Annotated in this window: 39 protein-coding genes, 5 pseudogenes and 1 riboswitch (1 of these 45 running past the window's edge); of the genes and pseudogenes, 14 read left to right on the top strand and 30 right to left on the bottom strand. The window is 37.8% G+C overall.

What is annotated here, in order from left to right:
• A pseudogene (locus ACFINC_RS06685) lies at window positions 1–159 on the top strand (DNA adenine methylase); the annotation flags it as partial.
• 623 nt (window positions 160–782) lie between these two features.
• Here ACFINC_RS06685 and ACFINC_RS06690 read toward each other — a convergent pair.
• Window positions 783–887, bottom strand: a pseudogene (locus ACFINC_RS06690) (transcriptional regulator); the annotation flags it as partial.
• 518 nt (window positions 888–1,405) lie between these two features.
• Between ACFINC_RS06690 and pyrF the strand changes: the two are divergent.
• From pyrF to ACFINC_RS06705, 3 genes are all read left to right on the top strand, one after another.
• The gene (gene pyrF, locus ACFINC_RS06695) at window positions 1,406–2,251 is read left to right on the top strand and encodes an orotidine-5'-phosphate decarboxylase (protein ID WP_375616656.1); all 846 of its coding nucleotides are present in this window, start codon (window positions 1,406–1,408) and stop codon (window positions 2,249–2,251) included.
• Between the two features lie 514 nt (window positions 2,252–2,765).
• Window positions 2,766–4,256, top strand: coding sequence for a histidine--tRNA ligase (gene hisS, locus ACFINC_RS06700; RefSeq protein WP_375616658.1), 1,491 nt, complete (start codon window positions 2,766–2,768; stop codon window positions 4,254–4,256).
• A 1,117-nt stretch (window positions 4,257–5,373) separates the two neighbouring features.
• The gene (locus tag ACFINC_RS06705) at window positions 5,374–5,919 is read left to right on the top strand and encodes a replication protein (protein WP_375616659.1); all 546 of its coding nucleotides are present in this window, start codon (window positions 5,374–5,376) and stop codon (window positions 5,917–5,919) included.
• Between the two features lie 560 nt (window positions 5,920–6,479).
• Here the strand turns inward: ACFINC_RS06705 and ACFINC_RS06710 are convergent.
• A complete protein-coding gene (locus ACFINC_RS06710; RefSeq protein ID WP_375616661.1) occupies window positions 6,480–7,004 on the bottom strand; it encodes a peroxiredoxin in 525 nt (174 codons plus the stop codon).
• Between the two features lie 216 nt (window positions 7,005–7,220).
• Here ACFINC_RS06710 and ACFINC_RS06715 point away from each other — a divergent pair, with 216 nt between their 5' ends.
• Together ACFINC_RS06715 and ACFINC_RS06720 are read left to right on the top strand one after the other, a co-directional pair.
• On the top strand, window positions 7,221–8,849 hold the full coding sequence (locus ACFINC_RS06715; RefSeq protein ID WP_375616662.1) for an alpha-D-glucose phosphate-specific phosphoglucomutase: 1,629 nt from the start codon (window positions 7,221–7,223) through the stop codon (window positions 8,847–8,849).
• 1,281 nt (window positions 8,850–10,130) lie between these two features.
• On the top strand, window positions 10,131–10,466 hold the full coding sequence (locus ACFINC_RS06720) for a zinc ribbon domain-containing protein YjdM (protein WP_375616664.1): 336 nt from the start codon (window positions 10,131–10,133) through the stop codon (window positions 10,464–10,466).
• A 1,404-nt stretch (window positions 10,467–11,870) separates the two neighbouring features.
• Here ACFINC_RS06720 and ACFINC_RS06725 read toward each other — a convergent pair.
• The 25 genes and pseudogenes from ACFINC_RS06725 to ACFINC_RS06845 form a co-directional block, all read right to left on the bottom strand.
• On the bottom strand, window positions 11,871–12,449 hold the full coding sequence (locus tag ACFINC_RS06725) for a NifU family protein (RefSeq protein WP_375616665.1): 579 nt from the start codon (window positions 12,447–12,449) through the stop codon (window positions 11,871–11,873).
• Window positions 12,450–12,509: 60 nt separating this feature from the next.
• Window positions 12,510–13,001 (bottom strand): universal stress protein, encoded by a 492-nt coding sequence (locus ACFINC_RS06730; RefSeq protein ID WP_375616666.1) that lies wholly within the window; start codon window positions 12,999–13,001, stop codon window positions 12,510–12,512.
• Between the two features lie 62 nt (window positions 13,002–13,063).
• Entirely contained in the window at window positions 13,064–14,134 is a 1,071-nt protein-coding gene (gene trpS, locus ACFINC_RS06735; protein ID WP_375616667.1) for a tryptophan--tRNA ligase, read from the bottom strand.
• Between the two features lie 60 nt (window positions 14,135–14,194).
• The gene (gene murJ, locus ACFINC_RS06740) at window positions 14,195–15,766 is read right to left on the bottom strand and encodes a murein biosynthesis integral membrane protein MurJ (RefSeq protein ID WP_375616668.1); all 1,572 of its coding nucleotides are present in this window, start codon (window positions 15,764–15,766) and stop codon (window positions 14,195–14,197) included.
• A gap of 785 nt (window positions 15,767–16,551) precedes the next feature.
• Window positions 16,552–19,782, bottom strand: a complete 3,231-nt coding sequence (locus tag ACFINC_RS06745) for a BID domain-containing T4SS effector (RefSeq protein ID WP_375616669.1) — start codon at window positions 19,780–19,782, stop codon at window positions 16,552–16,554.
• Between the two features lie 318 nt (window positions 19,783–20,100).
• Entirely contained in the window at window positions 20,101–22,095 is a 1,995-nt protein-coding gene (locus tag ACFINC_RS06750) for a BID domain-containing T4SS effector (RefSeq protein WP_375616670.1), read from the bottom strand.
• Window positions 22,096–22,400: 305 nt separating this feature from the next.
• Entirely contained in the window at window positions 22,401–23,711 is a 1,311-nt protein-coding gene (locus ACFINC_RS06755; protein ID WP_375616671.1) for a BID domain-containing T4SS effector, read from the bottom strand.
• 355 nt (window positions 23,712–24,066) lie between these two features.
• Window positions 24,067–24,885 carry a BID domain-containing T4SS effector gene (locus ACFINC_RS06760; protein ID WP_375616672.1) on the bottom strand — a complete coding sequence of 273 codons (819 nt, stop codon included), beginning with the start codon at window positions 24,883–24,885 and terminating at the stop codon, window positions 24,067–24,069.
• Window positions 24,886–25,228: 343 nt separating this feature from the next.
• Window positions 25,229–26,698, bottom strand: a complete 1,470-nt coding sequence (locus tag ACFINC_RS06765) for a BID domain-containing T4SS effector (protein ID WP_375616673.1) — start codon at window positions 26,696–26,698, stop codon at window positions 25,229–25,231.
• Between the two features lie 306 nt (window positions 26,699–27,004).
• Entirely contained in the window at window positions 27,005–28,603 is a 1,599-nt protein-coding gene (locus ACFINC_RS06770; RefSeq protein WP_375616674.1) for a BID domain-containing T4SS effector, read from the bottom strand.
• 1,609 nt (window positions 28,604–30,212) lie between these two features.
• Window positions 30,213–30,395 (bottom strand): annotated as a pseudogene (locus tag ACFINC_RS06775) (type IV secretory system conjugative DNA transfer family protein); the annotation flags it as partial.
• Window positions 30,396–30,643: 248 nt separating this feature from the next.
• Complete coding sequence (locus ACFINC_RS06780) at window positions 30,644–32,272, bottom strand: BID domain-containing T4SS effector (RefSeq protein WP_375616675.1); 1,629 nt, start codon at window positions 32,270–32,272, stop codon at window positions 30,644–30,646.
• Window positions 32,273–32,788: 516 nt separating this feature from the next.
• Window positions 32,789–34,708, bottom strand: coding sequence for a Ti-type conjugative transfer system protein TraG (gene traG, locus ACFINC_RS06785; protein WP_375616676.1), 1,920 nt, complete (start codon window positions 34,706–34,708; stop codon window positions 32,789–32,791).
• 157 nt (window positions 34,709–34,865) lie between these two features.
• Complete coding sequence (locus ACFINC_RS06790) at window positions 34,866–36,500, bottom strand: BID domain-containing T4SS effector (RefSeq protein WP_375616677.1); 1,635 nt, start codon at window positions 36,498–36,500, stop codon at window positions 34,866–34,868.
• 10 nt (window positions 36,501–36,510) lie between these two features.
• The gene (locus tag ACFINC_RS06795; RefSeq protein WP_375616678.1) at window positions 36,511–36,726 is read right to left on the bottom strand and encodes an antitoxin VbhA family protein; all 216 of its coding nucleotides are present in this window, start codon (window positions 36,724–36,726) and stop codon (window positions 36,511–36,513) included.
• A 65-nt stretch (window positions 36,727–36,791) separates the two neighbouring features.
• The gene (gene virB11 / locus ACFINC_RS06800) at window positions 36,792–37,862 is read right to left on the bottom strand and encodes a P-type DNA transfer ATPase VirB11 (RefSeq protein ID WP_375616679.1); all 1,071 of its coding nucleotides are present in this window, start codon (window positions 37,860–37,862) and stop codon (window positions 36,792–36,794) included.
• Window positions 37,859–39,019, bottom strand: coding sequence for a type IV secretion system protein VirB10 (gene virB10, locus ACFINC_RS06805; protein ID WP_375616680.1), 1,161 nt, complete (start codon window positions 39,017–39,019; stop codon window positions 37,859–37,861). The genes virB11 and virB10 overlap by 4 nt, the downstream gene beginning before the upstream one ends.
• Entirely contained in the window at window positions 39,012–39,878 is an 867-nt protein-coding gene (virB9, locus tag ACFINC_RS06810) for a P-type conjugative transfer protein VirB9 (protein WP_375609219.1), read from the bottom strand. Before virB9 ends, virB10 begins: the two co-directional genes overlap by 8 nt.
• On the bottom strand, window positions 39,875–40,579 hold the full coding sequence (locus tag ACFINC_RS06815) for a virB8 family protein (RefSeq protein WP_375616681.1): 705 nt from the start codon (window positions 40,577–40,579) through the stop codon (window positions 39,875–39,877). The genes virB9 and ACFINC_RS06815 overlap by 4 nt, the downstream gene beginning before the upstream one ends.
• A complete protein-coding gene (locus tag ACFINC_RS06820) occupies window positions 40,533–40,835 on the bottom strand; it encodes a type IV secretion system protein VirB7 (protein WP_375616682.1) in 303 nt (100 codons plus the stop codon). Before ACFINC_RS06820 ends, ACFINC_RS06815 begins: the two co-directional genes overlap by 47 nt.
• 211 nt (window positions 40,836–41,046) lie before the next feature.
• Window positions 41,047–42,033 carry a type IV secretion system protein gene (locus tag ACFINC_RS06825; RefSeq protein WP_375616706.1) on the bottom strand — a complete coding sequence of 329 codons (987 nt, stop codon included), beginning with the start codon at window positions 42,031–42,033 and terminating at the stop codon, window positions 41,047–41,049.
• A complete protein-coding gene (locus ACFINC_RS06830) occupies window positions 42,020–42,505 on the bottom strand; it encodes a type IV secretion system protein VirB5 (RefSeq protein WP_375616683.1) in 486 nt (161 codons plus the stop codon). Before ACFINC_RS06830 ends, ACFINC_RS06825 begins: the two co-directional genes overlap by 14 nt.
• Window positions 42,502–44,856: a VirB4 family type IV secretion/conjugal transfer ATPase gene (locus ACFINC_RS06835; protein ID WP_375616684.1), complete on the bottom strand. Its 2,355-nt coding sequence runs from the start codon at window positions 44,854–44,856 to the stop codon at window positions 42,502–42,504. Before ACFINC_RS06835 ends, ACFINC_RS06830 begins: the two co-directional genes overlap by 4 nt.
• Window positions 44,857–44,878: 22 nt before the next feature.
• Entirely contained in the window at window positions 44,879–45,187 is a 309-nt protein-coding gene (locus tag ACFINC_RS06840) for a type IV secretion system protein VirB3 (protein WP_375616685.1), read from the bottom strand.
• Entirely contained in the window at window positions 45,188–45,508 is a 321-nt protein-coding gene (locus ACFINC_RS06845) for a TrbC/VirB2 family protein (RefSeq protein WP_375616686.1), read from the bottom strand.
• Between the two features lie 398 nt (window positions 45,509–45,906).
• Between ACFINC_RS06845 and ACFINC_RS06850 the strand changes: the two genes are divergently transcribed.
• The 3 genes and pseudogenes from ACFINC_RS06850 to ACFINC_RS06860 form a co-directional block, all read left to right on the top strand.
• Window positions 45,907–46,632: a thermonuclease family protein gene (locus tag ACFINC_RS06850; RefSeq protein ID WP_375616687.1), complete on the top strand. Its 726-nt coding sequence runs from the start codon at window positions 45,907–45,909 to the stop codon at window positions 46,630–46,632.
• Window positions 46,633–47,655: 1,023 nt separating this feature from the next.
• Window positions 47,656–47,892, top strand: a complete 237-nt coding sequence (locus ACFINC_RS06855) for an EexN family lipoprotein (RefSeq protein WP_375607261.1) — start codon at window positions 47,656–47,658, stop codon at window positions 47,890–47,892.
• 465 nt (window positions 47,893–48,357) lie between these two features.
• Window positions 48,358–48,748 (top strand): annotated as a pseudogene (locus tag ACFINC_RS06860) (integrase); the annotation flags it as partial.
• A 377-nt stretch (window positions 48,749–49,125) separates the two neighbouring features.
• Here the strand turns inward: ACFINC_RS06860 and ACFINC_RS06865 are convergent.
• Window positions 49,126–49,518, bottom strand: a pseudogene (locus tag ACFINC_RS06865) (helix-turn-helix domain-containing protein); the annotation flags it as partial.
• Window positions 49,519–50,707: 1,189 nt separating this feature from the next.
• Between ACFINC_RS06865 and ACFINC_RS06870 the strand changes: the two are divergent.
• Window positions 50,708–51,553 (top strand): TIGR01459 family HAD-type hydrolase, encoded by an 846-nt coding sequence (locus ACFINC_RS06870; RefSeq protein ID WP_375616688.1) that lies wholly within the window; start codon window positions 50,708–50,710, stop codon window positions 51,551–51,553.
• The gene (locus ACFINC_RS06875; protein WP_375616689.1) at window positions 51,553–52,569 is read left to right on the top strand and encodes a bifunctional riboflavin kinase/FAD synthetase; all 1,017 of its coding nucleotides are present in this window, start codon (window positions 51,553–51,555) and stop codon (window positions 52,567–52,569) included. The genes ACFINC_RS06870 and ACFINC_RS06875 overlap by 1 nt, the downstream gene beginning before the upstream one ends.
• A 1,782-nt stretch (window positions 52,570–54,351) precedes the next feature.
• Here ACFINC_RS06875 and ACFINC_RS06880 read toward each other — a convergent pair.
• Together ACFINC_RS06880 and ACFINC_RS06885 are read right to left on the bottom strand one after the other, a co-directional pair.
• Complete coding sequence (locus ACFINC_RS06880) at window positions 54,352–54,558, bottom strand: Trm112 family protein (RefSeq protein ID WP_375616690.1); 207 nt, start codon at window positions 54,556–54,558, stop codon at window positions 54,352–54,354.
• Window positions 54,559–54,571: 13 nt separating this feature from the next.
• Window positions 54,572–55,234, bottom strand: coding sequence for an LON peptidase substrate-binding domain-containing protein (locus ACFINC_RS06885; protein WP_375616691.1), 663 nt, complete (start codon window positions 55,232–55,234; stop codon window positions 54,572–54,574).
• 447 nt (window positions 55,235–55,681) lie between these two features.
• A riboswitch (glycine riboswitch) is annotated at window positions 55,682–55,779 on the top strand.
• Window positions 55,780–55,915: 136 nt separating this feature from the next.
• Between ACFINC_RS06885 and gcvT the strand changes: the two genes are divergently transcribed.
• The 3 genes in view from gcvT to gcvP are tightly spaced (at most 6 nt apart) and all read left to right on the top strand, a layout consistent with a single transcriptional unit that may run on beyond the window.
• Window positions 55,916–57,028 carry a glycine cleavage system aminomethyltransferase GcvT gene (gene gcvT, locus ACFINC_RS06890; protein WP_375616692.1) on the top strand — a complete coding sequence of 371 codons (1,113 nt, stop codon included), beginning with the start codon at window positions 55,916–55,918 and terminating at the stop codon, window positions 57,026–57,028.
• Window positions 57,029–57,034: 6 nt separating this feature from the next.
• Window positions 57,035–57,403 (top strand): glycine cleavage system protein GcvH, encoded by a 369-nt coding sequence (gene gcvH, locus ACFINC_RS06895; RefSeq protein WP_375616693.1) that lies wholly within the window; start codon window positions 57,035–57,037, stop codon window positions 57,401–57,403.
• A gap of 5 nt (window positions 57,404–57,408) precedes the next feature.
• Window positions 57,409–57,671, top strand: the 5' end (the start) of a protein-coding gene (gene gcvP, locus ACFINC_RS06900; RefSeq protein ID WP_375616707.1) for an aminomethyl-transferring glycine dehydrogenase. Its footprint extends 2,533 nt past the window's final position; 263 of the gene's 2,796 nt are visible here — the first part of the coding sequence; the start codon lies at window positions 57,409–57,411; the stop codon falls past the right edge of the window.

Here is a 57,671-nt window from a genome sequence, read left to right on the forward strand (position 1 = left end):
CTCAATAGCATTCAAGGGAAGTTTGTTTTGAGTCTGAATGATTGTGATGCGGTTCGAGAGATTTTTAAGGATTTTGACTTTTTAGAATTAGAGACCCTTTGGACCTCTGGTTTTGCTAAAAAACCACCCCGAAAAGAACTCTTGATTCGTAATAATTAGAAGTATATTGCAAAATTCTATTCCCGAACTTTATTATATCGTCCCTAACTTTACAAAAATATAAATCAAATCAATTATCTATATAGATAAAAAGGGGGCTTTTTATTATAAAGAAAAATATAGGATAAATGAGAGCAAATTAGGTAAAATTATTCTAGTGTGACAAGTATGTGGCAAGAGGTGAAATTAGGGGGATTATTTGTTAATTTTTTATTTTTATGCATAATTTTTACCATTAAATGCTCGTTTTTTCAAATTAGATTTTGTCATCTAAAATTGTAAAAATTACCGAAAATCAGAAAAAAGAGCGTTTCAATGGCAAAATAAGAGAAAGCTTTGAAAGGTTTTTAAAAATGCTTTGAAAGCCCAGAAAAATGTCTTTGAAGACCCTTTGAGAAAAATTAAACAAAAAGTGAATTTTGTATCAAAATAAACCCCAAATGATCCAAAAAGCAAAAAAGATTTTCATCTGTTGGTGATTATCTATTTTTTGATGAAATATATACTTATAAATCAAATGGTTGTATGATTTTCATGTAAAAAAACTTCCACTTTCATTTTGCATATTAGGGGAATTAAGCTGTGTTTTGTGTCGTTTTTAGATGTGCATTTTTAGTCTCTATTTAACGCTTTAAATGCAATTTTAGAAGAGGCAAAGTAAGCTTTACTTCTTCCATATCGTTGATGTTTTGAACACGCTCTTACAACTTTCTATAAAGCTCTGCCGCTTATTCTGCAAATGCAAGATGACGACAGGAGAGAGTAGCATTGTCCTGAAAGGGTTTATACCAATTTTTACAGGAAATGCTTTGGTACGAGCGGTTTGGGGGGAAATGAGACGCCGAGAAGACAAGATCATTTGCTTTGATATCGGCTTTAAAAGGCTATCAATTTAGCATAGGAGAATTTTACATAAAAATGCAATAAAATTAGTGGGTTGAATCAATTTATTTTTATATAAATTCCTTTAGAACTCACACTTTTATGCATGGTTCAATCGACCATTTTTTATAAAAAATTGCTGTGTATAGAACAGACTATAAAAGCAAATTATGATGCAAACATTCTAATGCATGTAAACGTTCAAATGGAATGAAAAGCAGCTATCATGTTAACAGTTCATGATACGTTTTTATCACAAAAACTCGATAGTTGCTGTGTCACTGTTCAGTATTGTATTATTTTGACAAATGCTTTTTTTTGATTGTATTAGAAAGTCTAAAGAGAGGCTATGTTAGGATATAAAATGTTTTGTTCAGTTTTTTTGAAAAATAGTGAAAAATATGGACCCCTTTGTGTTGGTTTTGATCCGAGTTATAAAGTTTTGCAATCATGGAATTTAAGCTGTGATTATAAAGGTCTAAAAGATTTTTGTAATATTCTCTTAACTGCCGTTGTGGGCAAAGTGGGGATAATAAAGCCGCAAGCCGCATTTTTTGAGTTATATGGGGCGGAAGGGCTTCAAGCTTTGAAAGAACTCATTGAAAATGCACACGAACAAGGTTTATTAGTTCTCGTTGATGCAAAAAGAGGGGACATTGGCTCTACCGCTGAAGCTTACGGTAAAGCTTGGCTTGGCCCCAATAGTCCATTCAAAGCGGATGCCATAACTGTCAATCCTTTTTTAGGGTTTGATGCTCTCATTCCCTTGATAAAGATTGCAGAAGAAACAAAAACAGCTGTTTTTATGGTTGTTCAGTCTTCTAATCCAGAGGGAAAGCAAATTCGAAATGCGCGTATTGGTGATCAAACTGTTTCGGTTCATTTGGCGCAGCGTATTTTTGAATATAATAACCAATCTTTAAGTCAATCTCATCAGGTTGGCCCTATCGGGGCAGTTATTGGAGCAACATTGGGTCATGAAGCAAAAGATACAATCAAACAGTTAGAAAATAGCTTGTTTCTCGTTCCTGGTATCGGTGCTCAAGGGGGAACAATAACACAATTAACTCAACAGTTTCCTCAAAGGTTATGGCAAAATATTATTCCTTCAATTTCAAGATCGATTACAGAAGCGGGACGAAATAGTGTTGATTTAAAAAATGTCATTCATAACTTTGCTGAGCAATCTAAAAATACACTTCTGTCTTAATTTTTTGCTAAGCCATCAAAGAGAGAAAACTCTTATTAAAGAAGGGGTGGCTTATCAAATTTTAAGGAAGACACTGTTTTCAAGAAGTGATTTTGCTTTATCTCAAAGTCAAGAGTTGCTTTTATCTTCTCAAAAAGAGGCACAATATATTTCTCATTTTCTGTTGGAGTTGGGGGATCAAATACCTAAGTCAAGTGTTTGGAGAAAATGCAGAAACTTTGGAAAATATATGAATAATTGTTTTAAGGAGACAAGATAGGCAAAAAAATACAAAAAGGACGCTAACAATGCTAAAGGATAAGGCTTAAGAGAATTTAGAGAGTGTTTTCGTTTTATGGCTCTGATTCCTTTAAAGAGAAACTCTTTTAGACTATTGCTTGATAAGGGTAGTGCTTTTGTAAAATAAAAACCTCTAACATGTTGTTAAAAGCTTCTAGGTTGATAAAGTCATTGCAGCGTTTGTTTCTATGAGATAATGGTTATCTGTGAACACATATCGTTGCTAGAGAATAACATGTCATTGAAAAAAGAAAAAACCAAAGCCCGTTTACCGCGTGGTTTTGTTGATCGCACAAGTGCACAATTGTATGCAACTGAAACCATGATTGCGCAAATTCGTGAAGTCTATGAACTTTACGGTTTTGAAGCGCTTGAAACACCAATTTTTGAATATACGGATGTGTTGGGGAAGTTTTTACCTGATTCAGATCGTCCCAATGCAGGGGTTTTTTCGCTACAAGATGATGATGAACAATGGATGTCTTTGCGCTATGATCTGACTGCTCCTCTTGCCCGTTATTTTGCTGAAAATTTTGAAACGTTACCAAAACCTTATCGCAGTTATCGGTTGGGGTTTGTTTTTCGCAATGAAAAGCCTGGACCGGGGCGGTTTCGGCAATTTATGCAATTTGATGCTGATATTGTTGGAACACCAACCGTTGCGGCAGATGCTGAGATTTGCATGATGGCAGCGGATAGTTTGGAAAAATTAGGAATTCAGCAACATGATTATGCCATTCGTTTGAATAACCGAAAAATTCTGGAAAGTGTTTTGCAGTTGATTGGTTTAGATGAAGGAGAGCAGATTGAAAAGCGCTTAACTGTCTTAAGAGCAATGGATAAGCTTGATAAATTTGGTCCTGAAGGCGTACGGTTGCTTTTAGGTAAGGGGCGTTTGGATGACAGTGGTGATTTTACAAAAGGGGCCGAGCTTAAGGATAAAGAGATTGAGTGTATTCTTTCCTTACTCACGGTAAATTCTAAAACAGCAGAAGAAACGCTTGATGCTCTCAGACAAGTTGTTGGTCAGAGTGCTCAAGGGCTAGAAGGGGTTCGCGAGCTTGAAGAAATGCAAGCAATCTTTGCCGCTAATGGTTATCATAATCGCATTAAAATTGACCCTTCGGTGGTCCGCGGATTGGAATATTATACGGGACCTGTTTTTGAGGCGGCATTGCTTTTTGATGTTTTCAATGATGATGGGCAAAAAGTTATTTTTGGCTCTGTTGGTGGGGGCGGGCGCTATGATGGGTTGGTTGCGCGTTTTCGTGGGGAAAATATTCCGGCAACAGGTTTTTCAATGGGGGTTTCACGTTTGATCGCTGCTTTGCAAAACCTTGGAAAATTGCCGGTAAAAAATACTCTTGGACCCGTTGTGGTGCTGATGATGGATAAAGAGCCAGAAGCTGTTGCGCGCTATCAAAAAATGGTGATGAAATTGCGAAATGCGGGAATTTGTGCTGAACTCTATTTGGGAGTATCGGGAATTAAAGCGCAGATGAAATATGCAGATCGTCGCCAAGCTCCTTGTGTGGTTATCCAAGGTTCACAAGAACGTGAGAGTGGAAAAATACAGATCAAAGATTTGATTGAAGGGGCGCGTTTGTCTCATGAAATTAAGGATAATCAAACATGGCGTGAAAGCCGCCCTGCGCAAGTGATGATTGATGAAGAGCAATTGGTTCAAACAGTACAAGATATTTTGGCAGCCCAAAAAGGGACATAGTAAAAGTTTTGTGAAAGCGATTGCGGGGAAAAGTTTGAAATTTTCTTCTTCAATTTTCAGAATTTGTTTTTTACTTGTTTAGATATATCTTTATCTTGATAATGGTCGTGTTCTTTTCATAACAGTTTATACAGCTTTGCGTGACTTTTTTGAAATCGTTGAAAGGTTTGGAGTACCTAGTGAAAACAAATGGTATTAAACGCATTAAAAAAGATAAAACATGGTACTTAATTAAAATCTTAGGAACAGGAAAAAATACACCAGACAATTAAAAAAACAGCTCTCCGCTCCCGATAGAGGTTTGTAATAGGAGCTACATTGGGTGATTCAATAAAAAATAAAAGCGAATGACAAAATTTAAATAGATGTAATTAAATATGAAAACTCACATTTTAGGACTTCTTTAGGTACCGAATGAATGAATGCGTCCCTTCTGGACTTGTGAATACTGAAAGTGTTGGAGGAACTCGCAGAGAATTAAAAAAATGACAAGCAGAAAAAAGAGAAATTTTCTGTTTGTCTGTACAATTTTAATGAATTAATACCTAATAAATCATTTCATTTTAACGCATATCTAGAAACTGAAAAGCAACAAATCGCGTTATTTTTTAAGTTCGTATGGCATAAAAAGAAAATTCTTTTAAAAGGTAAAAACATTTTGTATTCATTATAAAATGAATGTTTTTGAAGGCGATAAAATGCGTTTTTTTGAGGGCGTGATGGGAACATCTTCGTGAAGAAAAACACTGGAAAGTGAAGTGCTTGAGGACTTGCGCAACCATGTTTAGAAAAATTGATGACCAATAGGTTTATAAAAATCCATTAGTTTATAGAAATATTGATCATTCATATAGATTTAATTTTTGAATTCTCATTTGCTGGTATCATATTTTCTACTGTTTTATTGTCAACAGTCTGCAATCTCACATCCATGAGAGATGAAAGAGATCTCAAAAGTTTTATTTTAGAAGATTTTTTTAGTTTCAGAAACAACGAATAACTTAAATCAGACAATTTTTAAAGGGAAAATATGAGAGGCATTATAAGAAATTATAATGACAACCATTTGAAATTATTCATTTATTATAACAAATAAATTTTTTAGGGAGAAATGAAAATGGCCAAATATGATTTTACAGTGTTATATGAAAGAAATCCCTTTATTTTGAAAAAACCTGAAGAGATTGGAAAGTCATTTAAACTTCCTCCTTCAAATTTTGGATTTGAAGATTTTCCGCAAATCACTTTTTCAGGCGCCTCGTCGTGTCGACGTATGATTTTTGCACTATCATTTAGTGGTATGAAAGCTTTTTTTGTGATGTTGTGGCAAGTAGGGAAAATGTCAGATGAAGATGATGTGGATTTATGGTTTGATCAGATAACATTGGATCATGACATTCTTGAGGAATTTTTGACTTGCGATCTTTCGACTCAAGAACCAGAATATCTTAATTTTGAAAGTTTTAAAGAAGGTATCAAAGAATTAGAAAAGAATAAAATTGTAGCGAAGGGGACAAAAAGAGATTGTTATTTCATCAATCCAGATATTTTTGGTCTTCCTGAATGTGATGAAGATTTTGAGCTCGATGAAGAGGAAGAGATAGAAGAGGAAGAAATGAAAACACACTTTATGGTAGAATACCCAAATAAACGACTTCTTTAACTGTTTCTCTCTTAGAGAAAAATAAAAGCTTAGAATAAATTGCTATGAGAACAGCAATGAGTTTGTTTATGGTATGTGAATTGGAATGTTTACGGGATCTGTTTTGATTTAATTCTTTTCCTCAACGGTTATTTATCCAGAGCAGTTTTTATGTTATATTCAGTTATTTTATGAGACATAACTCAATTTCAAGTGTGTGCCTTTTTAAATAAATATTTGATCTGTATTTTTTCTTTTTATACTTTTGTGAACCTTGGATTATTAATGCCTTGGCATTTGGAAGCGCTTAGGAGAAGCGTTTTTAGTGCTTTAAGCGTCTTTACCTACACGCCACACCCGCTTATGACGTGCAAACAAGTAATCATAATTGATTCAATAGAGAAAAATTTGAAATAAAGGAATATTACGATATTCAAGGGGCTAATTCAAATTGAAAAACGCTAAATTATTATTGTAAATTAAAATGTCGAATAGATGTTTCAAGAGATACAAACAACACAAATTCCCTCTCTAAAAGGAATTTGTGTCGTAGAATTTAAATATACAATTTTTGATTGAAATTAGCTTTTCAAAGCTTTTAAAACATTTTGTGGTGAAGAAACTTCGTAAGGATCTGTTGTGCAATTGTCTGAAAAACCTGCTTCTTCGAACCATTGTTCAATCACACCATCGTTGATAACAGCAGCATAGCGCCATGATCGCATGCCGAAACCAACATTGTCTTTTGCAACCAGCATACCCATTTTGCGTGTGAACTCACCAGAGCCATCGGGAATTAATTTCACGTTTTTGATATTTTGTGCTTTTCCCCAAGCATTCATGACAAAAGCATCATTGACGGAAAGGCAATAAATTTCATCAATACCAGCTTGTTTAAATTCATCATAGAGTTTTTCAAAGTCAGGCAGCTGAAAGGTTGAGCAAGTAGGGGTAAAAGCTCCAGGAAGAGAAAAAAGAATAACACGCTTTCCTTTAAAATAAGCATCACTTTTAACTTCTTGCCACCGATAAGGATTATCTCCCCCCGTTGATTCATCGCGTACACGTGTATGAAATGTGACATTGGGAACTGTTTTTTTTATCATAAGGATGCTCCTGTATTTTTTTAACGAAAATCTTTTTTAAAACAACCTTTGTATTTAAAACATATGGGAAAGATCGTTTTAAATAAAAGGGCTTCTTAAAAAATTCTTACTTCTAGTAAGTGTGCAAATATTTCACACTTCCGTCAAGTAGAATTAATGGTCGACTTTGGATACTCTTCACCTTAAAATTATAGGAAAGAATATAAAGGTATGGATATGACCATAAAGACAGTTTTGACCACGGCTTTTGAGGGGCAAAAACCGGGAACATCTGGTTTGCGCAAAAAAGTGTCTGTTTTTCAACAACCCCATTATGTAGAAAACTTTATACAGTCTCTTTTTAATAACATTGGGCCTCTTGAAGGAAAAATGTTGATTCTTGGGGGGGATGGGCGCACTTTTAATCGTACTATCCTTCAGATTGTGTTGAAGATGGCAGCGGCGCATGGTATCTCTCTTATTAAAATGGGAAGGGGCGGTATTCTTTCTACACCTGCTGTTTCGCATCTTATTCGTAAAACTCATGCCCATGGTGGACTTATTCTTTCTGCAAGCCATAATCCTGGTGGTCCAGAAGGAGATTGTGGTATTAAATATAATATTTCTAATGGGGGACCCGCTCCTAATTCTTTATGTGATGCTATTTTTGCAACATCGCAACGTCTTTCTTTTTATAAAATTCTTGAAGCACCAGATGTTGATTTAGATAGGCAAGGTACGATCTTTATGGGAGCCATGCGGATTGATATTATTGATCCTGTCGCTGATTATGTTGCTTTGATGCAGGAGCTTTTTGATTTTGACTGTATTGCCAAGGCTGTTGCTCGAGGTCTTACTTTACGGTTTGATGCCATGCATGCGGTAACAGGGCCTTATGCTCATGAAATTTTTGAAAAATGCTTAGGATTTTCTGAAGGGACGGTGGTCAATGGTATTCCTTTGCCAGATTTTGGAGGTGGTCATCCAGATCCCAATTTAGTTTATGCTAAGGCTCTTTATGATTTATTGATGTCAGAGAAAGGACCAGATCTTGGTGCAGCATCTGATGGTGATGGAGATCGTAACCTCATTATTGGTCGTGGGCAATTTGTTTCGCCGTCAGATTCTCTGGCTATTATGGCTGAACATGCACACCTCATTAAAGGATATCGAAAAGGTGTTGTGGGGATAGCGCGTTCTATGCCGACGGGGCGTGCTGCTGATCTGGTTGCGGAAAAAAAAGGATTAAAATTTTTTGAAACACCAACGGGATGGAAGTTTTTTGGAACCCTTTTGGATGCGGGGAAAGTAACCTTTTGTGGGGAAGAAAGCTTTGGAACTGGATCTCATCATATCCGTGAAAAAGATGGTTTGTGGGCTGTCTTATTTTGGTTAAATCTTTTAGCGGTCACAGAAAAAACTGTCGCACAAATTGTTCAACAGCATTGGTACACCTATGGGCGTTTTTACACGTTACGGCATGATTATGAAGAAGTCGAAGCAGATAAAGCTTTGGAAATTATAGAACATTTGCGTGCACACTTACCACATTCAGGAACTGAAATTGCTGGATTTTTTGTCAAAAAAGCAGACGATTTTACATATCATGATCCTGTTGATCAGAGCGTTAGCACGCGGCAAGGCATACGTATTTTTTTCGAGAATGGAGCACGGTTGGTAGTCCGTTTGTCGGGAACAGGGACGCTAGGTGCTACTTTACGACTTTATTTTGAACAGTATGAAAGTGATCCACGCAAACACAATTTTAATCCGCAAGAAGTTCTCCAACCCTTGCAACAGGTGGCACTAAAACTGTTAAACATACAACAAGTATTGGGACGAGACCATCCTGATATTATCACCTAAGATCATTGGAATGTTTTTTTGTAAAGGTATAATGATTGATCACATGGGGTATGTTTTTAGGGGCATGATTTTATTTGCCATAAGGAAGAGCTTAACTCCATTTTCAAGCTCGCTTTGTTTTTTTCACCTTTACATATCGATCCGATTCCTAAAACTGCGGGTTTCTTAAAACCGAATTTTGTAGGCAATTATAATCCAGCATAATCGGAGCATTTATGCCCAATGGTTTCTGATGGTTTGATAGAAGTGTTTGTTTAATAGGATGATGTTTCTCATGCAAAACAGAATACTGTCGTTATTGCGCATTTCATATGCTTAATTTAAAAAGCCTCTCTCAATACACTTATGCCCTTCTTTATGGAATGCTATTCATGTAGGAGATAACGGTAAATCCTCGTGAAGAATATAATGGTCGATATATATATTAGATAATAAATTAATTTATAATAATAATTTAGTATTATTCAATTTGAATGAGAGCTCTCCAATATTGTAAGATTATCTCATCTCAAATCTATTCCATGTTGAATCAATTAAAACCATTCATTTGCACATAACAAGCGGGGAGAGCCGTGTGGATAAAAACTGTACAAAAAAGAACTAAAAACACCTCTTATGAATCAATCATCTTTTGTGCCAAGGGCAGTGACAACATTGAGCACCACCATTTTTATGAGAGAGTAAGCCCAGCTCCATCACACTTATTGACTAGTTCCCAATGTGCATCTTTCCACTTGTAATATGCAAGCGCAAGGCTTTGGTTGATTCAATAGAAGAGGATTTGAAATAAGAGAATCTTAAAATATTCGGGTGTCCTATTCAACATACAAAACCAGTGATGATGATTATAAATCAACATATTCTCTAATATTATAACCGTTATCTTTACTTAAAATAAAAGGTCAAGTTAGGGCATCACTTTCTTTTCTCGCAATATTCAATCGTGCTTCGCTCTTTGAGAGAATTTATTAAGAGATGTTCCTTTTTTCATTTTTTTATCCATTCGTTAATTTCATTTGTGACGGATAAGAAAATGATTTTGATTGATTTATAAGAGAGAATGAAGGGAGTAAATTTTATGATAGGTAGGGGCTTATTTAAGGTGTACAATGATAAATCATTCTTATAAATTAACGTTTTGTCTGTGGTGATCGCATTGACAAACATAGTTGGCAGATGGGGAATGAAACAAAGGGACGTATTTTTCTAAAATAATGGACAATAAGCATTTCTTGCTTTATGACCGTCATAATGAATGACTTTTCTAAAAAAGGGAAATTTATGACCCAATATCCCAAATGTCCTCGTTGTGATTGTCTTTATACTTATGAAGATGGTGAAAATTTTGTGTGTCCTGAATGCGCGCATGAATGGCCACAAAAAAATGATGATACGGTTCTTTCCGATAATGTTTATGATGCCAATGGTCAGATTTTAACAAACGGAGATACCGTTATGGTGATAAAAGATCTGAAAGTAAAAGGCGCTTCATCTGTTTTAAAAGGGGGGACGAAGGTAAAGAATATTCGCTTGGTGGATGGGGATCATAATATCGATTGCAAAATTCCTGGGATTGGGCAGATGAGTTTAAAGTCTGAGTTTGTTAAAAAAGTTTAGACGTTTATCCTATTGCAATTGTTTTTGTATTTCTTTGCTTTTCTATCTTTACATTCTTCTTTAATTGGGCATATTTTCCTCCAATGGGCTTCTTTTCTTGTTTCATAGATTACACCAATCAGATAGAAGCAATATATTTTCCTTTATTGCAAAGCCATGTATCGCAGAGAAATAGTGACTCTGTCTTTTCTTTTAATATGTGGTTATGGGGGAACTGGATGTTGACTCGCAAACAACAATAAAAGTATGCGCTTTATGAGAAGAACAACGCCGTAAAGTAGACAAACTTATTCCTGCTGAATTGAAAAAATATTCTCATTTTTTTATCAGATAATTTCTCAAACAACCATAATAGATCTGGCTTCGATGTATTTATTTTTTACAGGTAGTTACACCTTTTGTGTCATATTTATGGAAATGAGATTGAAAATGATAGAGGGGGAATTCTTGATTTTAAGAATGTAAAAAGGACGCTATGATCTTGATAAGGTCGTACTGTCATGTATTTTCCAGCTCTTAGTTCTGCAACAGTCTCTTATAAAAGTGCGCATAAGAGCTATTAAAAATAGTTTTTTTTATTATCTAGTTTGTGCTGTGTAAGCGGACGATTTTTATTGATGCAATAAAAACAAAATTGAAATAAGAAGAATGTCAGAATTCTCATTGCAAGTTTCAAAATGTGATCTTTGTCGAGTTGCTGAAACAACATATTGATTTGTAATAATAAATTAGCGTTATTCATATTGAATTAGAACCCCGAATAACGTGGGATTCTCTCATTTCAAATCTATTCCATGTTGAATCAATTAAAATCACTTGCTTGCACACCACAAGCGGGCTGGCGTGTGGGTAAAAATGAGGAAAGAAAGGATTAAAAATGGCTCTTATGAATCGTCTTAAGTGCCAAGGGCTGTTGCAGCATTGGGGGCTGGCAGATATAATGATGGTGCCGGCTTGCTACAAGAAGTATTTTGCGTGATTTTATCGTTGGGAGAGCTGAAAAAGATGAAGTAAATGGGCTTTCTATCTTACAATGTTTTTTTGGGGGGGCTTTTTTGTAACGGGGCGTGTTTTCTTGGTTAAAATTGCATGACAAGATTATGAAATAAAATAAATTTAAAATGCATATCCCTATGCGTTCTATTTCTGTCTATGCGATTGGTTTATTGAAACAACTTGTGCCTCTTAAAGGGGCAGAAAGCTTTTTAAGGCATATGTGGAGGTGAAAGGTGAGCGAAGGGATCATTTTGTTTAGATTTTTTTTTACAATACTCTATTTTTATGGCTGCATGGCTTACTTCTAAAATTTCAGGAATAAAATGACGTAAGACTTTTGCACTCCATGTTTGAGCGCTGTTGAAGAGGGACAATTAGTGTGACCGTTTTGTATATTGAGGTCAATATTTATTGTGGCATGGCTTCAACGCCTAAAACTTCAGGGATGAAATGGCGTAAAAGATTTTCAATACCATGTTTGAGTGTTGCTGTTGAAGAGGGACATCCAGCGCAGGCGCCCCGCATATTGAGGTAAACAATACCATTTTCAAACCCGCGAAAAGTAATGTCTCCACCGTCATTGGCAACAGCTGGGCGAATACGCGTTTCAAGGAGCTCTTTAATTGTTAAAACGATATCAGAGTCTTTCTCATCATAAAATTCTTCGTTAAGAGCGTTGGCTTGTGCTTGTGTTGTGGCGTTGGTGGTGATAACTGGCTCATTGGACAGAAAATGTTCCATAATTGTGCCTAAAATGATGGGCTTGAGATGTTGCCATTCCCCCTCTTTTTTGCTTACGGTGATAAAATCATAGCCTAAGAAGACACCATTGACATTTGGAATATTAAATAGTTTAGCCGCTAAAGGTGAGTTTTTCGCTGCTTTTTCATGGTCACGAAATTCTAATACGCCTTCGGAAAGAACCACACGCCCTGGTAGGAATTTAAGTGTTGCAGGGTTTGGGGTGGTTTCAGTTTGAATAAACATAGACTCTCCTTTTATAATGAAGGATTAGAAAGATCATTATATTTTAGAATATTATATTTTTTAGGCAATAGATTTAATATCTTCATCAGCGATATTACTGGGAATGACAATGACAGGAATTGAAAAAGCTGTTCCTCTATTTCCGATTAATTGGACAAGGGGGCCTGGTCCTTCTGTATGTCCACTTGCTGCTAAAACAATCAGTGCAATCTTTTTATCTGCATCGATAAGTTTGGAAATTTCATCAATTTTTTTTCCTTCACGCACGACTATTTCTGTTTCAAGAGCATGGGATGTGCGGACTTCACTGGCAATGTTTCCTAATATTTTATGAGCACTTTGCGTTGATTCTGTACGCATAAGGTTGTTTACACCCAGAAAATGTTGAAATTCTGCACTATCCACAACACAAAGCAGTACCAATGTTCTATTGGTATTTTGGGCATGCTGTGCGGCAAACGCAACGGCACGCCGACATTCTGGTGTTTCATCAATAATAACTAAGTTTTTTTTCTTGGGTTCTTTTTTTGGATTTTTGGGTTTAGAAATCATGCACTTTCTCTATTTTGTACAAACGATTTTTTTGCTCTCTACAGTTTTTAGTTTCATTGTTTTTATGTATCGTGCAAAAATCCAACAATTTCACGAATTTTTTTCATATTTTCTTCTGCAAGCATAGTAGCACGTTTAGCGCCATCATGCAAAACGGAGTCGATATAACCGCTTTCTTGATGAAGTCGACGTAATTCTTGTGTTATGGGGGCAAGCTTATGAACGGCAAGGTCGGCTAGGGTTGTTTTAAAATGCGAAAATTGTTGACCAGAAAATTCTAAAAGAATCTTTTCTTTGCTAACTTTGGCAAAGGCGGCATAAATACCAAGCAGGTTGTCAACTTCTGGTCGTTCTTTTAAAGCAGCGAGGGTATCGGGAAGAGGGGCAGAATCTGTTTTGGCTTTGCGTATTTTTTTTGCAATAAGATCAGCATCATCGGTCAAATTAATGCGTGAAAAATCTGAAGGATCTGATTTTGACATTTTTTTTGTTCCATCGCGCAAAGACATAACACGTGTGGCTGTTGTTCCAATAAGCGCTTCTGGGAGGGGAAAAAAGCCTTGTCTTTTTTCTTCATCTGTTTGCATAGAGATGCCAAAATTTAATTCGGCAATACGCTGTGCATAGTCGTTGTTAAATTTTTGTGCAATGTCGCGTGTGAGTTCAACATGCTGTTTTTGATCTTCGCCTACTGGGACATGTGTTGCACGATAGACTAAAATATCAGCAGCCATCAAAGTGGGATAGGCAAAAAGCCCAAGGGATGCTTTTTCACGATCTTTTCCTGCTTTATCTTTAAATTGTGTCATGCGTTGAAGCCAGCCGATGCGGGCAACACAATTAAAAATCCATGCGAGTTCAGCATGTTGAAAAACACGTGACTGGTTAAAAATAATGTGTTTTTGAGGATCAATGCCGGCGGCTAAAAAGGCTGCTGTCACTGTTCTAGTGGATTCGCGTAAAGTAAGAGGGTCTGGGTTGACTGTGAGCGCATGCATATCCACAACACAATAGAGGCAGTGATGAGAGTTTTGCAGTTCAACCCAATGCTGAATGGCTCCAAGATAATTGCCAAGATGTAAGTGACCACTCGGTTGTACGCCGGAGAAGACAAGTGGTGTGAAAGTATCCATAGGAGTATTCTTTCTTTAATTAAGGTTATTCGTTTTATTGTTTTTGACAAAGTATAGATATTATGAGCGTTTTTTCAAATTTTTAAGCGTGTGAAAAAAGGAACGGGTGTTGAATAAAAAATAGGCACTAAAATAGATCAAAAATATGCCAATCATGATTCCTGCTAAGGTGATCGCGCGCAAGAAAAAGGATGCTTGTGAGGATAAAGGAAAAGACAAAAAACCAAACACATTCAATCCGTAATAGAGGGTTAGTGCACTCAAAAGAGTTGCCATCATGAGACATAATATTCGCTTTATCAGTTGGAAGTCGTATTTCCAATAACCACGTTTGATAAGGACACTCCACAGCAACAGGGTGTTGGCCCATCCAGAGGTAATTTCAGCAATAACAATGCCTCGTGCAGATAGAATAGGAAATAATGTTAAGGCGAGACTGATATTGATGAAAACGCAAATACCTGTAAAAATCATCGGTGTTTTGGTATCTTCATGGGCAAAAAAATTAGGAATAAAGACCTTAATGAGAACAAAAGCTGGAAGTCCTAGTCCATAAAGCTCCAGTAATTGTGCAACATGGTGTGTTGATTGACTGGTAAATTGTCCTCGCTCAAAGAGCAAACTGACAATGGGAGTGGAGAGCAGCAAAAAAGCGATGGATGCTGGAAGTGTTAACAACAATGTTAATTCAATAGAGCGGTTTTGTAAATGGTGGGTTTCTTCATGCTTTTTGCTTCGCAAAGCGCGTGTTAATTCTGGTAAAAGAACGGTTGCAACGGCAATGGCGATTACGCCTAAAGGCAATTGATAAAGACGATCCGCATACATTAAAGAAGAGACAGCACCTGATTGACTAGAAGCAATGTTGGTATTAATGAGCAAATTAATTTGCGTAATGCCACCCGTGATGGCTGCTGGGAATGCTAAAGTTAACAGCTTGCGAACATTCGGACTTAAATGGGGTTGGCGGAAGGAAATTTTCATTCCACTTTGACGCAAAGCAAGGGCAATTAAGGTGAGTTGAATAAGCCCTGCTGCCAATACACCCCAAGAGAGATTTAAACCGATATGCCAAGCGTCAAGTTTATAGATCCAAGCATAGGCAAGCACACCAATCAGAATAATGTTTAAAAAGAGTGGGGCAATGGCGGCAATAAAATAGCGTCGCAGCGCATTAAGCATGCCCCCCATCATGGCAGCAAGCGACATGCAGGTTAAATAGGGAAACATGATTGCAGTAAAGTGAATGGTAGCGTTAAATTTTGTTACATCTTCTGTAAAACCTGGAGCAATAATGGTTCGTACCAAAAAAGGCATACTGAGTTCCATCGCAATCGTTAACAGTAAGAGCAGTGAAAAGAGAACGCCAAAGACTTCTTCTGCAAATTTGCATGCCGTTTCGTGACCTTCTTCAGTGATTTTTTTTGCAAAAAGAGGAATGAAAGCAGCGTTAAAGGCACCTTCAGCAAAAAAACGACGAAATGTGTTGGGAAAACGAAAAGCAGCGTTAAAGGCATCAGAAACAGGACCTGTCCCTAGGGCTGCTGCCATAAGCATTTCGCGTACGAAGCCAAAAATACGGCTCATGAGGGTTCCGGAAGCAACTGTTGCAATTTTTTTAATCAATGTCATAAAGATATATCAGCTTTGTTGTAAAAGAGAAGCGATGACAGGAGAAATAAACCGTTTTAAATCGTAAAAATCTGATCTCTATCCTAATCAAGGATACTTTTTGAAAGTGTTTTACGACGGTGTTTATCTTTCTGTCAACAATGGTGCTTGAAGACTTTTTTATGCTCCTTGTTTACTGTTGCATTAAAATTTTTATTGTTGCCATAAAATAATTAAGATTTCTTTTTCAAACTGAAATATGGGAGTGATATCATAACAGTTTTATGGGACATATAGGGATATATAATGATAATTTCTCTTTATGGTGTGATGTCGTGAATAGTGCAACCCAATACCGTTTTGTTTTACGTGAGGGGTGTGACCCTATTAAAAGAACGCAAATAAAATAAAAGCGTGGAGCAATGCGCAATTTCCATTATTTATTCATGATTTAAAAAACAGCGCTTTAGATGTTTTAAAAAGTCGTAAGGCTGAGCTAAAAGGTGATGGTAAAGCTGGTGATTGGTTTTTACTTTTACGACTTTATGTTCTCCCCAAATGTGGCAGCCTTCCCGTTTTAGAGATTACATAAAAAAGAGGATAGGAAGACATGATCTTTCAACAGCATTTTTCCTGTTCAGGTTTCTTTTCACAGTTGATGAGGATAAAATCTGAGGAAATAAGATAAATTTGCTCTCTCATGGTTTCCATTCTCGTTGAGGTGCGATTGATTTGCCGATGAAGGCAGGGGGGAAAGGCTATCATTTTTACCAGAGGGGGCGAAAAAGTTAAAGTTTATGAACCTTTTAGACATTCATTGCCATTGCTTTTGCGTGCTCCGTTTTGTGAGGTTGAATATTTTCTTGTCTTTTGGGACTCTGATTGACGTTTTCTGTCATTTTTTGCACTTTAATTGCTTCTTTACCAAGAGTATTGGAACATTTTTTTTCATTGTTTTTCTTTATAGATTGATACTGGTTTGGTGCGAAGCGCTCATCGAATTTATGGTTATAAAAATACATGGGTTGTATATGCGGTTCTATCTCTTTTATGTGTTTTACGCTTTCTATAATCTCTTTTGCTTTGATGGTTGATGTGCCAAGACTCTTCGCAAGTCTTTCAGGATTATTTTCTTTTATAGCTTCATGCTCGCTTGAGGATAAGCGCTCATTGATTTTTTTGATATAAGTCCTTATCTCCCCCCTTAATTCGGGAGAGTTTGATAACGTTTCTTGCTGTTGTGCTTTTGACACGGAAAAGAGATTTGTTATCCAAGCTTTAGGTATTTCTACCGACTGTTCACACCGCCTTTGTTTTACATGATGGGTATGGAGAATGTCTCTTTCTGTTTGTTTAGAAATATTGATATAATGATCAATGGCTCTACAGAGGGGCACAATATTTTCTTCAGCATTGGCGCGCGCGTTGTTTTTTATGCCAAATACATTGCTACCAGAAAGCTTCGAAATCGATTGGGGAGAGGTGGTAATTTGATAGGTGAGCTGTTCTCCCACAGTATGATTTTCATGGATCATCTCAATTCTTTCCCGCAAAATATGACGATTGCCATAAATGATTTGGCACAAAGTTTCTATTTCTTTTCTTCTTTCTTGAATGGATGCGTTGTTTTTTATCCTTGTGGCAATTTCATTGTTGGTAAGGGGGGCTATTGTTTGTGCGGGGATAAGCACTTCTTGCTGGTTTTGAATTTTTGGTGCTGTAAAGGAGAGGGCGTCACCGATTTTTAATGTCTGTATTTGCTCTGGGGTGAGATCTTTTTTATTTCCCAAGATGAAAATTCCGTTAGCATCAAGCATAAAGCCATTGGGTCCACTGCCTCTGTAAAAGCCTTTATAGGTATGACCTTCTTTTGCTGTTATAATAAGATGATGATGAATACTCTCAAGCCCGATATGTTTCATACTGTCCATGAATTCTTTTAAAATAAGTATTTTTTCTGGATTTGAGATATCTTCAAGCAGATGTTTCATTTCTTCTTTATCGTTATGTTTTAGCGATGCAATGCTGGCAAGATTCATACGTTTTTCTGTTACAAGAGAAAAGTCGAGTGTGTGGCCAGCAACTTGCCCAAGTTTTTCAAAAAACATTCGTTGCGTGCGTCCATTACCTTCTCTGAAAGGATGCGTATAGTTGAGCTGTATCAACATTTCAGTGACATATTCAACAAATGTTTCGCGGGTTAAGCCTTTTAAACTATTCGTTTCAGCAAGTATTTTATCTAAATTTTCTAGTCCCTCCTGTATCTGTTTTGCTGAGGCAAAAGAAATACCAGCTTTTTTCATCATTGGCATATAAGCAACGGTACCATCTTCAAATGTAAATGGTTTTTCGCGTGTTTGTCCGGCCCATTCAAAAGTATTTTTAAATAGGGTGTGATGAATATATTGGAGATATGTGGAGGTTAGTTTTTGTGGTGGCGCTTCTTGGCGCAGATGAATGATTGCTTTTGTTGTATCATGGGCACATTGCACTTTTAATTTTCCATAGTCTTTTATTCCATATTTATTCTTTAAGATGATACTATTGGGGTAAAAGAAATTACGGTGTATTGTCTTATTTTCTTCGGTTTCAGGCGGTGAGGATAATTTCTCCTGTAAGGTGAGAGGGACGGTGTCCGTTTTTCTTGTACCAGTATCCCAGTATGCCATTGCTTTTTTGGTAGGCTGTTTTTCTATTTCTGGATGATCCGAGCGTGTTTCCTTTGTCATTTTGACAGATATTGGATCATTTGTCGCTGTATTACTGCTCTGTAAAATGTTTTTTTGAAAATCTTTTTGCATTTGCCTCATAGCGGAAGCCGATTGAGCAATTGGTTGTGCCATTTGTTCTTTTTCTTGTTCTTGCAAACTTTTGGGCATAGCTTCAACGCTGTCATGTAAAACATGAGAGGCAATCCATGGTGAAAAATAGGATTTTCCCTTTTTCTTTGTTTGAATGGATGCGTTGTCTTTGCTCTTTTCAGTTATTTCATCGTTTTTAAGAGTGGCTCTTTTTTCTTCTTTTTCTTCTGGAAGCAATGTTTTTTTCTGGGTTTTTTCTGGGTTTTGAACTTTTGGCGCTGTAAAGGAGAGGGCGTCACCGATTTTTAATGTCTGTATTTGCTCTGGGGTAAGATCTTTTTTATTTCCCAAGGTGAAAATGCCGTTGGCATCAAGCATGAAGCCATTGGGTCCACTGCCTCTATAGGTACCATGATAGATTTCTCCTTCTTTTGCAACGACAGCGAAATGATAATTTTTTTCATCCAATCCAAGCTCTCTCATAGAGTTGGTGAATTCTCGTAAGAGGAGCAATTTTTCTGGATTTGAGATATCCTCAAGAAGATGCTTCATAGGCTCTGGGTCGCCATGTTCCATGGCAGCGGCGCGGACAAAGTCTTTACGTTTTTTGCTCACAAGAGAAAAGTCTAGCTCATGTCCTGCTGCTTGAGAGAGTTTTTCAACAAACAGTCTCTTTGTGCGCCTATTGCCCTCTCTGAAAGGATGCAAGTGGTGCAAATCTATCATTATACCAGCTGCTTGTTCAACGAATTCTTCGCGAGTTAAGTCTTGTAAATTATTCTTTTCAGCAAGCGTTTTATCTAACTTTTCTAGTCCCTCCTGTATTTTTCTGCCAATCGCAAAAGGTTTTGTAAATTCTTTTCTTTTCAAAATGGGCATAGAAGCAACAGTGCCATCTTCAAATGTAAAAAGCTCTTCGCGCGTTTGTCCGGCCCATTCAAATGTACGGGAAAAGAGGCGTTGATGAAGGTATTTTAGATAAGAGGCATTAAACTGCTCTGGTAGTGGCTCTTGGCGCAGTTTTATCATTTCTTTTTTTACATCATTAGAACAGCGTTCTTTTAATATTTCTTTATCTTTGATGCGGTATTTATTTTTAAGCACTTTGCTATTGGGGTAGAAAAAATTTTGCGCTTCTTCATTGATTTGCTTTGAAATGGCTGCATTAATTGCAGAGTGTTGTTCTTGCAATTCTTCTTGTGTAGAGGAGGCACAATGTTCTGTGTTTTCTTTCATGCATATTTCCTTTCAAATGGTAACATTATTTTTTGAAATCTTCTTTTTTACATTTTTTGCCTTTTATTATTTTCATAGCGTTTTCTTCAAAGAAGAATGCCTATTTGAATGATTGAAAAAATTGACCTTATTCGCATGGAACAAAGTTAAAGTTTGTAATTTTTATAAAGTATTATCGTGAAATTTTATCAATGAATTCTGTAAAATAATGGGGTGCCTTATTCAAAGTTTTCTGTATTTCACACACCGTCTTTGATGCAATCTTGGCAAGATAATTGCACCAAAGTTTTGTATGAAAAGTCAATGATGATTAGATTATCACGACAAAGCCATTGCTTTTGATGTTTCGGCTCTACGCGGTCGAATAGGCGGTTTCTCTTCTTGTCTAGATGTTTCTGTAAGCTCCTGATGTTGCTTTGCTGTTGAGCATTCAGGTAGCTTCGGGGACTGCGATAGGCTTTGCTGCTGTTGCAATTTTTTATCGGGATTGTGAAGCGGTTGATAACGTTTTTGTTGTTCTTCCTGATGGTTTTGCACAATGGTTTCTCTTAACTGTTTTACAGTTTCAGCATAATCTTTAATGGCGGTACAAAGAGTAGGAAGATTTTCTTCAGCAGCTTTGCGTGCTCCATTTTTTATGCCAAGGACTTGTTTACCAGCAAGCGGAGAAAAAGATGTAGAATCCTGTTCAATTTGAAATACGATTTCTTCTCCCATCTCTGGAATTTTGTGCATATCTTCCATTCTATATTGCAAAATAAATGGATCATTATAAACAACTTTGCACCAATATTGGATCTCTCTTTGACCATATTGAACCGATGGATCTTGTTGAACTCTGCGAGCAATTTCCTCATTTGAGAGTGGCTTTATTTTCTTTTCTGAATTGAGCGGATTTTGTAAATGTTGATTTGTTAGCTCTTCCTCCTGTGCTTGTCGCTGATGTTGTTGTTCCGTGTGAGGACCGTGGGAAATATTTTCACTTTTTGTATATTTTGAAGTATACACATAACCGTTAATAGCAGCACGTAGGGTAGGAAGAGTTTCTTCAGCTTGTTTGCGCGCATGATTTTTTATGCCAAGAACTTTTCTACCAGCAAGCTTAGAAATAGTCTGAGGCCGTTCTGTAACATCCCATAAGAGCTGTTCTCCCATATCGGGGTTTTCTTTGATTGCTTCTATTCTTTCACTTAAAATAAGCGGTTCGCCATAAACCTTTTCGCTCAAAAATCGTATTTCTTCTTGATATGCTACGAGCAATAGCTCTCTTTCCATTGTATTAATAGATGGTTTTTGTTCGTGAGACGGTTTTGGTTGTTCTCTTGCTATATGTGGAGAAGCAGGTTTTGGAATGACAGTATCGCTTTGTTTTCTGTTTTTTGTACGATGCGGTTTTCTTGAAGGAGGGACGGCATATGTTCCACTGTCTTGTGATGATGAACTGCTTTGCTGCCTGACTTTCATATGTGATGATGTTTTGGGCCTAACACTTGGGGCGAGGGTTTCAGGATTTTGAATTTTTGTGCCGTTTTGTGCTCTTTCTCTCATGCGTGGTGGAAGGGGCGGAGCCACTTTTGTCTGTAGAGAGGGGGATTCTTGAGCAGTTAGTTTGTTTTGTTCTCTATCTTTTGCACGCGGGGGTCTTTGTGGAGCTGTTTTTATGCGCGTGGAGGGGCTTTCTTGAGTTTCAGGCTTTTGGATTTTTGCATCAGTTGGCGTTTTGTTTCTCATACGTGGGCGGGGAGGCGGAGCCATTTCTGTCTGTAGGGAGGGGTTTTTTTGAGTTTCAGGCTTTTGAACTTTTGCATCGGCTAGCGTTTTGTCTCTCATACGTGGGGGTTTAGGCGGAGCCATTTCTGTCTGTAGGGAGGGGTTTTTTTGAGTTTCAGGCTTTTGGATTTTTGCATCAGTTGGCGTTTTGTTTCTCATACGTGGGGGGGGAGGCGGAGCCATTTCTGTCTGTAGGGAGGGATTTTTTTGAGTTTCAGGCTTTTGGACTTTTGCATCGGCTAGCGTTTTGTCTCTCATACGTGGGGGTTTAGGCGGAGCCATTTCTGTCTGTAGGGAGGGATTTTTTTGAGTTTCAGGCTTTTGGATTTTTGCATCAGTTGGCGTTTTGTTTCTCATACGTGGGGGGGGCGGTGGTGCAACCTTTGGGGAATGTGACAAATTCTCTGGGCGTTTTTGTACAGGTGGTTTTGGTACACTTTGAGAAACTTGGGGAGGGGGCGTTCTGGTGGGAAATTGTTCATCCTGCTGTTGAAATTTTTCCATCATTTCGGCGATAAAGGGGGAGGGATTTCTTTTTTTCATGCATTTTCCTTTCAAATTCTTCCAATATTGTTTTTAAATACTGTTTAAGAATACGCGTTGGTGTTTATTCTGTTTTATGCTTTTTCACTTATCTTTTATAAGAGAGGATATAAAACTGAGCAGTTTCACAAGATTTGACTCTCTTAGTGCAGATCATAATCACTCTCTAAATACTGTTTTATCAATAGCTTAGATTAAGTGGTGGGAGAATGAGTTTTGTTTTAACTTTCTCTCTCTCTTAGCGCAAATAACCCCTCCCATGACTGCGCCAATACGTTGGATTCAACGTGAAAACTTATGTCTGTTTAGCTGGCAAAAGCCATCGCTTTTGGGGCGGCAGTTTTGCGAGGACGAAAATCTGTTTCTCTTTGTTGAGTAGAGGGTGTTGTTCTTTCATGCGTTACTGTTGAAGGCTCAAGGCGTTGAGCAGACTGTGAGACGCTTTGTTGTTGATGCAAATTTTGCGCTCTCTCAGATGTTTCATGGCGTTCTTGTTTTGTCTTCTGAATTTTTGAAAGGCTCTCTCTTACTTGTGTTACAGCTGTTGCATAATTGTCAGTGGCGTCAATGAGGTGAGAAAGACCCGCTTCAGCATGTCTGCGTGCTTGATTTTTAAAACCACAAAAGTTGTGACCAGTGTATTTGTTAAAAGACTGAGGATTTCCGGCAAGTTGCTGTGCCAGCTGTTCTATTGTTTCAGGGTTTTGGAAAAGCATTTCCACATGTGATTGTAAAATGTTTTCGTTCCCAAAAACAACTTTACACCAATATTGGATTTGGGCATGGTATCTTTTGACTTTTGAATGTTGGTGAATTTGGGTAGAAATTTCTACTTCTGAAAGGCTTTCTTCTTCTCTTTGGGAACGATCCTGTTTTTTTAGAAGTTCAGCGACGGCTTCCTTCTCCATAAAGCGTTCATAGTTTTTGAGTTCTTTCTCTGGAGATTGTACTAGGCTTTCTCTTGCCTGTTTTACAGCTTCTGTATAACAATCAATGGTGACACATAGGGCGGAGTAACTCTCTTCCGCTTGTCTACGCGTTCGATTTTTGAAGCCCAACATGCTGGTACCGGAAAGTTTAGCTATACTTTCAGGATGGGCTGCCATGCGCCATGAGAGCTCCTCTCCTGCAGCGGGATTTTTTTGAATTTCCTGCATTTTTTCTTGCAAAATGTTTGGGTTGCCGTAGGCATTTGCGGATAAACGTTGGATTTCTTCTTGATATGCTCGAACCAATGAATTGTGTGGAAGAAATTTAGTGATTTCTTCTTCTGAGAGGATTATAGTTGCCTTTTGTGAAGCAACTTGTGGAGGAACTGTTGCGTGTGTCGTTTCAGCTTCTTGCGGTCTTTTGGTCGAGCTACTTCTTGTGAGAGGTATTGTTGAATGTGTCATTCTAACGGATGCTTGTGCAATTTCTTCCGTAACAGTTTCTTCTCTTAAAAGAGATTGTCTTTCCTCATCTTTTTCCAGTATCGTTGACAGCCTTTTGTTTTTTGAAGGAGCTTCTTTAGGGAGGGGGGCTGGACCAGAGACTTCTGCCGCCGCTTGTTCATAAAGCTTTATAAGTTCTTGTATTGAAGAGGATAGAAAAGGATGAGGATGGTTTTTTTTCATGCATATTTCCTTTCAAGAATTGTTTTAGAAAACTTTTTCGGAGCATTCTTGCCTTTTATGCTTGGATCGCTTTGAGACAAAAGAAAATATTGAGCTGAATGAGCTCCAAAGATCTGCGCTATTCACAACCAGCCTAATGGAGATTTATGTCTTTTATACAGTTTTTTTATGAAATTTTATCAATAAGTTATCGTAAATTACAGAGTCCATTTTTAGGACTATTTTAGGATCATTTTTTGTAACATTCTAAAACAATTCTTGGCGCAATCGCAACGAAACGATTTGCGCCAAGAAATTCTATGAAAAAAAGATTACATGAAAAACAAAAACTATCTGTTTTTATGCCTATGCCTCCTTACATGGCATAAGAAAATCCTTTTTCTCCATGTTTTTGTCGCTGAGGGCTGTGCTCTGGACTATTTTGTTCTTGTCCTCTTTCGTGATGACGATGATGATGATGGTGATGCTGGCGTCTTTGTTCTGCCATAGGGGTTTGCAATAGTCTTGTTGTTGCATCTTGCACAGTCTTTGTATAACTATCAATGGCGTCAATGAGCGGTTTAAAACCGTCTTCAGCTGCTTTGCGTGCTTGACTTTTTATGCCAAGTGCGGAATGGCCAGCGAGCTTATGTATAGATTCAGGACTTTCAGCAAGTTGATTTGAAAGATCTTTTCCTTTACTGGGATCTGTAAGTATTCCTTGCAAGTGCTGCTGGAAAATTGTATCATTGCCATAAACGACCTTCCCCCAATGCACAACCTCTTCTACACGTGCTTGAACTTGTGGATTTTTTAAAAGCATGACAGTTATTTGCTCAGTTGTGAGGGAAGATGAAGATCTTCCTCTTTGTTGTGGAGCAACCTCTGTATAATCGGTTTCAGATTCCTGCAGCCTTTGATTATGGTGTCTACCTCTTGAAGGAGAAACACTGCCAACGGTTGCGTATGTAACCTCAGCTTCGCGTTTTTGGAGAGCAACCTCTGTGTAATCGGTTTCAGATTCTTGCTGCCTTTGATTATGGTGTCTACCTCTTGAAGGAGAAACACTGCTAACGGATGCGTATAGAACGTCTTCTTCTGGGGTTGGTCCGCGCTGGTTTCCTCTGGTTGGTTTATTAACTGTTGCATAGAGGGCTTCTGGATTTGCAGAAGGATGTGGATGATGTTTTTTCATACATATTTCCTTTCAATATTTTTAGAAAACCTCTTTGGTGCATTCCCCACTTTTAGTTTTGATAACTTTTATATAAAGGAAGATATCCAACCGAATGACCTCCAAAGATTTTGCGCTATTCATATTGATATGTAATGAAGATTTATGTCTTTTATACAGTTTTTTTATGAAATCTTATCAATAAGTTATGATAAATTACAGAATCCATTTTTAGGACATATTTTATGTAACATTCTAAAACAACTCTTGGCGCAACCACGATAAAATGATTTACACCAAGAAACTCTCTGAAAAAGAGATTACGTGAAAAACAAAAACTATCTGTTTTTATGTTTATGCCTCCTTACATGGCATAAGAAAATCCTTTTTCTCCATGTTTTTGTCGTTGAGGGCTGTGTTCTGGACTCTCCCGGTTTTGTCCTCTTGCGTGACGACGATGATGGTGATGACGTTTGTGTCCTGCGTCTCTTTCTGGACTTTCTTGTCTTTGATCTCTTTCCTGTTCACGTGTAAACTGTTTATGGAGCTTTTGTGCGTTATAAATATGTCTTTCAAGAGCTGAGCAAAGGGGAGAAAAACCATCTTCAGCTGCTTTGCGATCGGAGCTTTTTACGCCAAGCACTTGCCGACCAGCGAGTTTAGCAGGGCTTTCAGGATGTTCTAAAAGGTCCCATAAGACTTTTTCTGCATTTGGGGGATCTTCAAGAATCTGAGCAAATTGTTTATTCAAGGCATGTGGGTTACCATAAACAACAGCGCACCATTCTTGGGTTTCTCTTACACCATATTGAAATTCTCTGCTTTGTAAAAGCTTTGTTGTAATCACATCTTTTGAGGTTCTTGGAGGAGGTGTTGCTGCTCTTCCAACGCCTTGGTAGGTGGGATTTTCTCGTTGTTGGGATTCTTGCCCGCCTTCAGTCTCCATGCCAAGTTTTGCATCGACAGATTCTAGAGGTTTATGGGGAGAGCGCCCACCATTTTCGCTAAAATCAGGTTCTGCATAGAGATGTTCTGGTTCTTGAGGTTCTTGCCCGCCTTCAGTCTCCATGCCAAGTTTTGCATCGACAGATTCTAGAGGTTTATGGGGAGAGCGCCCACCATTTTCGCTAAAATCAGGTTCTGCATAGAGATGTTCTGGTTCTTGAGGTTCTTGCCCGCCTTCAGCGCCCATGCCAAGTTTTGCATAGACAGATTCTAGAGGTTTATGGGGAGAGCGTCCACTATTTTCGCTAAAATCAGGTTCTGCATAGAGATGTTCTGGTTTTTGAGGTTCTTGCCCGCCTTCAGCGCCCATGCCAAGTTTTGCATAGACAGATTCTAGAGGTTTATGGGGAGAGCGTCCACTATTTTCGCTAAAATCAGGCTCTGCATAGAGATGTTCTGGTTCTTGGGAAAATCGCACATCCTGAGAGCTTCCGCTTGGTGAGTTGTAGAGGGAGTTTATTCGTTCTTGGAACTCTGTTTCACCCGACGCTAGATTAACGACTGCATAGGGATTTGAGGGGTTTTCTGGAGAAGGATCACGCGGACCCCTACCAACCGCTGCACGGGTAGCTCCTAATGGGTATTGGGGAGCATAGATAGTTCCTAGTGGTTGTGGAGAAGAGGGCGTCTCATATGCACTTTCTTTTTGTGTATTGTAGGGGGAATTTTTTTGCTCATTTGTTTTCCCTCTCGGTTTGTTGTAAGGAGATGCTTCTTGTTGTAAGGGCCCTTGTGAACCATTTCCGCTTCCACTGAGATTTGCGTAGAGAGCTTCTCGTTTCTGGGGGGCTGGGTTCTGGGGAGCTGGTTGTGGGTGACTTTTTTTCATGGCTGTTTCCTTTCAATATTTTTAGAAAACCTCTTTGGCGCATTTCCCACTTTTTGATAACTTCAAGACACAAGTAAGATATCAAATTGAATGATCTCCAAAGATCTGCGCTATTCACAACCAGCCTAATGGACATTTATGTCTTTTATACAGTTTTTTTATGAAATTTTATCAGTAAGTTATAGTAAATTACCGGATCTATTTTTAGGACTATTTTTTGTAATATTCTAAAACAATTGGTAGACGCAATGGAGATAAAATGATTAGCTTAAAGAGTTCTGTTGGAAGGCAAAAGTTCACGCGTTTTTATCCAGTAAGAGCAAGCGATGAGGAACGACTAACTTTCAAGCTGCGGGCTTGACATTGTGCTTCTTGGGTGTTCTTTACAGTGTGGGCAATTTCTTTTGCTTTGCTTTCCGATGTACCAAGGAGGCACGCCAGTCTTGTATGATCTTTTTCGTGTATAGCTTTACGATCTTCTGAGGATAGACGATTGTGTAGTTGGCGTGAAAAGGTATGGAGTTCTTGTCGCAGTGAACGAGAATGCAATAAAGCTTCCCTTTGTTGTTCTTCTGGTAAGGCAAAAAGGTTTTGTAAATTTTTTCCAGGTTTTTCGACGGTGTGGCTCAGGCGATTTTGTTCTCTTTGATGTTGCTCTAAAATTTCTTCTTTTGTTTGTTGTGTTATTGCGCCATAATTTTTAAGGGCTTGGCTGAGTTGTGGAACAGCTTGTTCGGCTTGTCTGCGATTTGAATTTTTCATACCAAGTATTTTACCCCCTGCAAGTTTAGAAATTGATTGAGGGTTTTGTAAAACTTCATCAGCAAACTGATTTCCTAAGCTTGGATTAGCCGTTAAGATATCCATTTTTGTATTTAAGGCGTGGGTTTTACCATAAACGAGCTTTGATAAATTTTCGATTTCTTTTCGGCTTCCTTCAACATAAGCGTCATTTGAAATCCTTTTAAATAACTCTTCATGGGTAAGAGGGGCTAATGTTTCTTTTGGGATCAGTATTTCTTTTAAGTTTTGAATGTTGGTTTTTTGAAAGCAGAGGCGAGCGCCGTTTTGTAATGTTTTGACTTGTTCTGGGGGAAGATCATCTTTGTGTCCGACGACGAAAGCTCCCTCTACTTCCATGACAAAACCTTCTGCTGAAAAACCTCTAAAGACGCCTTCATAGGGAATCCCTTCTTTTGCAGCAACGACAATACGATTGTTAATTTCATCCAGTCCAGCTTCTCTCATCTGGGAGATGAATTCTTTTAAAACAAGGGCTTTTTGTGGATGGGTGATATCTTCAAAAAGATCTTTCATCGGTTGGGAATTGCCATATTGCATAGCTTCAATACAAGCTGTTGTCATGCGTCCCTTTGTGATGAAAGAAAAGTCAATGGTATGTCCTGCTGCTTGTCCAAGTTTTTCCATAAACATTCTATTGACACGTCCATTGCCTTTTCTGAAAGGATGCGCGTGCTCGAGCGCCATAAAAACTTCAGCGGCATTTTCAGCAAATTCTTGACGCGATAAACCTTTTAAATTGTTCTTCTCATTAAGTGTTTTTTCGAGTTGTGTGAGTTCTTTTTTAATCTGTGGACCGATAGCAAAAGGAGCTTCATAACCTTTGGGACGCATCGCCGGCATATGGGCAGTGGTGCCATCTTCAAATGTAAAAAATGTATCGCGGGTGTGGCCCGCCCATTCAAAAGTTTCGTGGAAGAGGCTCCAATGGATTAATTTTAAATAAGTGAAATCAAATTTTTGTGGGAGCGGTTCATGACGAAAATTGACGGCTTCTTTAGCGATGTCATGGGTACTGCGTTCATACAGTTTTTTAGGGTCTTTGATGCCATATTTATTTTTGAGTGTTTTGGTTCCTTTATATAGATAATTTTGCTCTAACATGTAATCTCTCCTAAGTAGGTAAGGTCGTGGTTGATAAGCGCCTTAAACGCTGTATGTGAAAAATTCCCCTTCGCATATTCTTTTGAGATTTTGGGTGTTATGAGAGGGAACACTTTTCCCTCAAGTGTGCGGATAGTTGTATCAACTCTTTTGAGAGGCTTTTGGTTTGATAGATACATAATGTTCTATGGCGATTGTTTTCATGCCTATTCTTTTTTATTTATTTTAGCTTCTATGATGTTTCCTTTTATTTATTATTCTGTTGTGCTGTAAAATATCGATATTTAAGACGGTGATATGAAACCTATGAGGGGGCAAAAGATAGATTTTTTATAAATCAATTTTGGGTGAAATCTTTATCCTTTGAGGTGGAGGGGAAGAGGTCAAAAAGAAAAATGTTGCTTAATATTTTCGCTGTTTTGCCTTTAGCAAAGTTGTTTGCAAGAGCACTTTGATGAAGGACGTGGATGTGACGGAGAAGATTGCTCTTGGTTATTGGATGGTTTGGGGACTTTTCATACATAGTGTTTAGGTTAGGAAGTCTATAGATAAAAGCAGTTATCAAGAATTTTTCTCCATTATGTTTTTCTTACTGGTGTGTGTGGACATCTTGTCTGTGTAGGTTTACAACAAAATGTTTTTTACTTTGTGTTGTTGCTTTTAATTGTGTCGCGCTGCTTTAAGATCCATAAGAGGAAAAAAAACTTTCTTTTGGCTAGGAAAAAAGGTGTTTTTTCAGCGCTTGGTTGTTAAGATAGAACACATGATGGCATCGTAAAGGGGAAAAACTTTGTCTAAGAATGTTTTATTCATTTTAGTGTATATCTTGGATGTTTTTTTGGGGGGAACCAATGTTTATCGTGTGGGGATTTTGAGAGTTGCTTGTTTCAAAGGCAAATCTTTTGTTTATTATATTCTTTAATGGAGGCACGTTTTTTTACGTAAAATAAGAACACCATTGTGTTGCATCTTTACAGGATTATTTTAAAGATACATCTTTTAACACACCCATTTGGCGATGGGGTAAAGTCCCCATAAAGCGTATAAAATCTATTGAGCGCTCCCATTTTTACGCTTCATAAAGAAGCTGGTACCATCACACACTTTATGCCAGCGCTAAAATATTGCGGACCACCCCTTGGGTATTGAGGCGATTTATGAAAAGGCATGCCTTTCTTGTACAGTTCCACTTCACTTGGGGGCCCCGTTTGTGACATGCGAAGTAATAGGGTTGTGATTGAGTTAACGTGGAGCAGATTTGAAATGAGAAAATCTTACGCTATTTGGTCTCTCATTCAACATGAAAATATAAATTATCATTATGAATCAATGTATTTTCTAAATTATATATGAAAATCCTTTGTAGGAATGTGTTCCTTTTTGGGGGATATTGGTGTCGCTATTGGTTGGGTGTATGGACGTTTTTTATAGAGATTTCTTAAAAATCATGGTTGCTGGTAAATGATGCACAAAATACAAAAGAAAAAATCATGGATTTTTTGATCCTGTTTTTCTTATATGTGAACGGAGTTGTTTCGTTCACAGGCTTAAAAAAACAGGGATGTATACCTTTTTGTTGTTATTTTTCATCAATATCTCATCATGGAGGTTAGTTTTTCTTTTGTGGGGCAAAACGGTTTTTTGTAGCAGCGGCTAACATTTCTTTTCTTCTGAAATAGATGGCGCGACCACATCGCGAAGGGGAGCCTTGCATCAGAATAATTTGTTCATCTTGACGCATTTCTCGAATAACTTCGTGGGGTAAAATGAGTGCTCTTTTTAAAATATTCATATAACCACGAAAATCGACTCCATCTAAGACAAATAAAATAGGCTTTTGCAGCTTTCGTCAGTAGTAATCATGACATTTAAAAGGAATTAACAATTATCCTGTCCAATTGCTTTGGATATGGTGTATATGCTATGTGCAAAATTGGTGGTAGGGCGCTTAAGTAGTCTATTTTTTGCATGTATGATAAGAATATTAAAATATCTCTTCCACATAGGTGTTTAAATCAAAAAAACAAAGTTTCATATTTTTTAGTTGGTCATAGCAAGGGTATTTGAACGATTTTGTGTGCGTGTGTAGAATTGGCTATGAGCGTTCCTTGCTTTTTGAACAATGTCGGTAATTTCTCGTGCTTTCTGTTCTGATATACCAATACTTTGTGCAAGTGTTTCATAATCTTTGTTTGTGATCGCACTACATTCGTTTGATGAGAGACGATGTTCTAAACTGTTTATAAAAGTACGGAGCTCTTGGTGTAATTGAGGAGATTGAGACAAGATTTCTCTTTGTTTTTCCGGTGATAAAGCAAAAATATTTTGCAAGTTTTGACTGGGATTCTCTACCGCTTTTCCAAGGCGTTCTTGTTTAAGTTTATGGTCTCGAGTGACTATATTATAGGTAGCTTCTACAGTATACACATAATTCTCAATTGCAAGAGAGAGCACATCAAGATAATTTCGAGCGTGTACACGTGCCGGATTTTGTAGACCGCATATACTAAAACCTGCAAGAGGAGAAACAGAGTGCGGTGCCTGTTTAATCTGATTAGCAAACTGTCTGCCTAATTCTGGATTTTTAATAATCTCTTCTATCTGTTCGTTTAATACGTTTGCGTCACCATAAACAGTTTTTGCGTAAGCTCGGACTTGCTTTTGAGCTTTGAGAACGTAACTATCTAGCGCAACTGTTTTGGCACATTCACTTTTTGTGAGAGGCGCTAATGTTTCTTTTGGAATAAGCGTGTTTTCAAGCTCTTTGCTGTTGGGGGCGGTAAAGGTAATGATATCACCAGGTTTTAGTGTTTTTAATCGTTCTGGTGTGAGATCATCTTTGCTACCAATGATGTAAGTTCCTTGCACATCGAGTATAAAACCTTCTGAATAACAACCTTTATAAGTTCCTATATAGGTTTCTCCTGCCTTTGTTGCTATAACAAGGCGATCATCCACCTTGCGTCCCGTATTGTTTATATGGTCCATAAATTCTTTTAAAAGACGTATTTTGGGGGGATTGGAGATATCCTCAAAAAGATCTTTCAACAGTTGTGTATTGCTATATTGCATTGCTTCGCTACAGGCAGCCATCATACGTTTTTGTGTGACAAGCGAAAAGTCAAGCTGATGTCCTGCCGCTTTGGCAAGATTTTCAAAAAAGACTTGTTCTGTGTGCTCATTGCCATCTATGAATGGGTGGATTTTGTGAAGAGAATAAAATAGACTCGTTGCTTCCTTGACAAATTCTTCGCGTGTTAAGCCTTGCAAATTGTCTTTTTCGGCAAGCGTTTGATCTAATTTTTGTAAGAGTTCAGGGATTTCTTCACCGGTTGCAAAATTATTGCCCCATTCCATTCTTTTCATTTCTGGCATGGCGGCAATGCTATCGTCTGTAAATGCGAAGGGGATATGGCGCAGATGTCCAGCCCATACAAAGGTATTTTTAAACAATTGTTGGTGGATATGGCATAGATAAGTTGAATTAAAATATTCTGGCAGGGGTTCTGCACGCAGATTGATCATGGCTTTTTGCCTATCATGTGAGCATTTTTCCAGAAAGCGTTTTAAATCTGTTTCTCCATATCTATTTTTGAGAATTTGGGTACCAAGATAGATATAATTATGGGGTGAGGGAATTCCTTTTGTTTTTTCTTTTGCTTTTGGCATTGTTACATTCCTTATAATGTTACATTGTCTATGAGAGTGTGTTAAACTTTTTGTTTGAAAATCCCCCACGCATATTGTTTTGAGATGTTGAGACTTGGGTGAGGAAAAACCCCCTCAAATTCGTAGGTGTTTTTGAGTGTATCAATCTTTATCTTGGCACTTTTTTCTTTTACTGAGAGAGAATGGTTCATTTGGGTTGTTTTCATGCATATTGTCTTTTAATTTTTTTGTAGAAAAATTTCCCTATAAAAGCGGTGCCTTCAAAAGTTTCTTGATAGGATTCTCAAGGCATAGATATGATTGGTATTTATTATTTGGAGATGAGGAGAGTGCTTTATAAAGAAAATTGGCATTGGTAAGCACAGGCATAATACCATCATTCAAAGACTTTTCCCCATATTTTTCTTGTTGTATCAAGCGGGAATCCCTTCTTTATAGGCTTTTATGAGATAGAATCTCTGCTTTTATCCTTTGATGTTTTTGTTTTGATGCATGGCCTCCATTAGAGGGTGATTTTTAGTTTTTCTGTGCTTTTGGGGCAAAACGGTTTTTTGCAGCTGCGGCTAACATTTCTTTTCTTCTGAAATAGATGGCGCGTCCACATCGCAAAGGGGGTTGTCCTTGCATAAGAATAATTTGTTCATCTTGACGCATTTCTTGAATTACCTCATGGGGTAAAATGAGAGCTCTTTGTTGGTAATTGATGTTGTAAGAACTTTTTCCTAAAGATAAACCTCTTGATTTGCTCGTTCCGGTGACTTCAACGGTCATTTGACCACAGCGTTCTGAAATGTCTTTAGCTGTTTGAAGGTCTTTAATGGCCGCATAACTGACAAAGGAGCAGCTTTCAAACCATGAACGTGCTCCTGCTTCGCCAAAGTGATTGACCAACTGACCCGTGGATTGATAAAAGAGCATTAAGGATGTGCCGTATTTACGTCCACGATCGCGGGCTTCTTCTAAAATATTCATATAGCCTAGAAGATCAACTTCATCTAAGACGAATAAAACACGCTTTTTATAGTTACCGTCTGCTGTAACCATGGCATTGAGAAAGGCGCCAATAATCACACGTCCAATAGCTGGATAACTGTTTAAAATGCTTGCGGGGAGATTGAGAAAAACATCTGTATTGCCATTGGCAATATCTGAGGAAAAAAAATCATCTCCGCAAACAAGATCTGCATAATTGGATAAAGAAAGCCATTGGGTGTCTTTTGAGGCGGTTGTATAGACTCCTGAAAAGGTTTGCTCTGCCATTTCTGTAAAAATACCCACCATTTCACGAATAAAAGGAGAAGGTGTTGTTTCTTGAATCATGCGCAATTGATTAACAACAGCTGTTTCTGATTGAGAGAGAATTCCACGCAATGTTTTTAAATTGCGCTCGCTGTCTTCATATTCGTCAGAAAATATGACATGGGCAAGAAGAGCGGTTAAAAGATTATGGGCTTGTGTCGAGAAATATTCCGCTGAAGAATTGTCTGATTTTTTATCTGTGAGAAGCAATTTGGAAAAGCTAACAATATTTGCTTCACGTTGTGTGCGTGGTACACTATCATCTAAAAGCCAGTCGATAACATTAAAATTTTTTGTTAACAATGAATTGGGATCGAGAACAATAACATTTCTATTTCCCATTTTTTGACGCGCAAATTTGACCATTGGGGCAACTTCTGTTGAAGGATCAAGACAAATAACAGACCCTGGATAGGTTAAACACGTGGGAACTACTGTACTTGTGGTTTTATAGCCACCAGAACCAGCAAAAAAGATCATATGGGTTGAACCAAAATTAAGATTAAAGGTCAGCAAAGGGGCTGTTCCACCCTTTCCCCATGTTGTTTTATTGCCAGGTGCAAAGGGAACTTTGCACACATTATCTTGATCAACGCGGTATCTTTCACCCACAACAATTTGCCCATTGGCAGGAAAGATTTTTGCTGCCTCTCTTAAATTCATCCATGATGCTTCACCAAAAACACCTTTTTTTGCACGCTTGACCCTATTTTTAGGTGGAGAGGTTGTTATGAATTGAATGAGGGACAAAAAAACACCAATGATGATGCCAAAGACAACCATGGGATCCATAAATTGAAGAGCGTAGCTCCACGTTATTCCTTGTTGTCCAACATAGGGACTTAAGCGTTTTATTTCACCACCAATATAGTAAAGAGCAGTCATTCCAAAAAAGACAACGGAGACAAAAGTGATTATTCTACGCAGGTGCAGTTTTTGCGAGAGACTATAAAACAATGAAACAGTAGCCGTTAGTGCTAGGACTAATAAAGGTTCTGAACGAAGAGTCCAATAAATTTGATCGCTCTTTAGTCCATTTGTTATAAACAACAAAAAGTGAGGGACAAGGAATATCGTTAAAGCACCTAAAGCGATAGGGGTTAAAATGAGTACCATTTGTGTTTTGGTATATTTCATTGTATTTTACTTTCAATTCTATCAGAATATGCTGCGAAATGTTCTTTTTTAGGCGTGTGATATTAACACTCTCTCTTTTTTGCAAAGGTGCAGATAACGCTCCAAACAGTTTTCGTTTATGAGCTCTTCTCATGAAGAAGGAAGGTTTTATCTATTCTTAGCAGGCCATAGCAAATGCTTGGAAACGATGCATTGTGCATATTTGTGCTCGTTGATGTACTTCTTTGGTTTGCTTAATAATTTCTGTAATTTGCCTAGCTTTACTTTCTGATACACCAATGCTTTGAGCTAGTGTTTCATACTCATTATTTTGGACTGCTTTATGTTCATTTTGTGAGAGACGGGTATTGATGTTTTTTACAAAGTCGGTAAGCTCTTTTTGTAGTGCAGGATTTTTTGCTAAAGCTTCTTGCTGTAATTCTTTTGGCAAGGTGAAGAGGTCTTGCAAGCTTTGACTTGGCATTTCTACTGTGGTTGCACGGCGCTTCTGTTCTGTTGCATGTTCTTGCGTAATTTCCTTCCCAGCATATCTCACTGCATGGGCAAAATTTGCAACGGCAGTACAGAGCATCTCAAGATGATTTTTAGCGTTTGCGCGTGCCTGATTTTGTAGTCCACATAAACTGAAACCTGCAAGATGAGAAATAGAGTACGGTGCTCTTTCAATCTGGTTGGCGAGCTGCTGGCCTAAGCTTGGATCTTTGATGATCTCTACCATCTGTTTGTCTAATATTTTTTCGTTACCATAAACAATTTTTGCCAATTTCTGGATCTGTTTTAAGCTTGTGTGGACGCAAGAATCTTCAGCAATCATTTCGGCTTTTTCATTTTCTGTCAAAGGAGCTAATCTTTCTTGTGGAATGAGAATGCTTTCAAGCTCTTTTGTTTTTGGGACTGTAAAGGTAAATTTGTCACCGGGTTTTAATGTTTTGAGTTGTTCTTGTGTGAGATGCTCTTTATTACCGATGATATAAGCCCCTTTAACATTGAATGCAAAGCTATCATAACCAGCACCTCTATACATCCCTGTGTAGGTTTCACCTTCTTTTGCAACCATAACGGGACGATCATTAACATTGCGCCCAAGTTCTTTCATGTTGCCCATGAATTCCTTTAAAAGAAGTATTTTATTGGGATTAGAGATATCCTCAAATAGATGTTCCATTAGTTTTAGATCACCATTTTCTGCTACAGCAACACTGGCGAGCATCATGCGTTCTTTTGTAACAAGTGAAAAATCAAGCTGATGCCCTGCTGCTTTGGCGAGATTTTCAAAAAAGACCTGTTGTGTGCGTCCATTTCCTCCTCTAAAAGGATGGAGTTGGTGAAGGAAGTTAAATAAGCTTATTGCTTCAGAGTTAAATTTCTCACGCGTTAAGCCTTGCAAATTATCTTTTTCGGCAAGTGTTTGATCTAATTTTTGTAAACCTTCAGGGATTTCATCACCGAGTGCAAAAGGATTTTTCCATCCTGTTCTTTTCATTTCGGGCATGGCGGCTGTGGTACCATCTTCAAATGTAAAGGGAAGATAGCGAAGATGACCAGCCCATTCAAAGGTATTTTTAAATAGATGTTGATGAATAGAACATAGATAGGAGGTATCAAATTTTTCTGGTAGGGGAGCTTCACGCAGATTAACCATCGCTTCTGCTGTATCCTGCGAGCATTTCTCCAGAAAGGATTTAAAGTCTTTTATTCCATATTTATTTTTGAGTGTTGTGGTATTTGGGTAGACATAATGATGGGGAGAAACTGTCTGTATATTTTTTGTCTTTGCTTTTGCTTTTGGCATCGTTGCTTCCTTATAATGTTACGTTGTCCATCAGAGTGTTAAATTCCTCGAGTGAAATATTCCCCTTTGCGTATTCTTCTAAAATTTTGAGTGTTGTAGGATGAAGCGCTATTCCCTCTATTGCATGGGTGCTGATGGCTGCTTCAACGGCTTCACGGCGTTTTTTTAATTCTTCTTCTGTCATCGATAAAAGATTTTCTCTATTTTCTGTTTCGTTGGTTTTCATGCATTTTTTCTCTTATTTGCAATCGTTGCTTTAAAAGAGCATTTGGCAGCCGGTGTGATCTTCTTTTAGTCACCTCCAAAGATGTTTCGTTGTTTGAAGGGGTCATAATAAATTTCTGTGACCTTAAACTTTCCTTCAACCCGTTTGCATTGGATGATGATATCAATCATTGAAATCAACAGTCCTCGAATATCATCACGCTCTAAATCACCCCCTCCATCACTTTCTTTGACCAAAAGGGTCATTTGCTCAAAGGCTGCAAGGGCTGTTGATGCATGAACCGTCGTAATGGAACCTGGATGGCCTGAATTGACATTGCGGATATAATAAAAAGCTGTACCATCTCGAAGTTCTTGCAAAAGAATACGGTCAGGACGCATCCGTAAAGATGATTCAAGCAATTCTTTGGGACCAACGGAGGCTAAGCCTTGTCCATCTTTTGAATAGAGCATCGAGACATGATTAGGATGCGGTATCACCAATTCTTGTGTGTCTTCAATGGTGATAATACGCTCTTCTTGAGGAATTTTAGCGATTAATGCTTTTGATAATGTTGTTTTACCTGAACCGGTTTTTCCCGCAATTAAAATATTTTTCTGGCATTTTACAGCTTGATTTAAAAAGGAGACAAAGTCTTTATTACAGTAGGCATTGGCTAAGTTATGCTCGATGATTTTGAGTTCATTAAAACGAGAAAGATAATTATTCAATGGCGTGAAAGATACCTGCTCACAGAGCGAAAAGAGTCCTTTATTTGCGAGTTCTTCGAGAGAAAAACTCTGCGATGATGGTTTACGAATTGTCATACTAATCGTGTCTTTTTCGACAGCCGGTGGAATGACAATTTGAATGCGTTCATTGCCTGGTAGAGTGGCAGATAATATTGGGTTTTTGTCCGATATGTTTTGCTTGGAATAGGATGCGACAACTTTCGCAATACCCATAAGCTCATTAAAAGAGAGAGCTGGTACTTCTATTGTTTTCCATCCATCAAATCCTTCAGTCATTACTTGATAGGGACGATTGATAACAATTTCAAAAAGACTATCATCTTTCAAAAAAGCACTGATGGGTTCAAGTTTTGTGAGAACAATCGTGACAGTTTCATTATTCATGGTATGTAAGTTGTGGTTCATTTTAAAGGTATCGTAGAATTGTTGTAAAAGTTTTTTGAAACAGCTCGATGGATAATCTGTTTTTTGTTTTCGATGACTTTCAATTTATAAACACTGGAAAAATCTAAATCGCGGGCAACAAAAATATTCACCATTTCTCCTTGGTTTTTGGATAATGTCGGAGGAATATTGGCGTAATTTTCGACGACAATATTTGCAATATTTTGTCCTGAAGAGATTGTTTCAGTTTCTTCTTTTTCTTGTTTTTTTGATAAACGTTTATTGGTATAGCTTGTTGCATCTTTTATCAGTGATACAAGAAGTGCAGATCCAATCCGCTCCAACCAATGATTATCAATGTCTCCATCCATACCAGAACGCCCTAAAGCATCTGTTGCAGGTGAAGCTAAGGATATAATGATACCATTAGGGGTTTTTGCTCTATTCCATAGCACAAAGAGACGTGTTTGGCCTTTTTTCAAGCCAGCGCGATATTCACCAACAATTTGAGTGCCTTTATCAAGAAGAACAACACGACCATTGTCTGATAAGATATCTCTGGAGACGATACAACTGGCAAAACCTTGTTGATCACTGTTGATGGCTGTTTCTAAGATACAAGGGACAGAAGTTCCCATCGTGATGATATAATTTCGATTGCCAAGAGCTGAAGCGCGAATACCTTCAAGCACTGTGGGTTTGAGAAGATGATTAAAACGTTGTGTCGTTTCATCAGGTTTGCTTTCAAGTTGGTGAGGCAAAGCGCCATTATTTGTTTGTGAATCTATTTTGCTTTGTTGTGTATGCGCATAAGCTAATACAGGAGCACGTTGTGCTGCTTCCAACAGTGGATCATTAGAATTTGATTGATTGATGGTTGGTGTTGGTAGCTCGATTTGTGGCAACAGAGCGTTCTTTCGTTGAGATTGTTCAAGGGGGGTAGGGGTAGGCTTTGCAGGGTGGAAAAGTTCTGTTTGTTTGATAACTTTTTCTTCTTTTGAAGATTCAACCGGTTGTTTTTTCTCTGTGACAAGTGTTGAATAGGCTAAATAAAGACAGACACTAAAAAGAATAACAAGAGCGACTGCTTTCCCTACATTGCTCTGTTGGCTTTTTCCCTGAGCATTTTTTATTGTATCGCGATCATTAATGTTTTTTTCATCCACGGTGTTATTCATGGCTGCTTCCTATGTTCACTTTACGTTGTACAGATGGTGATGTCGTACCCGTTTCAGGGTTAATTCCTTCTGGTACGAACCTTTTATTAAAAATGCACAATACTTCGTTCCCACGCCGTAGTGTGAATTGTGCAGATGTTGCATGGACAATAACCTTGTTGCCTTTAATCGATTTGGGAATAAGGGCCTCTTGCCCATCAGGCGATACAATGTAAATGGCAGGGATTTCAATGTTGCCTAAAAAGGTAAAGGTTGTTGTTTTCCCATTATCATAGACAGAAGCAGGTTCAATGAGGGGAGAGCCTTGGGCTTCATAAGCCCAATTGCGTGGTCCAAAATCTTCATGGATATTTAAAATATCATTGACAAAGTTTTCTTCACGTTGTTTTTCTTTTTCTGCTTCGGCTAATTTCTTACGTAAGGCTTCATCTTCTGGATAACGAAACTTTACCAAGAAATACGTCTCATTGCCGGCTGAAACATCGCCTTCACGGACTTGTAGCTCGAATTGATAAGAGCGTTGTGTTCCATCTTGGCGGCTTGTGACAATTTGTAAATTGGTTACAGGCTGGACTTCACGTGGTTTGAGAAAAACAAAGTGTCCAGCTGGTGCAACTTGCCAAGCAACTGAATTTCCAATTCCTACATAAGTTACTTCTTCATCAACGGCAAATTCTAATTGAACCGAAGAGCGAATGGAGCCAATAATTTGTACGACGTTGTAGGGGTCATAATTGACAAATCTGATGCGGTTATCTTTACGTGCGCTAATAGGCGCTGTTTCCGCAAATGAGAGGACTGTGTGAAAGCTGAGAGTGATCGTAAAAATTAAAGAGATTGTTTGTAAAAGTCTGATCATTTTATCACCTCTGGATCAGATCTATATTCCGATACTTGAAAACCAAGAGGGTTGATAAGACGATCAGACGTTGAAATGTGTGCGTTTACGTAGGAAAAATTTAAGATTGAAATCCAATGGGAAATACTTTCTTTTTCATTAAAGTCTCTGATCGTTTTATAATAACGAACTTGGATAAGATCTTTGCTTATAAAAGAGATTGATTTGATTGTGACGGTAGCAATCATGTTATGATAAATATTTTGCGGACTTTCTGGATTATTGCCCGCGTACCATTTTGCAAAACGGTTTTGTTCTTTGGGAGAAGATAAAAGAGAAACTAAGCGAAAATTATTTTCTGCTTCTGATGCTTGAAAACCTTCACGGGCACGAACATATTGGCTGGCAAAATAACGCGTTATCGCTTCATCATAGTCGTTAGGGGATTCTTTGAGGGCACTTACAGTATCAATAATGCCTGTTGAGTTATCAACGCGGATAACAAAAGGCTCTACTGTTTTCAAAGGCGTCAAAGCTGCGACAGCTAAAGCTAGCGCAATCGTCATCAATCCCAAAAGTACTGTTAAAGCCATGGAAATTTTCATTCGCACGCGCATGCTATGCATGCGGTCAATGTCAAATGAACGCGCTTCTTTTATATATTCTTCAAGGGCATCACTTTTCACGCGTAACCTCCACAATTTTATCAGATTGTGCTTCATGAATAATTGGCTTTAATAAAGCTGAATTGGCTGTTGCTTTTTCACTTTCCAAAGTATTGAGAATGATGGGAGTGGTAACAGGCTTTACGCTCTTTTCTGGATGGACAACGTTTTTATTGTCCCAATTCCACTTATCTTTATTTAAAGCACGTGTATGTTTGCCATTACAGCGTGGTGGTTTTTTGGGTCCACTCAAAGAGGCGCAACCAGTAAGAGCGATTGTTAGGACCATAACAAAAGTTATTTTTCGTTTCATTTTTTGAACTCACAAATATCTTAGAATACAATGCATGAGAGCCTTTATTCTGGACACTTTTACAAGTCTATGTGATGCAAGACTTTGATTGGTTTTGTTGTAAGACCCAAGATGTTAGGACTTATCTGGAACAGGATCATGGTGCGTGCGCCAAAGGGCACACACAAGGCAAAAACAAAAATGCTTATTCTTTATAAAGAGGCGCTTTATCTTAAAACCGACCACGACCACCTCCGGATCTTCCTGCTTTTGCTGCCGCGCCTGCCGCACCTTTAGCAGCGTTACTGGCAGCACCTGAGATTTGTAAAGCGGCACTTTTTACTGCATTACCGCTCGTTCTTGCACCATTGGCAAGCATTGTGAAAATCTGTCCTCCTGAAGAGACACCAGCGCTAAAGTATGGTCCGCCAGAGGCCAGCGCTGTTGCAATACCGGGAAGCGCACGGAAGATAATAACTCCTATGATCGAAATGACGATGACAGGGGGGAAAAGAACGTAAATTGATTCATATGAAACTTTGAGAACCTGTAGGATAACTTGACATATAATGGTTCCAAGCATGATCACGAGAACTTGTAAAATGGTAAAATTGATCAAAGTTGCAATCCATGCATCGGTGTATTTTCGCGTTGCATTGAACAAATACAAACTAATGAATAGAGGACCAAGACCTATAATCATGACGAGTGCAACTTGTGCAAACATTTGCACAATAAAACCACCTATACAAAAAAGAATAACGGCGAGAAGCATGATAGAACCAAGAAGACCCACAATGATTTTTTCAAAAAACCAAGCATTGTATAAGACTTCTTGATAGCGCGAACTTGCCTTTAACAAAATATAATCAAAAACATTGGAGCTTGCTGGATTGCTGTTCAGCGCATTCCCAATAGCGTTGGATAAATCATTGAAGAAAATATCCTTGACATAAGTATTAAATGTATCCGCATTCGTTGCCATTGTTGTCACAACAACAATTTTAACAACATTATTGAGAAGACTATGCATCGAAAGCGCAACGCGACCTGTCATAACATTATAGCCATAAAGAAAGATAAAAATAATTGCGGCGAGATTTATGGGCGCTGAAATAGCAGAAGACAGCCCACTCACCGTTGTGTCCATCACATTATCAAGGGGTTTTAAAATATACCCAGAAACGCTTTCAAAGGGAGAAAAACTAAAGTCTGACATTTGTACGCGTACTTTCAAGTTTTTCTTTTAATTCTTTTTCTTTTTCTTTTAATTGGGCCGCAAGATACTTATGCTTTTGTTGCTCCTTTTCTTCACGCAATTCGTCTTTTGTTTTCGTATCTCTTGCTTGAATCATGTCAAGAGACTGAAGTTTTAAAGAAGCCACTTGAAGATCGGCTTGAAGAAGAGAAAGTTTTACTTGAAGATCTTGTCGAAGGACTTGCAATTCTTCGGGTTTTGTATCTGGTTTTGATTTAAGTTGCTCAAGCTGATCACTTATTTCTTTAATTTTTTTTGCAGTTTCAGTTGCAGTTTTATAAATGGTTTCAGCTGTTTCTGATTTTGCAGCATTTAATTTTTGTGTGTTCTCGAGTGCTTGTTTATAATATTCATCTGCATCGGGTGTTGTTTGCGCTATTGCATGAGAAATAAAAGAAAAAGATAACAGTGTAACTAAGCCATATTTTTTCATTGATTTTTTCTCCTTTGATAAAATATGGGCAGCCATTTGTCCGGGGCAGCTCCATATTCGTTGATAATTTCATTCATGAGTTCAATGTTTTTTGTTGTGCCGCTTAAAACGGCGATCTCATCATTCATTCCACGTAAGTTAAGTTCTGCAACGACGGAACTTTGTCCTTGTTTGATGAGAAAACGACGGGATTCTCTGCTTAATTCTGACTGTATCAGTTCAAATTCACGCTCAGTAAGTTTGAAAGCTTCGACATAATCATTGTAATTTGCTTTTTGATTTGGAAAAAATATTTGGGTGGGGCATTGCTCAATAATTGTGTGCGCGATTGTTGAGTTCAAAGCATCTTTAGGGCTTTGTGTTGCAAAGAGCATCAAGCCATTTTGTTTACGGATTGTTTTTAGCCTATCTTGCGCAAAAGCTTTGAATGAATCATCTTCCAAAGCTTTCCAGAATTCATCAACGACGATAATGATGCGCCGCCCATCAATTAAATCAAGAATGCGGTGAAATAGATACATCATTAAGGGGCGCCGAATTTCTTCATTGTCTAAGAAATCGGTCATGTCATATCCAATGAACTGTGCATTTAAATTGAGATCATCTTGATCATTATCAAAAACCCATCCTAAATCATTGCCTCTAATCCAGCGTTGCAGCCGTATGGCAATCCCTTCTTTGGATGTGTTGTCAAAAAACAGTTGAAGGGCACCAAGAGAGCGTTGGGTTGGGGGTAAGTTTTCCAAGGAATCAATGGCCTTGGCGATATCTTGTCGCTCTTCTTCTGTTACGATTTGACCTTCAGCAGTTACTAGCTTTAAGATCCAATTACGAAGAAAGATTTTATTTTTTTCGGTGTATTCCATGCCCTTTAAGGGCGCAATCCCCGTGGATTGTCCATTTTTTAAAGGTTTGTATTTTCCACCTCCAGCTCGTACAAAAATCTCTGCTCCTTGATCTTTATCAAAAAAAACCATAGTTGGATTGTGTTTTTGTAATTGTGCAAGAAGAAAATTAACAATCACTGTTTTACCAGATCCCGATGGACCACAAACAAATGTGTTTCCAAGATCACCATAATGAAAATTAAAATAGTAAGGTGAACCAGCCTGTGTTTTTAGCAATGCGACAGCAGCCCCCCAAACATTATCGTTTAGTTTGCCAACAGGGAAAGAATGGAAAGGCGATAAAGCGGCAAAGTTTCTGCTGGTAATGGCGCCTGAACGCGCACGATAGCTAAAGTTTCCAGGAAGCTGTGCCCACCATGCCGCTTCCAATCCTAAATCTTCTCTGGCAATCACGGCTCCCCCATTGGTTAAATGGGAACGTGCTTTTGATAAGTTTTCAGATAATATTTTGGGATGATCAGCAAAAACAGCTAAAGAAATGTGGTGTTCTCCCAAAACAAAACGGTTTGATTCTAAATCATCTAGCGCTTCATCCAATGCATCAATTTGTGAGCTAGCACGGTCAGCCGCATTGATCATTTGATTTTGCTTGCGGCTCATAATCGCACTGGCGGCTGCCTTACTTTTAAAGACAAAGGATTGTGTTAGAATGAATTCAAATGGTACCGTAAGCAGACCATCTGTCATACCAGGGCGTGTTTTAGAAGGATACTCTTTCCATCCAAACATGCCCACAAAGCGTTCATTGCTTTCATGGCGAATTTCGATAATTTCTTTTCCAAAAATAACACGATCCGAGTAAATTGTTGAAGCAATAGTTCCAAATGTGAGAGGAATACGCTCACGTCTTCCCCCCACTAGCTGGTGGAGAAATTCACTTTGTTCGGAAAATAAAAGTCCTTCATGTTCATAGATTGATAGCAGACGGACTTCATACTCCTCCAAACCTTGCATAAGATCTTGACTTAACTCTTCGAGTTTACGAATAGCTTCTTCATCAGGTTCAGAATGAGTTTTTTTTGCTTTGCTCAAGCGCTGAAAAAATGAAGCTAGTTTTTCGGTTTTATCCGCTGCGGGATTCCAAAGCAGTGAAATAAACAGATCATTTCGATACAGTTCTTGCGAAACCATTTTCTTTTTATATTTTTCATCTAATTTTGTTGCAAAAGATGAAAGAAAATGGCCTTCTGGATAAATCGTTTCACGACGGCGGATGATGTGAGAATATAAAGCAAGCCGTTCGTCTGCGATATTTTTTAAAAGGGTGTTTAATTGGTTGTGTAAAGAATTTAATTGATCAATATCTGCAGTGTCAAAATTTATACCCTCAACAGCCATCACAACCATTAAACAGCGTGAATTTAAAGCAACGACATGTTGGTTGATATAGCGTATATAGGGAATATATTCTTCAGGCAAAGTTTCCCGTTTCATTATTGACATCTGTTTCACCAGTTTCGTTCCTTCAGCTTAGTTCCTTATACGTGCGGATAAGGCGTAAAGGGGAGGTCGAACCTCCTCCCCATCGGTTGAGATTTTTTTGTTTTCCTCGAGTATTGAGCCACGCAAATAATACGCGAAATTGGTTGTGGTCATACTTTGTCACTTCTCGCAAAATAAAATGCATCCCAATCCCAAGACCAAACATGGTAAAATCACTGGTCAAAATGAAAATAATGGATGTCGCCATGACATTGAACGCCATCGCTTCCATTGTAACACCGGCAAACATGGCTGGGCGCGTACAGGCAAGGAAAAGAGTATCTTCGTTCATTTATGTTGTGCCTGCTAATTTAGTGACGAGAGTAGGGGCGCCAAAAACAATAGCAATCCCTAGAACACAATAAGCTGCTTTGCGTAAATCAATAAAGCCGTACATCCAGCCAATCCCCACAGCAGCAACACATATAATAGCAATGAGCCTTGCCGTTCCACCCGTCATCATTGTGACAATGTTACCTAAAACACCATCAAGATTTCCCAGACCACCTCCACTAGGAGCAGAAGCAGCATAAGAAGGATCTGATACAAGCACTGCTGTAAAAAGCAGCATGGTCACAATAAAAATGATGTTCTGGAATCTATTATCTGTCATTTTACCTCTCTTTAACAAATAATATTTGTTCATATGTCGACATTCCATTGCCTCTAACAAACTGAAGAGTGCTGTCATTTGATAACAGTTTAATTCTCCTCATTTATTTGTTTTAAAAGCCTTGATAGTGGATCTGTTCACTCTCAAGCTCTTCTTTGTAAAGAGACAGAAGTCTTCTCAAATTGAGATTGTGTTATATGAAAATGGCAATTTTAAGTTGTATATCTTGGTAAAGACAACAATATTGAAACAATGCAAGAAAGAATATTATTCTTTACAAAATGTAGTTAATCTGCAACACTTATATTTGGATTTTTTCTTTAAAAACAAGGGGATTGCTGATCAATAATCTGAAATGATAGGAAAAAAACGAATTTTTTGAGCGAGCGTGTTAAGAGATGCCATTTAAATTAATTGTTATTGTTTACATTATGGGGGCTACAGTGTGGGGATTAAGCGAATATAAAGATAAAATGGATTTTAGCATTCTTAAACCATTTGAGACGCAAGATATCCAAGATATTGTCGATCTCTATCGAGAAGAAAAAAAGTTGGGTAGATCTATCACCAAACAGCAATTAGAAAAAAATGAACCAGCTCTCGATTTGCAGAAGAGTGTTTCATTAAATGATGTTGCAAATAATACTGTTGTTTTTCATGGTAAGGCTTCTGTTACAAGTGGGGTTACATTTAAATTACTGACGCCTGCTGCACAATCTTGGCGCTCACATATCTCCCGTGATATTCATCTTTATGGTGTGGACACATGTGCACCCCGTCAAAAAGCAAGATTAAATGATCAAGAATGGCCCTGTGGTGCGGTTACAACGGCTTGGCTTGCCACCAAAACACTTGGACAGGATTTGTCCTGTAAACAGGCTTTGAAGCACAATGGTGTTTATTATGCGCAATGTTTTGTTCAGGGGGGTGATTTAGCTGAGGAAGGTCTTAAAGAAGGTATGTTGGTACTCTCAAAAGAGGGGAAAAATCCTATTCCAGCCCAGTATCATCATGCGGAAGAAAAAGCACGCGACAACAAGATTGGTCTTTGGTCCAGTCATTTCACTGAACCTTTAAAATGGCGGCGAGATAATGGATCCTACAATCCCTTTGCTAGTCCATGATTGGTTTTAACGAACCTATTGACTTAAATCTTTATAGAAAAACTTTATCAATAAAATTGTACTAAATCGTAGAGCAAATTTGAATAAACGGTGAGATTATTTTCGTTTATGAAGTAAATGGATGATACATTCATGTTGAAGAGAGATTTGCTCTTAAAATAGCTTCTCTTATTGATGTGCTTTAAAAAGAGGCGGGAATGTCATTGTTGGTGGCAAAGTCTTTTTGAGTATTTGTGTTTGAAGGAGAAAGTAAGGCGATAAAAAACGCTCAAGAAACGGATTTCTAGAGTGGTGTTGATAAAAGTAAAAATGAACAAATTTCAAAATGGTGTAAGGTTTGATATAACGGATAGAATCTTTCACAATGCCTTAAAAGAATTCATAGCAAAAGTTTTTTCATCAGAATTTTGTCTTCAGGATTGGATCACGTTTTTTACTTATTTAAAAGTGATCAATCTGTTGCATTTCTTGAAAAGCTTTCATAATTATCTGCTTTTAAATTCAGATTTCCAAAAAATGGATGTATTTCAAATAGACTCTACACGAAGAAATCTTCGTAAAAATGATTTGCATCGTTGATATATTATGGGACGATTGTATTGAAGCATTAAATGAGGGGGAAACAATGACCAAAATATAAATAGGTAAAAGAAGGGGTTCGTACTTTTTTGTTATGGCCTCATAGTTCATTGATCGGAATACTAACCATTATAATGTTCATAGACTATCTTAGTGGATAGGGATAATTCTTATCACAGTCTCTATATTTGAAATTAGTTGGACAAAAGTTTTAGTCCGTTTTCTGATTTTATCATTTGTGGTCAGTTTTGGCTTTTTCATTCTCATGGTATTTATGACAAATTCATACAATGGTTGTCGTGAGCTCTTCTTGCGTTATTTTACTCAGAGTATTTGCTGTGAAAGCAAGCAAGTAATAGTAAGGCTGTATTCTCATACAGTGTGAAAATTAAAAATCCATTTGGGGGATGATGTTAACAAATAAGCTCTTTAAAGAGGGGTAAAATGAAAAAAATTATTTTATTATGCATGGCTCTATTATTCGTTGTGGGATGTGAAAAAACTTATAGTGTGGAAGATTTTAAGAAAGATGCAAAATTAAGAGAAGAATGGGGAAAGAAATGTTTTCTTTCAGGACTAGCTGTTCAGGAATCTAAAAATTGTCAAAATGTTCTCCAAGCAGATAATGAACTATTTTTCTCGCCAAAGCTTGATTCTACAGGTCGTGAACACGGCTTTTAATAGAAATATACACTCTACAATAAATTTTGATATATTAATGTCTCAATAAAGAAGTTACTATTCAAAGAATAATTGCTTCTTTAATTTTTATAGGTAGTAATCGTTATCATTTTTTAGATAATTGCCTCAAATTGTATTGGTCATTATGTTGTTTGTTTCAACTTTGTAAAATTGAGGATTATTCTCACGAGAGTATAGGATCGCGTTGTCTTATGATGGCAGTGGTATCGCATTGAGACTTTAGAGGAAAGAACATGCTTTTAGGAATGTATAATGATACAAAGTCTTTATACAATAAATTCATTATAATGATAATTTACTGTTTTGTATGTTGAGTGAGAGTTCCGAACATCGTAAGATTCTCTCATTTCAAACCTGTTTATGTTGAATCAATCAAAATCACTCTCTTGCACATCACAAGCGGGGTGAGTATGTGGATAGAATTTGTATAAAAAAGGACTAAAAATAGCTCTTATGAATCGTCTTAAGTTCCAAGAGCTGTTGCAACATTGGGAGCTGGCAAAGTTTGTGATGGTGCCGGTTTGTTTCTCCACAAGCGTAAAGATGGGGGAGCTTAATGAATTTACCGTTATACCATTCATGGGCATTGTCGCGAAGTGGGCTTGGGTACTTTAAGAGATGTTTTTTTTAACAAGTCTATGAATTGGAAATTGGGTGGCGTTCTATTTTACGTGAGGGTTGTTACCCCATTAAAGAACGCGATAAACAAAAGCGTGAGGCAATAAGCAATCTGCATTATTTAAAAGATATTGCTTTGGGTATTTTTGAAAGCCGTAAAGCTGAATTAAAAGGAGATGGGAAAGATGGTAAATGGTTTTCACCTTTATGCCTTTATAAGCAGGCATCTTACGAAAGTATATTAAATGCACATCGTTTAAAATTAATGGAGTGTCCACAGCGAAGAGGGGGCTACCCTTTATACGTATGGATGCTTGTCCTATTGTTCTGTAAAACACTATTGTTTGCGGTAGGGTGATGTAAGACACAAAAATTTATGCATAGGCTGTTTTGATGAGAGAAGTGCGGTAAATATTCAAAGGAGGGCTTGTTCCTATAATTTGGGGAAAGGAACCCTATGAAATGGGAAGCTGCGAAGGAGTTATTCTTGAAAAGGCGGATCGTTTATCAACCGGTTTGAGGAGGGGGGGCGTCCTTTGAAGTGTGAGGAGAAGGCCAAGAACAAAGCGTGTGGCATCCTATACCTATGCAAACGCTTTTATTTTGATCACAAATTAAGTTTAAAATTGCTTTCTGTTTGACAGATGAGAGGACTCTAAAATTTTTAAAAAGCAAAAATTCTTCTCTGCTTGCTGCGATTTCATCATGATGATATGGGGTATTTTCTTTTGCGACAATATCAGTGTAAAAGAAAGGCAAGTAGAATATTCAAAATATCGGAAATTTCTTTTAAACATCCTGAGCTCACACGATTTAAACATTTTTCTTATTTCTGGATTTGTTGGAAAGTGACACCTAAACGGTGTCCTAATGTTTTTTGAGACATCTTCAACATTTTTCGCCTAAAGCGAATTTTTTACCTACAAAAAGATCAATATGAGAATTTTGAACATGCACTTTTCCCTCCAGTTGCGAGCGCCCTCGCATTGGTATTCTGGGAGTAACAAGCACTGACCTCGAATCAGCTTTTTGCTTGTAGTGCTGAAAGCACCTAGACATAGCAAAGCCTCCCGGAATTCCGAGATATCCGTAACGCGGAGTAAATTTATGTATCGAGGTTTCAGGTTTGTTTTCCCTATTGATTGTTGGCGTATACGATCAAAACATCCTTTAAAAGGTTTTTTGCTTCTCAATTTTTTACGCTTACTCATTCAAGTTATGTTCTCAATTCTGTTTTTCACAAAGATAAAGCTTGGCTTTTAAGCTTAAAGCACCGCTTATGGTGCTGTACTTAATCAATAACCAAAAAGATTTGTTTTTCTTATATAGGTGAGCAAAATGGTTTTTTTAAATACGGTTTAGATATCATGATGATAGGGGAAAGCTTTTATGAGTGAATATCCCTCATGCAAAACAAAATTAAAACAGAATAGATTTGGTTGTTGTATATTCACATGTTGGTTTTTAAGGGACATTTCCCAATGCTAAAGCCCATTTCACCAATGGCGTTTCGTGAAGTGTATAACGGTAAAGCCTCCATGCATGGTATAAAAGTCATACTTCTATCTTTATTGAAAAAAAAGCTGTATGACAGCACATACTCTTTGTCAGTTCAAAATGTTACGACAGTTTTTGTATTTGAGAGGGACCATAAGAGGTATTTTATTTCTTAGTTTTCAAGTGTTTTTATCTACACGCTCATCCCGCTTATAATATGCAAGAAAATAGTTGTGGTTGATTCAATATAAACAGATTTGAAATGATAAACAGATTTGAAATGAGAAAAGATATTTAGCTTTCTCATGATACATTAATAATAAATTATTGTTATAAATTAAAGATTTTATACTTAAAGAAGCGGTTTTTTCTAAGGGGGATATTCGTTTATTTTCCAAGCAAAGAATTTGAGTTTTTTAGATAAAAAAACTGTATCAATGCATTTGTTGTTAAATAAGAAAAATGAATATTTGGGAATGATAAGCTTTTGATATAAAGCATTTTAGAATTTTGCACAACTTAACGATAATTTATTTTATTTATTATTTCGTATGATCTCTATAGGCGATACAAAGTTGGGGTATAGTTTGAGAAAGCAGATGACAGAACTATTATCTTTCGATAAGTAATTTTGAAGTAAAAGACAGCTTGATAAATGACAAATAGAGATAGGTGCACTATGAATGAGCTTACCCATATCGAGACTATTATAGCACATTATGATGCTGTTTTTTGCGATGTATGGGGTGTTGTACATAACGGTGTACATGCATTTGAACCAGCGTTGAAGGCGTTGTATAAAATTCGCCAAATGGGAAAAACTGTTATTTTATTGACCAATTCTCCTCGACTACGGGAAGGTGTTGCTGCCCAATTACAAAGTATGAATGTTCATAGCGACTATTATGATGCACTTATCACTTCAGGGGATGTCACGCGTGATCTCATTCGGACTGCACCGCGTAAAGTTTTTTTCATTGGGCCACAACGTGATTTGGTGCTGTTTGAAGGGTTAGAGTGTGAATTTGTTGAAGAATGGGAGGCTTCTGTTGTTGTCTGTAGTGGTTTTCTTGAAGATTTTGACGAAGAACCCTCTGCTTATGAGGAGATGTTTCATCGTATGCGAGCGCGGAATTTACCTTTTATTTGTGCTAATCCTGATGTAATTGTCCATTATGGAAATAAGGAATTTTGGTGTGCTGGTGCATTAGCGCGTCTTTATCAACAATTAGGAGGGGAAGTCCGCATCGCTGGAAAACCTCACGCGCCTATTTATGAATGTGCCTTTGAAAAACTTCAAAAAATACGGGGAACAGTAGAAAAAAGTCAAGTTTTGGCTATTGGTGATGGTCTTTTAACGGATATTAAGGGGGCGGCTCATTTTGGGCTGAATGCCCTTTATATTATGGGGGGGATTCATTGTTATGATTATATGAAGAATGGTGTGGTGGATAAGCAAGCTTTGCATTCTTTTCTGGAACGTCATGGTTATAAACCACAAGCAATCATGTGGGCACTTCAGTAATGGCTAATTTTTTGCGTCTTCAGGGAATTCATATGTTTCCCTCGGCTTGGCGGGGAGCCGTGTTAGCACTTGGAAATTTTGATGGTGTTCATTGCGGGCATCAGGTGGTGTTACAAAAAGCGCTTGATTTCGCGACGATAAAAAAGAAACCAGCAGTTGTTTTAACTTTTGAACCACATCCAAGAAGTTTTTTTCGACGTTCAGCGCCTGTCTATCGTTTGACAGAGGCTGCTGAAAAAGCTGAAATTTTTAAAATCCTTGGCTTTGACGGCGTGATTGAACAGCCGTTTGATGCACAGTTTGCTGCTCTTTCAGCAGATGAATTTATTAAGTCGATTTTAAAGGAAGTTTTTGATGTTTCCGTTGTGGTGACAGGCGAAAATTTTCAATTTGGTCATCAGAAAAGCGGAAACGTATATCTTCTTTGCCAAAGAGGAAAAGAATATGGATTTCAGGTCGTGCAAGTTCCTTGCTTTTCTCATCCATGCGTTTCTCGTCATCAAGATTCACAACCGATGATCATTTCTTCGAGTTGTATTCGGAAGCTTCTCTCACAAGGCGAAGTGGACAAAGCAGCCCATTTATTAGGGTATCACTATCGCGTATGCTCCCATATTATTCAAGGCGAAAAACTTGGACGCCTTTTGGGATTTCCTACTGCTAATCAGATGTTGCCTCCTCAAGTTCGTTTGGCACATGGTGTTTATGCGGTACGTTTGCGTCGTGCGAACGGTGTTTTGTATGATGGCGTTGCAAGCTTTGGTTGTCGTCCAACGGTTGTTAAAGATGGTACACCACTTTTGGAAACCTATTTGTTTGATTTTAACGATGACCTTTATGGGGAAAGCTGTACCGTTTCTTTTTTTCAATTTTTGCGCGGACAAGAAAAATTTGATGGGCTTGAACCTTTGATTGTACAAATGCACCGTGATGAAAAAAAAGCAAAAGAAATTTTAAAGACAGTACAACCATTATCACAGTTAGATAGGCTGCTTACTTTTAAAAATATGCCTTAAATTTATCTGAAAAAGAGAGAAGAGCAGTAAAAATAGCACTTAAAGTGATTATAATCACAAAGATATATTCCAAAACGTCGTGGAATATATGTTTTTTCCGTTGTTGAGAGGGAGAATCGAATATCTGAAGATCTGATTTAGGCATTATCTTTTTCAAAGTTAATTTTATGGCTTTTGTTATCATTCAAAAGTTTACTGCTTGTTTCTTTCTGATTCGTTAAAATCCATGGTGCAAGATGTAGTAAATGAATAAGTACCAAGAGTATTGGGCAATGATAATAAATGTGAAAAGGGAGAAATGCTGTTTTTAAAATTGATGTTTTTTATTTTAAAGTTTATTGCTTCTTTTTTCTGATTTGTATTATTATGTCGTTTATACTATATCGCCTTTTATAATGATATTTGGCTCATGTAAAACTTTACGCATGTAGTATTTTTTGTTCGTCGTATGATGAAAATTTTTAAGCCGGTTTTAGTTTGTCGAGTCTCGTAAAGTAGATCAATGGTCAGCAGCGGCTTTCGTGTTAACCAATCGCGTAAACGAGAATGAAGCCGATGAGAAAGGCTTTAAGTCTCGTTTCTCTCATATGTTGTGATAGGGAGTTCACATTAAGGAGACCGCGATTGATTACAGACAAAAGAAATCATTATGAGAAAGCAGGCGACCTTGTTTCATAATTTCTAATGCTTTTGATGATAAAGGCACAACTTTGTTGTCGTATCACGGTAGCTCTTGCATGTTCTCAAGCCAAAAACTGTCTATATCTTCATTTATCTTTTATAAATAAACGCATATATATAAGGCAAAGAGAAGCCAGTCCTGTAAGGATAAGCAAACGCAAAGAAATGGTATCATTGTTTTTTTTGATAGAAGGATTGGATAAAAGTTGGGGCATTTCTCCATTCCATTTTCGGTCTATTCGTGACTTTATGGCGTTGTTCTTCTCATATGTTGTTATTTGTAAATCAATATCCAATTCTTAACGCAGCAGCATGTTTGAGACAAAGATTGAGACGGATAAGAGCTCTATTAGCTGTTTCTGCCTTTGTATATCAAATGGGAGCGAGTGTGTTGCGTATCTCTTGTTTGGGTAATTTCTAAAACCGATCTACATACTCATTATGGGAAAATATGAGGTTATAAAGGAGGAAATCCGTCTAGCGTACTCATCTCTTTTAAATTCGACTTTGCTACTTTCAAAAGTGTCCAAAGCAATATCTCTTAAATAATGAAAATGAAGATGATGCACTGCCTCGGGTTTTTGTTTTTCTTGTTTTTTGAATAGGATAACATCCTTTATGTAAAAAATAGAAGCTCTAAACGGAATATACTTGTTTTGCTAATTTATGTGCTTGTTAAAAAAAACATTTGTCAATGCTCCCCATATCTATTTCACGATGGTATTCGTGAATGGTATAACGTAAAGTCCATGAAATATAATTACCTTTATATTTAATAAACTTCATTCACTTGGGTTGATTCAAAGTGTTATTATGACCTTTGTATTTAAAGGGTTCATAAGAAGCATTTTTATTCAGATGCTTGTGTTGTGCAAGCGAATGATTTTGATTGCTCCACAGTATGAACAGGCTGGAATGTGAGAGAATCTGATGATGTTTTTGGTTTTTATTACAAGGTGTAAAGCGATATAAATATCTTTTAAATCGGTGTATTACTATATTGTAAAATGCTTTTTTTCAGAATTCGTCAATATTTGAGATATCATATGGATAGAGGCTTGATAACAGTGGACTTGTGAAGGGAAATTGCTTGGAAATTTTTTATTTTTTACGCGTTATTTCTTCATTATTTTGCAAAGGGCGCGCTTCTGAAGCAAGCATAATAGGAACGCCATCACGAATAGGATAGGCAAGTTTGGCTTTGTAAGAAACGAGCTCTTGTGTTTTTCGGTTGAAAGAGAGAGTGCCTTTCGTCATTGGGCAGACGAGCAATTCGAGCATTTTGGGATCTGTGGTCATTTTTTTCATGTTTGGACATTCATTAGTTTAAGCGGTAATCTGTTCCTGTTTGTTTCATGAGCGAGCGTTCTGTTAATGCAAGAAGAGTTTGGGCACGGCTTTCGATATCTGGAGCTTCAAGGAGAGCTTGTTTTTCTGCTGGTGTAAAGGGGATAAGAGCTGAAAAAGCATTAACCAATATAGGTGTAGGGGCTTCTATGATGCTGCTCCAATTATATTCCATTTCATGGATGGTTAGATATTTTTCTACAACGTCGAGTAAGTTTTCTCGGTTAATGCTTTCTTCAATATCAAATTCTTGCAAGTCTTTTATGTTTGATTGGATGAGAGCTGTTCGATAGGATTTTGTGTTTTTCAATTCTTGTTCTAAAGTGAAGCGGCAAACACCTTGTAAGATAATGAACAGTTGTCCATTTCCTGTTTCACTGTAGTTCGTAATGCGCCCTATACAACCTGTTTTATAAAGTTGTGTAGAGAAGCTATCTGTATCCGATGAAAGGGGTTGAATGATGCCCAATAGACGATCAGATACCATAACGTTTTCAATCATTTCAAGTGATGCTGGTTCAAAGATGTTGAGTGATAAAAAACCACCGGGAAGTAAGAGCGCACCTTCTAAAGGAAAAAGGGCGATTTGCTTTGGAAGATCATTTTCACAATTGTAAGAGATATTACCAGCTTTCATGAGTATTTTGTGACCTTTGTTCGGTAGTTTTAGTCTGTAAATAGTTGCAATTTGTGACACTATTGAGTAAAGCAGAAAATCCACTTCTTGTGCATTAAAATCATACTTATAAAATATTTGAAGTCCTTATTCTCAAAAAGAATATGAAACCCTATCTTTAAGGTTGAACCGCGCGAGAAAGAATATTGCTTTGCGATCTTTTTAGTGTGTGACGTTTTGCATGATTTTCAAGGGGTATCTTTTTTGATAGCTTTTGATTTTTGTCTTAAATTTCCTAAAATGCGTTCCTTACAATTTTTGTAAAGTTCAAAAGGATACTATTATAAATCCTTTGAAGCTGCTTATGCAAGTTTTAAAATGAGAGTATTTTCATCAATTTACTGATGACAGTGCAATAAAGATAGGTTATAGATTAAAGCATGCTGGAAAGAGCGTTATCGTTTCTTTCATTCTTTTGCGGGAGAGTGCAGATTGCAAATTTTCGCATTGCCGCCGAAGGGGAAATAGCCCATAATCTCTCAGGCTTTAAGGACCGTAAAAGGAAGAAGGCAGATCTGGAAAGTCGGGAAAACCCGCGCCGAAGGTGTAAGCGAAAGATCTTTTCGCGAGTCTCTCAGGTTGATGACAGAGGGGGCAGAGACGGCCATATTCTGTGGGCGTTAGCGCAGCTTTGGAGTTATTATGGGCACAGCACAAGAAACATCTTTTTTAAAAACACTTCCTTTATATGATTTGCATGAAAAAGCAGGAGCAAAATTTGGTGCTTTTGCGGGTTGGAACATGCCTTTAACTTATCCTCTTGGCGTTTTAAAAGAGCATCTTCATACGCGTGCACATGCAGGACTTTTTGATATTTCTCATATGAAATTGATTGCGGTTGAAGGGGCACAAGCTGTGGAATTTTTGTCCTATGCTTTTCCTATTGATGCCGCAGCTTTAAAGATTGGGCATTCACGGTATAATTATTTGCTTAATGAGCAGGCTGGTATTCTTGATGATCTTATCATTACCCGTTTGGAAGAGGGGCGTTTTATGTTGGTCGCCAATGCTGGGAATGCACAGGCTGATTTTTTAGAATTGGAAAAGCGTGCGGTTGATTTTGAATGTCAAGCGATTGCCCTTGAAAGGGTATTGCTTGCGCTTCAAGGTCCTGAAGCGGCAGCTGTTCTTGCTGATGCCGATTTACCAGGGAATGAATTGTTCTTTATGCAAGGATTCGAACCACAACAGGATTGGTTTATAACGCGTTCTGGTTATACGGGAGAGGATGGTTTTGAAATTGCTTTGCCTATAGGGCATGCGCATATGTTGGCTGAAAAATTGCTGAGTGATTCTCGGGTTGAGTGGATTGGACTGGCCGCACGAGATAGTTTGCGGTTGGAAGCAGGGCTGTGTTTGCATGGAAATGATATTACTCCTAATACGACACCTATTGATGCGGCTTTAACATGGGCTGTTCCTAAAAGTGTTCGAGAAAAAGCACAATTTTATGGTGCAAAGGCTTTTCTTGAAGCACTGCAAAAAGGACCTGCTCGTTGTCGTGTTGGATTAAAACCGCAAACGCGCCAACCTATTCGTGCCGGTGCGCTGCTTCTTGATGATCAAGGTAATGAGATTGGCGTTGTAACATCAGGTGGTTTTGGTCCTTCTTTTGAGGGACCTGTCGCGATGGGTTATGTTCCTGTTGATTTTAAAGTTGAAGGGACACAAGTCTTTACAGAACTGCGAGGCAAAAAGATTGCACTATCAGTTCATTCACTTCCCTTTGTTGAACAACGTTATTTTAAAGGATGATTTTTTATGTCTAAAACTTATTTTACACAAGACCATGAATGGCTTAGCGTTGAAGGACAAGTGGTGACTGTTGGGGTTACGCATTATGCGCAAGAGCAATTAGGGGATTTGGTTTTTGTTGATTTACCACAAAGTGGGACAAAACTCTCCAAAGGAGAGGCAGCGGCTGTTGTGGAATCAGTGAAGGCAGCTTCAGATGTTTATGCTCCTCTTGATGGTGAAGTGGTCGAAATAAATGAAGCCTTGGCTGATAATCCTGAACTGGTAAACCAGAAACCCGAAACAGAAGGCTGGTTATGGAAAATGACATTGCAGGATGAGACACAACTGGAGGGGTTGTTAGATAAAGATGCTTATAAGGCTTTGATTGGATGAGTACCATGAGCGAGCGTTCTTTTTCTTCTCGACATATTGGGCTGCGTCCTGATGAAACACAAAAAATGCTTGATGTTTTAGAGCTTGATTGTGTTGAGACACTCATTTCTCAAGCTGTTCCACACTCTATCCATTTGGGACGTTCACTGAATCTTCCAGAGGCTGCTAGTGAAGGACAAGCCTTGGAAGAACTCTCCAAGATGATGGAGCGTAACCATGTGCACAAAAGTTTTATTGGGCAAGGATATCATGGAACTTATGTGCCTCC

Source organism: Bartonella sp. AP58NXGY, from assembly GCF_042195785.1.
GTDB lineage: Bacteria > Pseudomonadota > Alphaproteobacteria > Rhizobiales > Rhizobiaceae > Bartonella.

Coding starts and splice junctions, on each gene's coding strand:
- ACFINC_RS06720 (WP_375616664.1), top strand. CDS start 10,131: ATGACCCAATATCCCAAATGTCCTCGTTGTGATTGTCTTTATACTTAT.
- murJ (WP_375616668.1), bottom strand. CDS start 15,766: ATGACATTGATTAAAAAAATTGCAACAGTTGCTTCCGGAACCCTCATG.
- hisS (WP_375616658.1), top strand. CDS start 2,766: ATGTCATTGAAAAAAGAAAAAACCAAAGCCCGTTTACCGCGTGGTTTT.
- ACFINC_RS06750 (WP_375616670.1), bottom strand. CDS start 22,095: ATGAAAAAAAGAAATCCCTCCCCCTTTATCGCCGAAATGATGGAAAAA.
- ACFINC_RS06835 (WP_375616684.1), bottom strand. CDS start 44,856: ATGTCAATAATGAAACGGGAAACTTTGCCTGAAGAATATATTCCCTAT.
- traG (WP_375616676.1), bottom strand. CDS start 34,708: ATGAAATATACCAAAACACAAATGGTACTCATTTTAACCCCTATCGCT.
- ACFINC_RS06715 (WP_375616662.1), top strand. CDS start 7,221: ATGACCATAAAGACAGTTTTGACCACGGCTTTTGAGGGGCAAAAACCG.
- ACFINC_RS06840 (WP_375616685.1), bottom strand. CDS start 45,187: ATGAACGAAGATACTCTTTTCCTTGCCTGTACGCGCCCAGCCATGTTT.
- ACFINC_RS06875 (WP_375616689.1), top strand. CDS start 51,553: ATGGCTAATTTTTTGCGTCTTCAGGGAATTCATATGTTTCCCTCGGCT.
- ACFINC_RS06730 (WP_375616666.1), bottom strand. CDS start 13,001: ATGATTTCTAAACCCAAAAATCCAAAAAAAGAACCCAAGAAAAAAAAC.
- ACFINC_RS06745 (WP_375616669.1), bottom strand. CDS start 19,782: ATGAAAGAAAACACAGAACATTGTGCCTCCTCTACACAAGAAGAATTG.
- ACFINC_RS06780 (WP_375616675.1), bottom strand. CDS start 32,272: ATGCCAAAAGCAAAAGAAAAAACAAAAGGAATTCCCTCACCCCATAAT.
- ACFINC_RS06760 (WP_375616672.1), bottom strand. CDS start 24,885: ATGAAAAAACATCATCCACATCCTTCTGCAAATCCAGAAGCCCTCTAT.
- virB10 (WP_375616680.1), bottom strand. CDS start 39,019: ATGAATAACACCGTGGATGAAAAAAACATTAATGATCGCGATACAATA.
- ACFINC_RS06765 (WP_375616673.1), bottom strand. CDS start 26,698: ATGAAAAAAAGTCACCCACAACCAGCTCCCCAGAACCCAGCCCCCCAG.
- ACFINC_RS06880 (WP_375616690.1), bottom strand. CDS start 54,558: ATGAAAAAAATGACCACAGATCCCAAAATGCTCGAATTGCTCGTCTGC.
- ACFINC_RS06705 (WP_375616659.1), top strand. CDS start 5,374: ATGGCCAAATATGATTTTACAGTGTTATATGAAAGAAATCCCTTTATT.
- ACFINC_RS06855 (WP_375607261.1), top strand. CDS start 47,656: ATGAAAAAAATTATTTTATTATGCATGGCTCTATTATTCGTTGTGGGA.
- ACFINC_RS06870 (WP_375616688.1), top strand. CDS start 50,708: ATGAATGAGCTTACCCATATCGAGACTATTATAGCACATTATGATGCT.
- ACFINC_RS06755 (WP_375616671.1), bottom strand. CDS start 23,711: ATGAAAAAAAACCATCCTCATCCTTTTCTATCCTCTTCAATACAAGAA.
- trpS (WP_375616667.1), bottom strand. CDS start 14,134: ATGGATACTTTCACACCACTTGTCTTCTCCGGCGTACAACCGAGTGGT.
- ACFINC_RS06795 (WP_375616678.1), bottom strand. CDS start 36,726: ATGAAAACCAACGAAACAGAAAATAGAGAAAATCTTTTATCGATGACA.
- ACFINC_RS06825 (WP_375616706.1), bottom strand. CDS start 42,033: ATGTCAGACTTTAGTTTTTCTCCCTTTGAAAGCGTTTCTGGGTATATT.
- virB11 (WP_375616679.1), bottom strand. CDS start 37,862: ATGAACCACAACTTACATACCATGAATAATGAAACTGTCACGATTGTT.
- ACFINC_RS06815 (WP_375616681.1), bottom strand. CDS start 40,579: ATGAAGCACAATCTGATAAAATTGTGGAGGTTACGCGTGAAAAGTGAT.
- gcvH (WP_375616693.1), top strand. CDS start 57,035: ATGTCTAAAACTTATTTTACACAAGACCATGAATGGCTTAGCGTTGAA.
- ACFINC_RS06850 (WP_375616687.1), top strand. CDS start 45,907: ATGCCATTTAAATTAATTGTTATTGTTTACATTATGGGGGCTACAGTG.
- ACFINC_RS06770 (WP_375616674.1), bottom strand. CDS start 28,603: ATGTTAGAGCAAAATTATCTATATAAAGGAACCAAAACACTCAAAAAT.
- ACFINC_RS06820 (WP_375616682.1), bottom strand. CDS start 40,835: ATGAAACGAAAAATAACTTTTGTTATGGTCCTAACAATCGCTCTTACT.
- ACFINC_RS06830 (WP_375616683.1), bottom strand. CDS start 42,505: ATGAAAAAATATGGCTTAGTTACACTGTTATCTTTTTCTTTTATTTCT.
- gcvT (WP_375616692.1), top strand. CDS start 55,916: ATGGGCACAGCACAAGAAACATCTTTTTTAAAAACACTTCCTTTATAT.
- ACFINC_RS06725 (WP_375616665.1), bottom strand. CDS start 12,449: ATGTTTATTCAAACTGAAACCACCCCAAACCCTGCAACACTTAAATTC.
- pyrF (WP_375616656.1), top strand. CDS start 1,406: ATGTTTTGTTCAGTTTTTTTGAAAAATAGTGAAAAATATGGACCCCTT.
- ACFINC_RS06845 (WP_375616686.1), bottom strand. CDS start 45,508: ATGACAGATAATAGATTCCAGAACATCATTTTTATTGTGACCATGCTG.
- virB9 (WP_375609219.1), bottom strand. CDS start 39,878: ATGATCAGACTTTTACAAACAATCTCTTTAATTTTTACGATCACTCTC.
- ACFINC_RS06790 (WP_375616677.1), bottom strand. CDS start 36,500: ATGCCAAAAGCAAAAGCAAAGACAAAAAATATACAGACAGTTTCTCCC.
- ACFINC_RS06710 (WP_375616661.1), bottom strand. CDS start 7,004: ATGATAAAAAAAACAGTTCCCAATGTCACATTTCATACACGTGTACGC.
- ACFINC_RS06885 (WP_375616691.1), bottom strand. CDS start 55,234: ATGAAAGCTGGTAATATCTCTTACAATTGTGAAAATGATCTTCCAAAG.